The sequence below is a fragment of the Stutzerimonas kunmingensis genome (assembly GCF_900114065.1).
GTDB classification, from domain to species: domain Bacteria; phylum Pseudomonadota; class Gammaproteobacteria; order Pseudomonadales; family Pseudomonadaceae; genus Stutzerimonas; species Stutzerimonas kunmingensis.
In genome coordinates this window covers 57,672-114,281 of record NZ_FORS01000002.1, presented here as the reverse complement: position 1 = coordinate 114,281, position 56,610 = coordinate 57,672, and the positions used below count along the sequence as shown (strand labels likewise).

At 62.2% G+C, this 56,610-nt stretch carries 52 protein-coding genes, 4 tRNA genes and 1 pseudogene; 17 read left to right on the top strand and 40 right to left on the bottom strand.

The window, feature by feature from the left end; translation table 11 throughout:
• Positions 1-70 precede the first annotated feature (70 nt).
• From fnr to BM275_RS05040, 3 genes are read left to right on the top strand one after another with little or no spacing between them, the layout of a single operon-like run.
• Positions 71-805, top strand: a complete 735-nt coding sequence (gene fnr / locus BM275_RS05050; protein WP_014820517.1) for a fumarate/nitrate reduction transcriptional regulator Fnr — start codon at positions 71-73, stop codon at positions 803-805.
• A gap of 27 nt (positions 806-832) precedes the next feature.
• Positions 833-1,381, top strand: a complete 549-nt coding sequence (locus BM275_RS05045) for an adenine phosphoribosyltransferase (protein ID WP_014820518.1) — start codon at positions 833-835, stop codon at positions 1,379-1,381.
• 35 nt (positions 1,382-1,416) lie between these two features.
• Complete coding sequence (locus tag BM275_RS05040; RefSeq protein WP_272890988.1) at positions 1,417-2,031, top strand: SCO family protein; 615 nt, start codon at positions 1,417-1,419, stop codon at positions 2,029-2,031.
• A gap of 28 nt (positions 2,032-2,059) precedes the next feature.
• Here the strand turns inward: BM275_RS05040 and BM275_RS05035 are convergent, their stop codons facing one another.
• From BM275_RS05035 to pdxB, 8 genes and pseudogenes are all read right to left on the bottom strand, one after another.
• Positions 2,060-2,764, bottom strand: coding sequence for a type 2 periplasmic-binding domain-containing protein (locus tag BM275_RS05035; protein WP_090519680.1), 705 nt, complete (start codon positions 2,762-2,764; stop codon positions 2,060-2,062).
• 9 nt (positions 2,765-2,773) lie between these two features.
• Positions 2,774-3,547, bottom strand: coding sequence for an ABC transporter permease (locus BM275_RS05030; protein ID WP_014820521.1), 774 nt, complete (start codon positions 3,545-3,547; stop codon positions 2,774-2,776).
• Positions 3,544-4,290, bottom strand: a complete 747-nt coding sequence (locus BM275_RS05025; protein ID WP_090519678.1) for an ABC transporter ATP-binding protein — start codon at positions 4,288-4,290, stop codon at positions 3,544-3,546. The genes BM275_RS05030 and BM275_RS05025 overlap by 4 nt, the downstream gene beginning before the upstream one ends.
• A 102-nt stretch (positions 4,291-4,392) precedes the next feature.
• Positions 4,393-5,380, bottom strand: a pseudogene (locus BM275_RS05020) (ABC transporter substrate-binding protein).
• 145 nt (positions 5,381-5,525) lie between these two features.
• Entirely contained in the window at positions 5,526-6,125 is a 600-nt protein-coding gene (gene recR / locus BM275_RS05015) for a recombination mediator RecR (protein WP_014820524.1), read from the bottom strand.
• 162 nt (positions 6,126-6,287) lie between these two features.
• Complete coding sequence (locus BM275_RS05010; protein ID WP_003294866.1) at positions 6,288-6,614, bottom strand: YbaB/EbfC family nucleoid-associated protein; 327 nt, start codon at positions 6,612-6,614, stop codon at positions 6,288-6,290.
• A gap of 17 nt (positions 6,615-6,631) precedes the next feature.
• Positions 6,632-8,644 (bottom strand): DNA polymerase III subunit gamma/tau, encoded by a 2,013-nt coding sequence (gene dnaX, locus BM275_RS05005; RefSeq protein ID WP_090519676.1) that lies wholly within the window; start codon positions 8,642-8,644, stop codon positions 6,632-6,634.
• A gap of 89 nt (positions 8,645-8,733) precedes the next feature.
• Positions 8,734-9,879: a 4-phosphoerythronate dehydrogenase PdxB gene (gene pdxB / locus BM275_RS05000; protein ID WP_090519673.1), complete on the bottom strand. Its 1,146-nt coding sequence runs from the start codon at positions 9,877-9,879 to the stop codon at positions 8,734-8,736.
• Between the two features lie 121 nt (positions 9,880-10,000).
• On the opposite strand from pdxB, the gene BM275_RS04995 reads away from it, so the two are divergent.
• Positions 10,001-11,395: an MATE family efflux transporter gene (locus BM275_RS04995; RefSeq protein WP_090519671.1), complete on the top strand. Its 1,395-nt coding sequence runs from the start codon at positions 10,001-10,003 to the stop codon at positions 11,393-11,395.
• Between the two features lie 26 nt (positions 11,396-11,421).
• Here BM275_RS04995 and BM275_RS04990 read toward each other — a convergent pair whose 3' ends face one another.
• The 5 genes from BM275_RS04990 to BM275_RS04970 form a co-directional block, all read right to left on the bottom strand.
• Positions 11,422-12,525, bottom strand: coding sequence for a cyclic nucleotide-binding domain-containing protein (locus tag BM275_RS04990; RefSeq protein ID WP_090519668.1), 1,104 nt, complete (start codon positions 12,523-12,525; stop codon positions 11,422-11,424).
• Positions 12,526-12,543: 18 nt separating this feature from the next.
• Complete coding sequence (locus BM275_RS04985) at positions 12,544-13,494, bottom strand: 1-aminocyclopropane-1-carboxylate deaminase/D-cysteine desulfhydrase (RefSeq protein WP_090519666.1); 951 nt, start codon at positions 13,492-13,494, stop codon at positions 12,544-12,546.
• A gap of 5 nt (positions 13,495-13,499) precedes the next feature.
• Positions 13,500-14,858: a chromosome partitioning protein ParA gene (locus BM275_RS04980; protein ID WP_090519664.1), complete on the bottom strand. Its 1,359-nt coding sequence runs from the start codon at positions 14,856-14,858 to the stop codon at positions 13,500-13,502.
• Positions 14,859-15,054: 196 nt separating this feature from the next.
• Positions 15,055-15,417 carry a nuclear transport factor 2 family protein gene (locus BM275_RS04975; protein ID WP_090519662.1) on the bottom strand — a complete coding sequence of 121 codons (363 nt, stop codon included), beginning with the start codon at positions 15,415-15,417 and terminating at the stop codon, positions 15,055-15,057.
• Positions 15,418-15,509: 92 nt separating this feature from the next.
• Positions 15,510-17,540 (bottom strand): NADPH-dependent 2,4-dienoyl-CoA reductase, encoded by a 2,031-nt coding sequence (locus BM275_RS04970; RefSeq protein WP_090519660.1) that lies wholly within the window; start codon positions 17,538-17,540, stop codon positions 15,510-15,512.
• Between the two features lie 187 nt (positions 17,541-17,727).
• On the opposite strand from BM275_RS04970, the gene BM275_RS04965 reads away from it, so the two are divergent.
• Entirely contained in the window at positions 17,728-18,741 is a 1,014-nt protein-coding gene (locus tag BM275_RS04965) for a carbon-nitrogen hydrolase family protein (RefSeq protein ID WP_090519658.1), read from the top strand.
• The gene (locus BM275_RS04960) at positions 18,738-19,775 is read left to right on the top strand and encodes an AraC family transcriptional regulator (protein WP_090519657.1); all 1,038 of its coding nucleotides are present in this window, start codon (positions 18,738-18,740) and stop codon (positions 19,773-19,775) included. The genes BM275_RS04965 and BM275_RS04960 overlap by 4 nt, the downstream gene beginning before the upstream one ends.
• A gap of 284 nt (positions 19,776-20,059) precedes the next feature.
• On the opposite strand, the gene BM275_RS04955 is transcribed toward BM275_RS04960, so the two are convergent.
• Genes BM275_RS04955 through BM275_RS04945 form a run of 3 tightly spaced genes read right to left on the bottom strand, consistent with a single transcriptional unit; the run spans position 20,060 to position 22,674 of the window.
• Complete coding sequence (locus tag BM275_RS04955) at positions 20,060-20,224, bottom strand: DUF2474 domain-containing protein (protein WP_014820535.1); 165 nt, start codon at positions 20,222-20,224, stop codon at positions 20,060-20,062.
• Positions 20,224-21,231, bottom strand: a complete 1,008-nt coding sequence (cydB, locus tag BM275_RS04950) for a cytochrome d ubiquinol oxidase subunit II (RefSeq protein WP_003301390.1) — start codon at positions 21,229-21,231, stop codon at positions 20,224-20,226. Before cydB ends, BM275_RS04955 begins: the two co-directional genes overlap by 1 nt.
• A 3-nt stretch (positions 21,232-21,234) precedes the next feature.
• Positions 21,235-22,674, bottom strand: coding sequence for a cytochrome ubiquinol oxidase subunit I (locus BM275_RS04945; protein ID WP_003301388.1), 1,440 nt, complete (start codon positions 22,672-22,674; stop codon positions 21,235-21,237).
• A gap of 200 nt (positions 22,675-22,874) precedes the next feature.
• On the opposite strand from BM275_RS04945, the gene BM275_RS04940 reads away from it, so the two are divergent.
• Both BM275_RS04940 and BM275_RS04935 read left to right on the top strand, forming a co-directional pair.
• Entirely contained in the window at positions 22,875-23,918 is a 1,044-nt protein-coding gene (locus BM275_RS04940; RefSeq protein ID WP_090519655.1) for a M4 family metallopeptidase, read from the top strand.
• Positions 23,919-23,927: 9 nt separating this feature from the next.
• On the top strand, positions 23,928-24,257 hold the full coding sequence (locus BM275_RS04935; RefSeq protein ID WP_090519651.1) for a protealysin inhibitor emfourin: 330 nt from the start codon (positions 23,928-23,930) through the stop codon (positions 24,255-24,257).
• Here the strand turns inward: BM275_RS04935 and BM275_RS04930 are convergent.
• The 3 genes from BM275_RS04930 to wrbA all read right to left on the bottom strand — a co-directional run bounded on the left by BM275_RS04930 (position 24,254) and on the right by wrbA (position 28,526).
• On the bottom strand, positions 24,254-26,389 hold the full coding sequence (locus tag BM275_RS04930) for a putative bifunctional diguanylate cyclase/phosphodiesterase (RefSeq protein WP_090519649.1): 2,136 nt from the start codon (positions 26,387-26,389) through the stop codon (positions 24,254-24,256). The genes BM275_RS04935 and BM275_RS04930 overlap by 4 nt on opposite strands.
• A 326-nt stretch (positions 26,390-26,715) precedes the next feature.
• The gene (locus BM275_RS04925; RefSeq protein WP_090519647.1) at positions 26,716-27,903 is read right to left on the bottom strand and encodes an MFS transporter; all 1,188 of its coding nucleotides are present in this window, start codon (positions 27,901-27,903) and stop codon (positions 26,716-26,718) included.
• Positions 27,904-27,977: 74 nt separating this feature from the next.
• Complete coding sequence (wrbA, locus tag BM275_RS04920; RefSeq protein WP_208607443.1) at positions 27,978-28,526, bottom strand: NAD(P)H:quinone oxidoreductase; 549 nt, start codon at positions 28,524-28,526, stop codon at positions 27,978-27,980.
• A gap of 101 nt (positions 28,527-28,627) precedes the next feature.
• On the opposite strand from wrbA, the gene BM275_RS04915 reads away from it, so the two are divergent.
• Complete coding sequence (locus BM275_RS04915) at positions 28,628-29,536, top strand: LysR family transcriptional regulator (RefSeq protein ID WP_090519645.1); 909 nt, start codon at positions 28,628-28,630, stop codon at positions 29,534-29,536.
• 103 nt (positions 29,537-29,639) lie between these two features.
• Here BM275_RS04915 and BM275_RS04910 read toward each other — a convergent pair whose 3' ends face one another.
• Positions 29,640-30,686 carry a threonine aldolase family protein gene (locus tag BM275_RS04910; protein ID WP_090519642.1) on the bottom strand — a complete coding sequence of 349 codons (1,047 nt, stop codon included), beginning with the start codon at positions 30,684-30,686 and terminating at the stop codon, positions 29,640-29,642.
• 342 nt (positions 30,687-31,028) lie between these two features.
• Between BM275_RS04910 and BM275_RS04905 the strand changes: the two genes are divergently transcribed.
• On the top strand, positions 31,029-31,865 hold the full coding sequence (locus BM275_RS04905) for an isocitrate lyase/PEP mutase family protein (protein ID WP_090519639.1): 837 nt from the start codon (positions 31,029-31,031) through the stop codon (positions 31,863-31,865).
• A 141-nt stretch (positions 31,866-32,006) separates the two neighbouring features.
• Here BM275_RS04905 and BM275_RS04900 read toward each other — a convergent pair.
• Together BM275_RS04900 and BM275_RS04895 are read right to left on the bottom strand one after the other, a co-directional pair.
• A tRNA-Asp gene (locus tag BM275_RS04900) sits at positions 32,007-32,083 on the bottom strand.
• A 37-nt stretch (positions 32,084-32,120) separates the two neighbouring features.
• Positions 32,121-32,196 (bottom strand) — tRNA-Val (locus BM275_RS04895).
• A 257-nt stretch (positions 32,197-32,453) separates the two neighbouring features.
• Between BM275_RS04895 and BM275_RS04890 the strand changes: the two genes are divergently transcribed.
• On the top strand, positions 32,454-33,098 hold the full coding sequence (locus BM275_RS04890; protein ID WP_023446348.1) for a type II secretion system protein N: 645 nt from the start codon (positions 32,454-32,456) through the stop codon (positions 33,096-33,098).
• A gap of 3 nt (positions 33,099-33,101) precedes the next feature.
• A complete protein-coding gene (gene gspD, locus BM275_RS04885; RefSeq protein ID WP_014820546.1) occupies positions 33,102-35,039 on the top strand; it encodes a type II secretion system secretin GspD in 1,938 nt (645 codons plus the stop codon).
• Positions 35,040-35,107: 68 nt separating this feature from the next.
• Here gspD and BM275_RS04880 read toward each other — a convergent pair whose 3' ends face one another.
• The 14 genes from BM275_RS04880 to leuC all read right to left on the bottom strand — a co-directional run bounded on the left by BM275_RS04880 (position 35,108) and on the right by leuC (position 51,648).
• On the bottom strand, positions 35,108-36,319 hold the full coding sequence (locus BM275_RS04880) for an O-succinylhomoserine sulfhydrylase (RefSeq protein WP_090519635.1): 1,212 nt from the start codon (positions 36,317-36,319) through the stop codon (positions 35,108-35,110).
• A 48-nt stretch (positions 36,320-36,367) separates the two neighbouring features.
• Positions 36,368-37,873 (bottom strand): amidophosphoribosyltransferase, encoded by a 1,506-nt coding sequence (gene purF, locus BM275_RS04875; RefSeq protein WP_041014211.1) that lies wholly within the window; start codon positions 37,871-37,873, stop codon positions 36,368-36,370.
• Between the two features lie 71 nt (positions 37,874-37,944).
• Complete coding sequence (locus tag BM275_RS04870; RefSeq protein ID WP_014820548.1) at positions 37,945-38,490, bottom strand: CvpA family protein; 546 nt, start codon at positions 38,488-38,490, stop codon at positions 37,945-37,947.
• A 98-nt stretch (positions 38,491-38,588) separates the two neighbouring features.
• Complete coding sequence (locus BM275_RS04865; protein WP_090519632.1) at positions 38,589-39,218, bottom strand: SPOR domain-containing protein; 630 nt, start codon at positions 39,216-39,218, stop codon at positions 38,589-38,591.
• Complete coding sequence (gene folC, locus BM275_RS04860; RefSeq protein ID WP_090519629.1) at positions 39,219-40,505, bottom strand: bifunctional tetrahydrofolate synthase/dihydrofolate synthase; 1,287 nt, start codon at positions 40,503-40,505, stop codon at positions 39,219-39,221.
• Positions 40,502-41,395 (bottom strand): acetyl-CoA carboxylase, carboxyltransferase subunit beta, encoded by an 894-nt coding sequence (gene accD / locus BM275_RS04855; protein WP_090519626.1) that lies wholly within the window; start codon positions 41,393-41,395, stop codon positions 40,502-40,504. The genes folC and accD overlap by 4 nt, the downstream gene beginning before the upstream one ends.
• A 203-nt stretch (positions 41,396-41,598) precedes the next feature.
• On the bottom strand, positions 41,599-42,222 hold the full coding sequence (locus BM275_RS04850; RefSeq protein ID WP_090519624.1) for a phosphoribosylanthranilate isomerase: 624 nt from the start codon (positions 42,220-42,222) through the stop codon (positions 41,599-41,601).
• A gap of 89 nt (positions 42,223-42,311) precedes the next feature.
• Positions 42,312-43,172, bottom strand: a complete 861-nt coding sequence (gene truA, locus BM275_RS04845; protein ID WP_090519621.1) for a tRNA pseudouridine(38-40) synthase TruA — start codon at positions 43,170-43,172, stop codon at positions 42,312-42,314.
• Between the two features lie 2 nt (positions 43,173-43,174).
• Positions 43,175-45,925 carry a motility hub landmark protein FimV gene (locus tag BM275_RS04840; protein ID WP_090519618.1) on the bottom strand — a complete coding sequence of 917 codons (2,751 nt, stop codon included), beginning with the start codon at positions 45,923-45,925 and terminating at the stop codon, positions 43,175-43,177.
• 144 nt (positions 45,926-46,069) lie between these two features.
• Entirely contained in the window at positions 46,070-47,080 is a 1,011-nt protein-coding gene (locus BM275_RS04835; protein WP_090519616.1) for an aspartate-semialdehyde dehydrogenase, read from the bottom strand.
• A 135-nt stretch (positions 47,081-47,215) separates the two neighbouring features.
• On the bottom strand, positions 47,216-48,328 hold the full coding sequence (gene asd, locus BM275_RS04830; protein ID WP_090519614.1) for an aspartate-semialdehyde dehydrogenase: 1,113 nt from the start codon (positions 48,326-48,328) through the stop codon (positions 47,216-47,218).
• 54 nt (positions 48,329-48,382) lie between these two features.
• The gene (gene leuB / locus BM275_RS04825) at positions 48,383-49,465 is read right to left on the bottom strand and encodes a 3-isopropylmalate dehydrogenase (protein WP_090519612.1); all 1,083 of its coding nucleotides are present in this window, start codon (positions 49,463-49,465) and stop codon (positions 48,383-48,385) included.
• A 96-nt stretch (positions 49,466-49,561) separates the two neighbouring features.
• Positions 49,562-50,209 (bottom strand): 3-isopropylmalate dehydratase small subunit, encoded by a 648-nt coding sequence (leuD, locus tag BM275_RS04820; protein ID WP_003301356.1) that lies wholly within the window; start codon positions 50,207-50,209, stop codon positions 49,562-49,564.
• 11 nt (positions 50,210-50,220) lie between these two features.
• Entirely contained in the window at positions 50,221-51,648 is a 1,428-nt protein-coding gene (leuC, locus tag BM275_RS04815; RefSeq protein ID WP_090519610.1) for a 3-isopropylmalate dehydratase large subunit, read from the bottom strand.
• Positions 51,649-51,801: 153 nt separating this feature from the next.
• Between leuC and BM275_RS04810 the strand changes: the two genes are divergently transcribed.
• Positions 51,802-52,677 (top strand): LysR family transcriptional regulator, encoded by an 876-nt coding sequence (locus BM275_RS04810; RefSeq protein WP_090519608.1) that lies wholly within the window; start codon positions 51,802-51,804, stop codon positions 52,675-52,677.
• Positions 52,678-52,734: 57 nt separating this feature from the next.
• On the opposite strand, the gene BM275_RS04805 is transcribed toward BM275_RS04810, so the two are convergent.
• The gene (locus BM275_RS04805; RefSeq protein ID WP_272890989.1) at positions 52,735-53,181 is read right to left on the bottom strand and encodes an Hsp20 family protein; all 447 of its coding nucleotides are present in this window, start codon (positions 53,179-53,181) and stop codon (positions 52,735-52,737) included.
• A gap of 130 nt (positions 53,182-53,311) precedes the next feature.
• On the opposite strand from BM275_RS04805, the gene BM275_RS04800 reads away from it, so the two are divergent.
• On the top strand, positions 53,312-54,058 hold the full coding sequence (locus BM275_RS04800; RefSeq protein WP_090519605.1) for an SDR family oxidoreductase: 747 nt from the start codon (positions 53,312-53,314) through the stop codon (positions 54,056-54,058).
• 5 nt (positions 54,059-54,063) lie between these two features.
• Here BM275_RS04800 and BM275_RS04795 read toward each other — a convergent pair whose 3' ends face one another.
• The 3 genes from BM275_RS04795 to BM275_RS04785 all read right to left on the bottom strand — a co-directional run bounded on the left by BM275_RS04795 (position 54,064) and on the right by BM275_RS04785 (position 55,767).
• Positions 54,064-55,038 (bottom strand): tRNA dihydrouridine synthase, encoded by a 975-nt coding sequence (locus BM275_RS04795; RefSeq protein WP_090519603.1) that lies wholly within the window; start codon positions 55,036-55,038, stop codon positions 54,064-54,066.
• An 80-nt stretch (positions 55,039-55,118) separates the two neighbouring features.
• Positions 55,119-55,418 (bottom strand): hypothetical protein, encoded by a 300-nt coding sequence (locus BM275_RS04790; protein WP_090519601.1) that lies wholly within the window; start codon positions 55,416-55,418, stop codon positions 55,119-55,121.
• 28 nt (positions 55,419-55,446) lie between these two features.
• On the bottom strand, positions 55,447-55,767 hold the full coding sequence (locus BM275_RS04785) for a hypothetical protein (protein WP_090519599.1): 321 nt from the start codon (positions 55,765-55,767) through the stop codon (positions 55,447-55,449).
• A 151-nt stretch (positions 55,768-55,918) separates the two neighbouring features.
• Here BM275_RS04785 and BM275_RS04780 point away from each other — a divergent pair, with 151 nt between their 5' ends.
• The 3 genes from BM275_RS04780 (at position 55,919) to BM275_RS04770 (ending at position 56,489) form a co-directional block, all read left to right on the top strand.
• On the top strand, positions 55,919-56,101 hold the full coding sequence (locus BM275_RS04780; protein ID WP_023446364.1) for a hypothetical protein: 183 nt from the start codon (positions 55,919-55,921) through the stop codon (positions 56,099-56,101).
• A gap of 65 nt (positions 56,102-56,166) precedes the next feature.
• A tRNA-Met gene (locus tag BM275_RS04775) sits at positions 56,167-56,243 on the top strand.
• 169 nt (positions 56,244-56,412) lie between these two features.
• A tRNA-Met gene (locus BM275_RS04770) sits at positions 56,413-56,489 on the top strand.
• The last annotated feature ends 121 nt before the right edge of the window (positions 56,490-56,610 follow it).

Below are 56,610 nucleotides of genomic sequence, written 5' to 3'. Positions count from 1 at the left end.
AGCCGATTGGCCATCGCCGACGTCCTGAGTTAACCTTGCGCGCTATAACTAGGTTTCCAGGAAGCCCTCTATGTCCGAATCGATCAAGGTCCGTGCGCAGCGGCAAGCTCATTGCAAGGATTGCAGCCTGTCCGGGCTGTGCCTGCCCCTGTCGCTGAACATGCAGGACATGGACGCTTTGGACGACATCGTCAAACGCGGCCGCCCCCTGAAGAAAGGCGAAACCCTGTTCCGCCAGGGCGACGTGTTCAGTTCCGTATTCGCCGTACGCTCCGGCGCGTTGCGGACGTTCAGCGTTACCGATGGCGGCGAGGAGCAGATCACCGGCTTCCACCTGCCCAGCGAGCTGGTCGGTCTTTCCGGCATGGATACCGAAAGCTATCCAGTCACCGCGCAGGCATTGGAAACCACCTCGGTTTGCGAGATTCCCTTCGAACGACTCGACGAATTAAGCGTCCTGCTGCCGCAGCTGCGTCGCCAGCTCATGCGCATCATGAGCCGCGAAATCCGCGATGATCAGCAGATGATGCTGTTGCTGTCAAAAAAGACCGCCGATGAGCGCATCGCGACCTTTCTCATCAACCTTTCTGCACGCTTCAGCGCACGCGGCTTCTCGGCCAATCAGTTCCGCCTGCCGATGTCGCGCAACGAGATCGGCAATTACCTGGGCCTGGCGGTCGAGACCGTTTCCCGTGTATTCACCCGTTTTCAGCAGAGCGGCTTACTCGAGGCCGAGGGCAAGGAAGTACGCATTCTGGATTCCATCGGACTGTGCGCCCTAGCCGGCGGCGCAATGGATGTCTGAGTCAGCGCGTTTGGAGTAGCAGATCCGATGATCTTCGACGAGTTCAGCATCAAGACCCTGATCCGCCCGGTGCAGGACTTTCCCCGCCCGGGTGTGGTGTTTCGCGACATCACCCCGCTATTCCAGTCGCCAAAGGCGCTACGCATGGTGGCTGACAGCTTCATTCAGCGCTATGTGGAGGCCGACTTCACACATATCGGCGCGCTTGATGCACGAGGGTTCCTGGTCGGCTCGATTCTCGCCTATGAGCTGAACAAACCTCTGGTGCTGTTTCGCAAGCAGGGCAAGCTGCCGGCCGACGTGCTGTCGCAGGCCTACAGCACCGAATATGGCGAAGCGCATCTGGAGATTCACGCCGACAGCCTTTGCGAGGGCGATTCGGTGCTGTTGTTCGATGACCTGATTGCGACCGGCGGCACGCTGCTAGCCGCCGCACAGCTTGTGCGACGCATGCGCGCGAGCATTCATGAGGCGGCTGCCATCATCGATTTGCCCGAACTGGGCGGATCGCAGAAACTTCAGGATATCGGCATTCCCACGTTCACTCTGACTGCCTTCGCCCTAAGCGACCGCTGACGGCGAATTCTCCGCGCCGCTGCTAGGTAAAGGATCTGCCCGTGTTAATAACGTTAAGGCGCAGCCTGCTTATCCTAGTTCTGGCCTGTACTCCTCCCGGGTTCGCACTCGATCGCGATGCACTGCTGGACCAGGCGAATATCCTGCTGCTGCCGCGTGAACGACCCATTTCCCAGTTTGAGCTGATCGACCAGGACGGCCAGCCTTTCAGTACTTCGTCGCTGCAGGGGCGCTGGCACATCCTGTTCTTCGGCTTTACCGCCTGCCCCGACATCTGCCCGACCACGCTGAGCGACATGCGTCGGCTGCTCAGCCAGCTACCGCCCGAGACTCGCGAGCAGTTGCAGGTGGTATTGGTCAGCGCCGATCCCGCGCGCGATACGCCGGAACAACTCAAGGCCTACCTGAGCTACTACCGCGCCGGCTTCAGCGGCTTGACCGGCGACATGGAGCAACTGCTAAGGCTATCCAGGGCACTGGGCCTCCCTTTCGTTCCGGCGCGCGAAACAGAAGGCGACTACAGTGTCAGTCACAGCGGAAATCTGGCTTTGGTCGCACCGGATGGCAGCCTGCGCGGGCATATTCGTGCGCCGCTGAAACTGGAGGGCTTGCAGCGGATGCTGCCGCAGATACTCGAGAACGTACGCTGAAACTGGCCATCGAAGTCGCATTACCGAATCAGTGGCAGTCCAGGGTATCGGCCAGCACGTATGCCTGAAACGCCACCTCATCGACCCATTGCTGGGTCAGCCCCGCCAACCGCCCTTCTGCTGACCATTGCGCCAAGAGCGCGTTGATCTGCTGCTGCAGGTTAGCGTCATCGGCGACCGTCAGGCTTAGCTGCCACCCGGCATCGAAAAGCGACGGTAACAGGTGCTTGTAGCGCCGCCACTCGGGCAAGGTGGCGATCTCCGTCAGCAGCACATCATCTTCGACAACCGCAGCGCACTCACCAAGCTTGAGTCCGATCAGCGCATGCGCCGCGCTCGGATATTCCCGAGGCACCGCCGCGAAGCGCTCGCTCAGCAACGCTCCATATGGACTCGCGTGATTGACGCAAACCGTCTGCCCCTGAAGATCGGACCAGGCAAGCAACTCACCTTCCGTCGCGCTTAGCGCGGCAGGCACAGCATGATAGTAAGTGGCCGGGCCGACCCGATCGCCTGCGACCAGGCGCACTTCAGCGTTATCTGCGCTGACCACGGAAGACCCGGAACGCCCAAGCGCTTCAGCCAATTGTTCGATCAGCGCCGACTCGAAACTCTCCGTTTCGCTGCTGGACAGCACCCGGCGTTCGGGCAGTTGCACCCGCAACGACTCGGCCATCGACGCGACCGGCATCAACAGGACGAGCCATATGGCAATGCGCGAGGGAACAGACATGCAATGGCCTCAGACGTACTGATAGCGAAGCATCCGCTGCTTGAACTTCTCTAGTACAACCTGATCGATCAGCGTGGCGAGAATGGCGATGACCAGAATGTTCATCATCACGCCAACCATGTCAGCAATCTCGCCCGAGTACGCGAGCGAACGCCCGAGCCCCTGGCCGAAACCAATCAGCATTTCGGCGGAGATCAGTGCACGCCAGGCGTTACCGAAGGCAAGCTGCGCGCCGGTGATCAGCTCTGGCATCACGGCGGGCAGATAAACGCGGCGCAGCAGCTGCCAGCGCGAGGCACCCATGACCCGCGCCGCAGCGACGTGCACCGGCTGCACGCTCTCGGTGGCATTCATCACCGACAGCGCCATCGGGAAGAAAGCGGCCAGGGCGACCACCACGATGATCGGCAGATTGCCGAAACCCATCACGATCAGAAACAGCGGCACCCAGGCGATCGACGGAATCGACTGCAGAATGACGATGGCCGAGCGCAGGATCTCGCGGAAGAAGAACAGCACCCCGCCCACCAAGCCAAAACCGATCCCGAACAGCAGCGCAAAACTGTAGCCGCTGCCGAGGCGACTCATACTGCCGTAAAGCCCTTCGCGGAACTCCGGCTCCTGGATAGTGCTGAACAGACGCTCGAAGACGGTCGGGATACCTGGCATCAGAAAGGCCGGCAAACTCCATGCTGCGGCCTGCCAGATCAGAAGAATGAACAGGATGGCCAGAACGACCGCAAGGTACTTCTTTGGGCCAGTAAGACGGCGAGCCTGACTCATGGATGCGCTACCTCCGTCTTGATACCCAGCAGACTGAGAATTTCCTTACGCTCGACAGTGAAGTCGGACAGGTCGTGGCTCTTCTCGCAATGGGTGAAGTTGAAGGTTTTCAGCACGCGAGTCGGCCGCGCGCTGAACACCAGAACGTGATCGGCCAGGTAAAGGGCCTCATCGACATCATGGGTGACCAACAGCACCGTCGGCTGATGCTCCTCGATCAGTTCACGCAACACGTCCTGCAATGCCATTCGGGTCAGGGCATCAAGGGCGCCAAACGGCTCGTCCAGCAACAGCACCTCGGGTTTGGCGATGAATGCGCGGGCAAGGGCCGTGCGTTGGCGCATGCCGCCGGATACCTGATGCGGGTAGTAATGCTCGAATCCATTGAGGCCGACCCGCTCGAGCCAAGCCTGCGCCTGTTCGAATGCGCTGGCCTTGGCCACGCCCTGCAGTTCCAGCGCCATGGCAACGTTGCCCTGCAGGCTGAGCCAGGGATAGAGGGCATGCTCCTGGAACACCAGCGTACGTCGAGGGCTCGGCTCGGTGATCGGTTTTTCGTCAGCAAGCACGCGGCCCGCGCTGGGCTTCTCCAGCCCGGCAACCAGATGCAGCAGGGTCGACTTGCCGCACCCCGAAGGTCCAACCAGAGCCACCAGTTCACCCTGGGCGAACTCACCACTGAAGCCCTTGATGACTTCGAGCTGCCCGAAGCGCTTGTCTACTTCTTCAAACCTGAGTTGCATAAAATCCGCAAATCCAGAAACGAAATTGCCCGGCAATGCGGGCGATGCAAACGGCCCGGCACAAAGGCCGGACCCGTGTAGTTTCAAACCAGAGTCAAGCGATCAGAGTTCGCGAGCTTCCTGCCAGGACAGATCGACGATGGCACTGGTGTCGAACGGCTTGCCATCGCGGGTCTTCAGCGAACCGAGCTCCTGCAGAATGTCCGCCAGCTCCTGGATGCGCGCCAGATCGTCCTTGCCAAGCTTGGCGCTGAAGGTCTGGGTTCCGATCGCCTCCTCAATGACAACCTCGCGAGCGAGCTCACCACGCTTGAGCGTCTTCAGTCGGCTCGGCGATGAAGTAGTCGGCGATCAGCTTGGCTGCCTCGGCAGGCTGCTTGTCGAGCATTTCGATGGCATCGCGCTGGGCGTCCAGCGACTTCCAGACGGCATCCTTGCGCTTGGCCAGGGTATCGCCGGAGGTGATCACCACCATGCACGGGAATGGCCACACTTCACCGATCTCGTAGACCTGCTGAACCGGGGCAACCAGCTGCGCGATGCGATCATACGGCTCGAACAGGAACGCCGCATCGACACGCCCGGACACCAGCGACTGCACCGCAACGGCCGGGCTGACACCCATGATGTTGACGTCGCTCGGCTTGAGTTCGGCATTCTTCAAGGTCACGCCACGCAGCACTGCATCAGCGGTGCTCCCCTCTTTCTGCGAAGCGAGGATCTTGCCCTTCAGGTCGGCAACCTTCTCGATACCCGAACCCTCAAGCGCCACGATGGAGTGGTAGCCCTGCTGAGCACCACCGACCACCTTGAGGTCAGCACCTTTGGAGGCCCAGGCCACCGCATTGGTAAAGCCGAGGACGCCGGTATCCAACTGCCCGCCGACGATCGCCTTGATCAGGTCGGTACCGGAACTGAACTCGATCAGCTCGACGTCAAGGCCATGCTTCTTATACAGACCGGCCTCGTGTGCAACCATGGCCTGGGCATCGTCCATCACACGGATGTAGCCAACTTTGAACTTCTCCTGCGCCTGAGCAAACGCGCTCAGCAGCAGCAGAGCTGGAACCAGCCAATGCTTTGCTTTCATTTCGACCTCGATTCGGATAGCCAGCACATATAACCAGAACGAAGGACTATATTCGTTTTAGTTATCTAACGTTGATGGCTTAGAACTTTACCTGAATCACCCAGAAAACTGCACTACCGAGGTGGCATATCGTCAGTACTTCGGGTTATAGGCGGATTGTCTTGCGGCCGGCCAGTGCGTGGGCCAGGGTTCCGCCGTCGACCAGGTCCAGCTCGCCGCCCAGTGGAACGCCGTGAGCGATTCGACTGATGGTCAGCCCCTTTGGAATCAGCATCTGCGCGATGTAATGCGCCGTTGCCTCACCTTCCACCGTCGGGTTTGTCGCGAGAATGACTTCAGTGAACGCACCATCTGCAACACGCGCCAGAAGCTCGGGAATGCCGATCGCTTCAGGGCCCAAACCATCGAGCGGCGACAGATGCCCCTTGAGCACGAAGTAGCGCCCGCGAAAGCCCGTCTGCTCGACGGCGAAAACGTCCACCGGGCTCTGCACCACGCAGAGCAGCGAATCGTCGCGTCGCGGGTCGGCGCATTGCGGGCACAGGTCGTCTTCGGTAAGGGTACGACACTGCCGGCAGTAGCCGACCCCTTCCATCGCTTTGCTCAGCGCTTGCGCCAGGCGTAAGCCGCCGCTGCGATCCCGCTCCAGTAGCTGCAACGCCATGCGCTGTGCAGTTTTCTGGCCCACGCCGGGAAGAATGCGCAGGGCGTCGATGAGTTGGCGGATCAGGGGACTGAAGCTCATAAATTAAGCGTCGCTATGCAAAGGGGCAGCACAGTGCCAGGGGTTCAGGCAGGCGGTTTGCCGGACCAGAGGCAAGAAAGCGGGACATCGGAGTCTACTGCGCGTAAATGACGATGCCCCGCCTCGAGTGGCGCGCCCATGCGCGCCGATTGGCCGTTCGAGTTAGAAAGGCATCTTGAAGCCTGGCGGAAGCTGCATGCCGGCGGTCATGCCGGCCATCTTGTCCTGGCTGTTCTGCTCGATCTTGCGTACCGCGTCATTGACGGCGGCAGCGATCAGGTCTTCCAGGATTTCCTTGTCTTCCTGCATCAGGCTGTCGTCGAGGCTGACGCGCTTGACGTCATGGCGACCGTTCATCACCACGCTGACCAGCCCGGCGCCTGACTGGCCCGTCACCTCGGCGTTCGCCAGTTCCTCCTGCATCTTCTGCATTTTTTCCTGCATCTGCTGCGCCTGCTTCATCAGGCCGGCCATGCCACCTTTCATCATGGGAATCCCTCAATTAATCAGGTTTCGGAGTGTTCTACGGGTTCGATGGTGCCTTCGCGGATCACAGCGGCGAACTGCTGCATGAGCTGCCGGACCAGGGGATCTGCGTGAATCGACTGTTCCGCGGCACGCTGCCGCTCGGCACGGCGACGCTGAGCGGCCTGCGCAGGCGTTTCCTGCTCCGGCTTCTGCAGCACGATCTCGAGCTGTAGCGTACGCCCGTGGTATTGATTCAGGGCGTCGTTGAGTCGTCGCTGTTGCGTGGGGTTGAATAGTGCGCTCTGCGCAGGATCGAGATGCATCAGCCAACGGTCGCCTTCCACGGCAATCAACGTACAGTTGGCGGCAATGCTGCCGGTAAGACCGGACAAGCCGAGTTTGAGATACAGCTCCAGCCACTCGGCAGCCAACCCGGTCGCAGGCTCTACCGAAGGCAGTGGCTCGACGGGCTCCGGCTCATCCCTTGAGTGTTCCAGTTCGTCCAGATAGGCCTCAGCCTGGTTCTCGACCTCGAAGTAGTCCTCGTCCGTCAGCGGCGGTTCGTCATCATCCGGCTCTTCGACCTGTACCACGGACGCCACGTGATCGGCAGCGCCGTCCACCGGCACAGGTTCGGGTAAAACGGCATCAGCCTCGACCGCGACGGGCGGTACGTCAGGCGGCTCATTCCACGGCACATCGATGACAGGCGCGGCCTGCGGCGCTTCCACCACATGAGTGGCGACCGGGGTCACTGCCGAGGGCGTGGGAGCCGGCACGTTCACTGGCATGGTAACGGCCGGCGCAACGGGAGCGGGCTCTGGCACAGCTGCTACGGCAATCGCAGCGGATGGAGTGGACGACACGCCAGCGGGAGCGGAATCGGCCACCGCTGCGGGCTTGGAATCAGCTGTGGCCGGGCTGATTCCCAGTGTCTTTAGCGGTGTTCGCGGTGCGCCATCACTGCCTGCAGGACGAAATGCCAGCATGCGCAGCAGCACCATTTCGAAACCGCTGCGAGGATCAGGCACCAGCGGCAGATCGCGCCGGCCGATCAATCCCATCTGATAGTAGAACTGCACATCTTCGGCCGGTAGCGCCTGAGCCAGGGCCAGCACGCGATCACGATCGCCCTGGCCGTTGTCTACCGCCTCAGGCAGCGCCTGGGCGATGGCGACGCGGTGCAGCACGTTGAGGATTTCGGCCAGCACGCCAGCCCAGTCCGGCCCCTGCTCCGCCAAGTGGCGAACGGCCTCGAGCAACGCTCTGGCATCGCCTTCAAGCAATGCCTGCAGCACACCATAGACCTGACCATGATCGAGGGTGCCGAGCATGGCGCGCACATCAGCGGCCAGCACCTTGCCTTCACCGAAGGCGATCGCCTGATCGGTCAGGCTCATCGCATCGCGCATCGAGCCATCGGCGGCACGCCCCAGGAGCCACAACGCATCGTCTTCGAAGGGAACGTTCTCGACGCCCAACACATGAGTGAGGTGCTCGACCACTCGCTCGGGCGGCATGTTCTTCAGGGAGAACTGCAGGCAGCGCGAGAGGATGGTGACCGGCAGCTTTTGCGGATCGGTGGTCGCCAGCAGGAACTTGACGTGGGGCGGTGGCTCCTCGAGGGTCTTGAGCAGCGCATTGAATGAGTGCGACGAGAGCATGTGCACTTCGTCGATCAGGTAAACCTTGTAGCGCCCGCGGCTCGGCGCGTACTGCACGTTGTCCAGCAGTTCGCGGGTGTCTTCGACCTTGGTACGGCTCGCGGCGTCCACCTCGATCAGGTCGACGAAGCGCCCCTCGTCGATTTCCCGGCATACCGAACACACACCGCAGGGCGTCGAGCTGACCCCGGTTTCACAGTTCAGGCACTTGGCGATGATCCGCGCAATGGTCGTCTTGCCCACGCCTCGCGTGCCGGTGAACAGGTACGCGTGGTGCAGGCGCTGGTTGTCCAGCGCGTTGATCAGGGCCTTGAGCACATGCGTCTGGCCGACCATTTCGCGGAACGAGCGCGGACGCCATTTTCGTGCAAGAACCTGATAACTCATAACACCATCGCGGGGGGGACAAGGCAGAGGACGGGTAATGCTAGCGGAGCAGGATGGAAATTGCATCCGGGCTGCACTCGAACCGCCGGCTAGCCCAGCAATCGCGCACCAAGCGCCTCGACTATCGTAGCCAGCACCGGGTTGTGCCTGCCGATCCGCACCTTGAGGCCATCGATCTCGCGCCTCGGCGGATACTGTTTGCGCAGCAGATCGAACCCGGCCCGACGCTGCGCCTCATCGCCAAGCAGGCTGCGGCGGAAGTCAGCATCGTCGCGACGCGGATCGTAGACCGCCCGGCACAGTGTGGCCAGCATCTCGTCGGGCTCTGCGGAGGATGCAAACGCCAGCTCGGTGAGTGCCGGGCCGGGCATCAGCTGCGCCAGTTCGATAGCCGGCTCGACACCACGCGCCGCGCAAAGCGCCGCGTATATCTGCGCCGTACCGCGCAGCTTGCCGTCCAGGCTGTACCCGGCGATGTGCGGCGTAGCGATATGGCACAAGCCGGCCAGTGCGACGTCGACCTGAGGCTCGCCTTCCCAGACATCCAGCACGGCTTCCAGGTCCGGCCGCTGCAATAGCAGATCGCGCAGCGCGGCATTGTCCACCACGGCACCCCGACTGGCATTGATCAGCCAGGTACCGGGTCGCAACCTCGACAGTCGCGCCTGATCGAACAGGTGAAAGGTCGGCCAGTCGCCCCCCAGGGTCAGCGGCGTGTGCAGGCTGATCACATCGCACTCCGCGAGGATCTCATCTAGCGAGACGAAATCGCCTGCCTCGCGGACCTGCCGCGAAGGATCGCAGACGCGCACGTCCCAGCCAAGTCCGCGCAGCACTTCGAGCAGCCGCCCGCCCACCTCACCGGCACCGACCACGCCGAAACGTCGCCGGGCCAGCGCTTCACCGCGCACCTCCGACAGCGCGAGCAAGCTGCCCAGCACATAGTCGACCACGCCCCGCGCGTTGCACCCCGGTGCGCTGGCCCACTCGATGCCGGCCTGCTCGAAATAATCCAGATCCAGATGATCGGTGCCTATCGTGCAGGTCCCGACGAATCGCACTGCGCTGCCTTCCAGCATCTCGCGGTCGACCCGCGTCACCGAGCGAACCAGCAGCACGTCGACATTCTCCAGCGCGGCTCGATTGATGCTGCGGCCGGGCATGCGGCGAATCTCGCCGAAACCGGCAAAGAACTCATCGACCAGCGGAATGTTTTCATCGGCGAGGATATGCATTGCACGGCTCCGGTGAGGGGGAGCACATTCTAGACGGCTTGCCACTGCTTTGCCGCCTTCCTGAGCGTAGCCACGCGGCGTAGACTAGCGCGCTTCTTGTATACAACCGGAACGCCCAGTAATGCCCACTGAGCTCAGACTCAGACGGGTCCGCCTCGAATTGCGCACCCTCTTTGCCCTTGCCCTACCCATGATGATCGCCCAGCTGGCCAGCACGGCGATGGGTTTCGTCGATACCGTTATGGCCGGACGCGTAAGCCCGCAGGACCTGGCCGCCGTCGCGCTAGGCAACTCGATCTGGGTGCCGGTCTATCTGCTCGTCTGCGGAATCACCCTGGCGACCACGCCGAACGTCGCACAGCGCTTCGGCGCAGGGCGGCATGGCGAAATCGGCCCGCTGGTTCGCCAGGCGTTGTGGATGGGCGGCGGCATCGGTGTGCTCAGTGCATCATTGATGTGGAACGCGGAGCCCGTCCTGCATCTGCTGAGCGTCGATCAAGCGCTGGTCGATCCGACCATGGCTTACCTGCGCGCCGTCGCCTGCGGCTTCCCGGCGGTCGCGCTGTATCAGGTGCTGCGCTGCTTCAGCGACGGACTGGGCCATCCGCGGCCAAGCATGGTGATCGGCATCCTCGGCCTGCTACTGAACATTCCGCTGAACTACGTGTTCATCTACGGCAAGTTCGGCGTGCCGGCGATGGGCGGCGTCGGTTGCGGCGTTTCCACGGCATTGGTGATGCTGTTCATGCTGGTGGCGATGAGCCTCTGGGTTAAGCGCGCACCGTCCTATCAGGCCAGTCAGCTGTTTTCCCACTTCGAATGGCCACGCTGGCCGATGCTGCGTCATCTGCTTTCGGTCGGCGTACCAATCGGGGTCGCGGTGTTTGCCGAGGCCAGCATCTTCTCGGTGATCGCCCTACTGATCGGCGCCCTCGGGGCAACGGTCGTCGCCGGTCACCAGATCGCACTGAACTTTACGTCGCTGATCTTCATGATTCCACTGTCGCTGGGTATGGCGGTGACCGTGCGTATTGGTCAGGAGCTGGGCCGCAACGCTCCACGCGACGCTCGCTTTGTCGCCGGCGTCGGGATCGGCGCCGCCCTGGTATATGCCTGCTTTTCCGCCAGCGCCATGCTGCTGTTCAGCGAGCAGATCGCGCGAATCTATACCCCGGATCCGGCCGTGGTCGCCGTCGCTGCCAGCCTGTTCCTCTACGCCGCGCTGTTCCAGTTCTCCGATGTGGTTCAGGTCACGGCTGCTGGCGCGTTGCGCGGCTATCAGGACACCCGCATGACGATGGTCTACACCCTCTTCGCCTACTGGGGGATCGGTTTGCCGTTGGGCTATCTGCTCGGCCTGACCGACCACCTCGGCGCCGCCAGTGGGCCTGCCGGTCTATGGCAAGGCCTGATCGCCGGCCTGAGCTGCGCAGCTCTGTTGCTCAGCGTGCGCCTGGCCCGCAGCGCCCGACGCGAGATTCGTCGGCACACTGCGCTTCGCAGGGCGGCCGTCTGACAAAGGTCGGGATGGGGCGGTGCGGATCATAGGCTGCGGTCGATTCGGCCGTCGGAGCGCGCCAGGTAACCCGTGCCACACTCCCAAAGCAGTGCAGCGCGGTCCTCGGTACCAAGTGCGTCGAGTCCACCACGCAGCGCATAGGCGGTGAAGCCGAGCTGCGTCAGTAGGAACACCGCGTTGGCGCTGCGCTTGCCGCTTTCGCAATAGCAAAGGTAGGGCCGCTGCGGGTCCAGCAGACGGGTTTTCAAACGCAGCAGGTGCAGCGGCATGTGCAGCGCCTGCATGGCATGGCCCTGCTCGTAATCATCAAGCAGACGCACATCCAGCCACTGCGCACCGCACGCCAGCAGATCACCCACGCCATCCAGATCGACTTCGCCAACCACCGGTGCCTTGAGCAGCTCGAGAAAGTCCGCCCGCGCCAGGCGAAGCACCCGACCGTCCTCGACCATCGCGACACTGGCATTACGCGGTCGCTCCTCGAGCAGCGCCTCTTCACCGAAACAGGCTCCGGGTTCCAGCTCGGCCAACAGCTGCTCGCCGCTGCCGGCAGCCTTCAGGACCTGGGCGCCGCCGCTCTTGAGGAAATAGCAGCAATCGCCGGCTTCCCCTTCGCGTAGCAGGGTTTGCCCGGCGGATACCTCGATCTCAACGAGGCGGCTGAGCATGCTGCGAATATTTGCCGGTGGAACCTGGGCGAACAGCGGACTCTCCAGCAGGCGCTCCAGCCACTCCCCGTCCTCGCCCTCCATCGACAGCTGCAGCAGCACATCTTGCAGGGCTTGGCGCCAGGACAGCAGCCGCTCCAACTCCGCGCTGTCCACCGTCAGCAGCTGGCAGTCATCCAGCGCCCTCGCCTCCACCAGGCGGCCCGCAGCAAGGCTGTATAGAGCAGCCGATGTGCCCGCCACCAGCCGCGTTTGCTGCCCGTCGTGATCGGTCAACAGCAGGCTGCCCGACATCAGGTAATGACGTTTCGAACTCAGCTCATCACCAAGGTCGAGCAACTGCCCAGGCGCAAGCACGAGCGGCACTATGCGCACGCGAAGCTCCCACAACTGGCGTGGCGACAAGCCATTGAGCGGGACCAGATTACGCAGCTGATCGGGGTGCAGCGGTTTATTCATCCGACAAAATCCAAACGTCTATCCGTCAATCAGCTTCTGCAGCTGGGCCTGAGCAGCACGGCGCCCTTGCAGTCCACCGGTATGGACGAATATCAGCCGCGTGCCGGCGGGAAAATAACCGCGCTCGACATAAAGGCGCAATGCCATCATGGTCTTTGCAGTGTATATCGGATCGAGCGGCACGCCACCCTGGCGCTCGGTATCGAGAATGAACTGCGCCAACTCCCTGTCGAAGCGACCAAATCCGCCACGACTGGCGTCCAGCAGTTCATAGCCGCTGGACGCCACGCCGGCTTGCGCGAGCAAGTTGGCCACGCCGGCATCGACGGCGTGGGAAGGCGGCCCTGCCAGCGCGCCGAACACCCGATGCCTACCTGCCTCGCCGATGACCAGACCTGCCAGCGTCGTCCCGGTGCCGGCGGCCAGCCAGAGCGCGTCGTAGTCCTTCCAGCCGAGCGACGCGAGCGCGGACTCCACTCTCGGAACGAGTCCGGCGCACCCCAGAGCGCCGGGCAAACCGCCGCCACCTTCAGGGATGCAGTAGAAACCTGGATATCGCGCTCGCCATGGCGTCCAGAAGGTAGGCAGATTGCGCTCCCGGTACCCAGCGTAGCCGAGCCAATGCAGCTGCATGCCCCAGGCACGTAGATCGGCGACCGTTGGCGTTACCTGCTCATGGCCGCGCAGCAGGCCGACAGTAGGCAGGCCGAGTCGGTGGCCGGCTGCAGCCAGTGCATGCAGATGATTGGAGTGCGGGCCGCCGAGACTGATCAGCCCCGGCGCAGCGACAGAACGCGCTGCATCGAGATGCTTTACCAATTTGAACCACTTGTTGCCGGACAGCTCGGGATCCAGCAGATCGAGCCGCAGCACCGCAACCTCGACCCCGCTGCGCGCGAGCCAGTCCAATGACAGCGGCTGCAGGATCAGCGGAGCATCGAAGCCGAGATCGGATTGAACGGAGGACAAACCGCTCAGCTGCCGGTGCGCTGCCGGTCTTCCTTGCGGTGCCGGGCGCAGCAGTTGGATTCGCCGATCACGAAGCGACTCGGCGCATCGATCTTGTCCAGGGGCATCGCGCAACGCTCACCGCTGGAAAGCGCCGCGACGCAGGCCGGCTTCTGATAATGCTCCAGCCACTGTCGGTACTGCTCCTCGGAGACAAAGCACTTGGCAGCGGCATAAGCCAGAGGATTGGCGCGGTAGCGGGCCAGGTCCTGCAATGCGATCGTCAGATGCCCGGCACCCGGGTGGTAGGCCATGAACACGACCCCTTGTCGAGACAGTTCCTCCAGCACCCGGTCACCGCTATGGCGCAGCGTTTCGCACTCGGTCTTGAGCCGCTGGATTTCCTCTTCCAGCTGTGCATCCAGTTCGTTGCGGTAGGCCAGCTCGACATCGCGGATCGCCACCTGCTCCTTGTACTCCGCAATCGCCGCCGCGATACGGGCCTGGGCTTCATGCTCGAACTGCTCCCGGGCGGCGCCGATCTCAACCCGACCGCTGACCTCCAGCGTACGCAGCTGCTTGCTCATTTCCTCACGCGCTTTCTGGAAACTCTCGCCCTGGGCGGTCATCTGCGCATGCAGGCTGGCGTTCAGCTCGGTCTGCTGTTGCAATTTCTGCTGCAGCGTGCGGATCTCCTCCTGCTGTGCCTTGCGTTCCTTCTCCGCGGCAGCCGTGAGCTTGAGCGCGTCTTCTTCGCGCAGACGCTCGAGGTTGGTAATGCGTTGGCGCTGTTGCTTGATCAGCAGCGCAGCCTTCTGCCGCTGTTCACGCTCATGGCTTTCGGAACGTTTCGCAGCTGCGTCCTTGCCGGCCTCGGCTGCATACCAGGTGTCTTCGGCGACCATCTGCAGACGTTCCGCAGGTACGGCCTGAGGCGTCTCCTCTTCGACCAGCAGACCGAGCTGGTTGCGCTTGATGGTCTCGCGCAACACAACCAGATCATTGCGTTCGGGACCAACTTTAGGGTCCCACATGTGCATCTGGTGCCAGGAGACCGGGCACTGGCTGCGGCAGGCCAGGCGAATCGGTCCGGCCCCCATGTCCGGACCACGCCCGGTACGCTCGGCCAACTGACGCAGGGGAATGTTCCAACCGGCGTCGGCAGAGCCGTCATCATTGAAGTCGAGACAGAAAAACACCGCGGCGCGCACCTGCAGCCGCGGATTGATCATTACGTAGACAGCATGCATCTGGCGGTCTGCGAACTCGGGTAGCGCGACCACCCCATCCAGCACCGCTTCGAATTCGGGATACAGCATTTCCTTGCAGATGGAGCCCTCATTGAAGAACAGGACGGCTTCGACCATCTGCGGTTTGTTCTGCATGCTCGATTTCCTTTATCGCCCGCAACTGCGAGCCAGCGATTAGCGAAACGAGCGGCCATCCGATGCCGTCGTCCCGTTGGTGCCGCAAGTTTAGGGGAAATGTTCGCGCAGGCAATGTGACTGGGTTGGCAGGCAGTCGCCGCATCGGACGCCGTTCGACCAGGCGCCCAGCGGATTTGCGATGAGCTTAGCTAAATCACTTGCCACTGTAGGCAGCGAGACGTCGCTTCATCTCGTCGCCCAGAGCCTGCAAGCCACTCATGGGCCGGATCATGACCTCGAATTCGACAATCTTCCCCTCGTCGTCGAAGCGGATCATGTCGATGCCCTTGAGTTCACGATCACCCACCCGGGCGCTGAACTCGAGGACTACATCCGTGCCTTGGGCGCTGGCCAGCTCACGGTGGTAGCGGAAGTCCTCGAAAACTTGCAGCACAGTGTTGAGGATCAGGCTCACCGTCGCTGCCCCCTCATACGGCGTGTGAGCCATCGGCGAGCGAAACACCGCCTGCGGATGCAGCAGCACCGGCAGCCGGCTCAGGTCTCGCTCAGCGATCATTCGGTGCCAGGCCTGCAGGCTATTGGCAGCCCCCCGGTTGCAGCGCGATTGCAGTTTCCATGCGTGATCCTCTTTGCGGATGTGCCGTTGGCCTAGAGCGCCGCAGCCAGGCGACAGCCCTGATTGATCGCGCGCTTGGCGTCCAGTTCAGCGGCGACGTCGGCGCCACCAATCAGGTGTACCCGCGCGCCGGCGGCTTCAAGGCCTTCCTGCAGCTCACGCAACGGCTCCTGCCCGGCGCATAGAATCACCGTATCCACCGGCAGTACCTGCGGCTCGCCTTCGCCCACGCGGATGTGCAGTCCGGCGTCATCGATCTGCAGGTACTCGACCGAATTGAGCATCTGCACGTGCTTGTTCTTCAGTCCGGCACGGTGGATCCAGCCAGTGGTCTTGCCCAGCCCGTTACCCACCTTGGACTTCTTGCGCTGCAGCAGATAGACCTGACGCTTGGGCGCATGCGGAGCCGGCTGGATGCCGGCGATACCGCCGCGCACCGACAGCCCGAGATCGATACCCCACTCCTTCCAGAAGGCTTCACGATCCAGACTGGTGGATTCGCCGTCGTGGGTGATGTATTCCGACACGTCGAAGCCGATGCCACCTGCGCCGATCACCGCGACGCGCCGGCCGACCGGCTTGCGCTCCAGAATCGCATCCAGGTAGCCAATCACCTTCGGATGGTCGATCCCGGGAATTGCCGGCACTCGCGGCGCGATCCCTGTCGCCAGGATGATCTCGTCGAAGCCACCGGCCAGCAGCGCTTCCACCGTCGCGCGGGTGTTCAGACGAACCTCGACTCCTGTTTCTTCGAGGCGGTTCTTGAAGTAGCGCAGGGTTTCGTAGAACTCCTCCTTGCCCGGCACCCGCTTGGCAACATTGAATTGCCCGCCGATTTCGGCGGACGAATCGAACAGCGTCACCTCATGACCGCGCTCGGCTGCGATGGTCGCGGCGGCGAGCCCCGCAGGCCCGGCACCGACGACGGCGATCTTCTTCACCGCGGTAGTGGGGATGTAGTTCAGCTCGGTTTCGTAGCAGGCACGCGGATTGACCAGGCAGGTCGTCAGCTTGCCGCTGAAGGTGTGATCCAGACAGGCCTGATTGCAACCGATGCAGGTATTGATGCGCTCGCTGTGACCGGCGGCGGCCTTGTTGACGAATTCCGGATCGGCGAGGAACGGCCGCGCCATGGAGACCATGTCCGCATCGCCCTCGGCCAGCACCTGCTCGGCGACCTCCGGGGTATTGATCCGGTTGGTGGTGATCAGCGGAATGCTTACCTCGCCACGCAGCTTCGCGGTCACCTTGGTGAACGCGGCGCGTGGCACCTTGGTGGCGATGGTCGGAATCCTCGCCTCGTGCCAACCGATGCCGGTATTGATCAGCGTGGCGCCCGCCTGCTCGATGGCCTTGGCCAGCTGCACCACCTCTTCCCAGACACTGCCGCCTTCGATGAGGTCGAGCATCGACAGGCGATAGATGATGATGAAGTCGCTGCCCACCGCTTCGCGCACGCGGCGCACGATCTCCACCGGCAGGCGCATGCGGTTCTCGTAGCTGCCACCCCAGCGATCGGTGCGGTGGTTGGTGTGCGCCACCAGGAACTGATTGATGAAGTAGCCTTCCGAACCCATGATCTCGACGCCGTCATAACCGGCTTGCTGGGCCAGGCTCGCGCAGTTGACGAAGTCGCGGATCTGCTTCTCGATGCCCTCCTCGTCCAGTTCGCGCGGGGTGAACGGATTGATCGGCGCCTGGATAGCGCTCGGCGCCACCAGCTGCGGGCTGTAGGCGTAACGCCCGGCATGCAGGATCTGCATGCAGATCTTGCCGCCAGCTTCGTGAACCGCCTGGGTAACGATCTTGTGCTCTTCGGCCTCCTCCGGCGTGGACAACTTGGCCGCCCCGGCGCGTACCGAGCCTTCCTCATTGGGGCCGACGCCACCGGTGACGATCAGGCCGACGCCACCGCGAGCGCGCTCGGCGAAGAATGCCGCCATCCGCTCGAAGCCGTTGGGCATTTCCTCCAGGCCCGTGTGCATGGATCCCATCAGGGTACGGTTGCGCAAGGTGGTAAAGCCCAGATCGAGCGGAGCCAGCAGTTTCGGGAAAGCGGTCATCGAAGCATCCTCATCATGACGAGTGCCGAGCCTCATGGGGCTACGGTCGGTATGCAGCGACGATAAACAGCGAAGGTGCCGCACTCAATGATCCAAAGTGACAACTTTTTGATCCTTCTGCGCAAAAAGCTTGGCAACAGGCGCCGCGTTACCTACGCTGACGCAATCCCTCACTGCCCTGCCTCACATGCGCACCTCAATCAATATCGTGCTGTTGCTCGCCCTCGCGGCAGCCACATTTGCCGTCTACCTCGACTGGACGCAAGACCGTCGTAGCGGCCCACTGCTGTCCGATCTGCGTACGCTACCCATCGAAAACCACGGGCAGGCCGGAAGCGCAGGCAACCTGCTGGGCATCGAGACGCGGCTGCAGCCAGCCGACTATCAGAGCCGCGAGCGGCTGCAACTCAAGTTTCGCACCTACCTCAAGCAGGCGGCCGAAGCCGGAATGCTCAGCGAGCGAACCGTCGTGGTGCTCCCCGAACACGTTGGCACTGGCCTGTTCGCCCTGGGCGAAAAGCCGGAAGTGCAGCAGGCCCGCACCCTGCGCGATGCGATGCAGTGGATGGCGCTCAGCAATCCCGGCGGCTATCTGCGCGCACTGCCGGATAATCAGGGCGACGATCGGCGTACCGGTGCGGTGTTGCGACTCAAGGCCCGACAGATGGCAGAGGAATACCAGAACGTCTTCGGCGGCCTCGCCAGAGAGTTCGGCGTTACCTTGGTGGCTGGCTCGATCGTGCTGCCGGAGCCCTATCTGGAGAACGATCAGCTGATGATCGGCGATGGCCCGCTGCGCCAGGTAAGCCTGACCTTTGACGGTCGCGGCAAGCCCCTCGGAACGCTGCAGTACAAGCAGGCGTTGAGCCGTTACGAACGCCGCTACAGCGTTGCCCCCATCCCCGAGCGTCGACGGCTGATTGAAACACCGGCGGGCTCGCTGGCAGTGCTGCTGGGCTGCGATGCCTACCTCGAGCAACCGCCTGCCGAAGCGAAACTGCTGGCTGTACCCGGCGCGCTGGCAGATCCGCAGGCGAGCTGTGGCAGTACACATTCCGACGCGCTCAGCGCAAGACCGCACATGGCCGTGCATACCCTCGCCTTGCCCTGGAATCTGCTCGGCTCGCCGCGCCGCCCGGCGCCCCCGGGCCACGGCGTCCCGGTCCAGGTACGCAATCAATGGCTCGGCAGCACCCCATGAATGCGCAACGGGTGCGCCTGGGCGATCTGTCGGTCGGTTTTCTGCACAGCCTCAACGATGCGTTGCAGCTGTACGGCCATGACCCTCAGCCGCTTTTGCTGGCCTACGGACTGGATGGCGAGCGGCTCGCTGAGCCGCATGCCCGCCTCTCGATCCCCCGTTACATGCGGCTCGGGCATGCGGCCATCCAGCTGGCTGGCGATCCCGCTCTGGGCCTGGAGATGGGCCGCCTGCGCAAGCCCGGGCACCTCGGCCTCGCCGGGCTGACCGCCGCTCAGGCGCCCACCGTGCGCGAAGCGGCAAGGGCGCTGACCCGCTACGAGGCGCTGTATGCATCCAACTACCGCGGCAGTTCGAGTTTTCACGAAGATGCGTCAGGCGCCTGGCTGCGCTTTTATTCCATCAGCCCTTACAACGCCTACAACCGCTTCGTCGTCGATACGGTGCTCGCCAGCTGGATCTCGCAGCTCAGCCGCTTGAGCGGACAACCGCTGGTGCCGATGGCGATCCACATCGAGTTCGACGCCCCTGACTACGCCTCGCGCTACGACGAGCAGTTCGGCCGGCCGGTAATCTTCGGCGCCGAAGCGAATCAGTTGCAGCTGGATCAGCGCAGCCTGGCGTTGCGCAACCCGGATCATTGCCCCGGCACCTGGCGGCATCTGCTGGAGCTGTGTGAAGCGGAACTGGAACGGCGCACCCGCACCCGCAGTCTGCGCGAGCGGGTCGCACAGCTTCTCGGGCCGATGCTCAAGGGCCAGGAGCCGGACCTGCAACAGATCGCTGCACGTCTGCAAATGCCGGTCTGGACACTGCGACGCAAGCTGGCCGAGGAAGACAGCAGCTATCGCGCGATCCTCAACGACACCCGCCGCGACCTGGCGATGGCCTACATTCGCGACACCGAATCCGCTTTCGGCGAGATCGCCTGGCTGCTTGGTTTTTCCTCAGCCGAAGCGTTTCAGCGTGCCTTCAAGCGCTGGAGCGGGCAGACGCCGGGAGACTATCGCCGGGCGCAGCGGCGCGGCGCGTAAACGGCGCATACGCGAGCGGCGCTCAGAGTTCGACCGCATCCTCGGCGCAGTCGGGGTGATCCTGCTCGGCGGCATGCCATTCCAGTAGTTCGTCCTGGTAGTCGTCCATCGCTAGATTCCTCAGTCGTCGGCGGTTGCCCAAGGCTTGATGCCTGTCTGTGCATCAAGGTTCATGCCAGCAGGCTACAACCGGCAAATGAAGGAATCGTGACGTGCCTTGAGCCTCGCGGGCGGCCAGATCACGGGGCACGCGCGAGTGACACGCCCCAAACCGGGGCGCGCCTTCAGGGTGAAGACAACCCCGCTGCATTCATCGCCAGGCGCAGCAGCCAGGCGACGATGCCGAGCGCCAGCACGCTGCCACTCCAGATCAGCACCAGCCAGCTCATGCGCTTCCAGAGCGGCCGCTGCTCAGGCTGTGCGGGCGGCTTGTTATCCAGATCAGCCATCAGTGATACCCATCCTCCGCACTGACCTTGCCGCGGAACACGTAGTAGCTCCAGGCCGTATACATCAGGATCAGCGGCAGAATGAGCAGTGCTCCGACCAGAGTAAAGCCCTGACTCTGAGGCGGTGCGGCCGCCTCCCAGATGCTAACCGACGGAGGAATGATGTTTGGCCAGAGGCTGATGCCCAGACCGCTATAGCCGAGGAAGATCAGCGCCAGCGTCAGCAGGAATGGCGTGTAGTTGGCGTAGCGCTGAATCGAGCGCAGCAGTCCGAATGCGCAGAGCAGCACCAGCACCGGAACCGGCATGAAATACAGCAGGTTGGGCATGCTGAACCAGCGCTCGGCGATATCCGGATGGGTCAGCGGCGTCCACAGGCTGACGATGCCGGTAACCACCAGCACCGCCCACACCAGCGGAATGCCGATGTCGTGCATGCGCCGTTGCAGGTCGCCGGCAGTGCGCATCATCAGCCAGGTACAGCCGAGCAGCGCATAGGCAACGATCAGCGCCAGTCCGCAGAACAGCGAGAACGGCGTCAACCAGTCCAGTGCCCCGCCGGCATAGGCCCGATCCTCGACCGGCAACCCGCTGATGAATGCACCAAGCACCACGCCCTGGAAGAAGGTGGCGACCAGCGAGCCGCCGATAAAGGCCTTGTCCCAGACATGCTGGCGCTCGCGGACCACCTTGAAGCGGAACTCGAACGCCACTCCGCGGAAGATCAGCCCCATCAGCATGAAGATGATCGGCAGATAGAGCGCGGACAGCACCACCGAATAGGCCAGCGGAAACGCGGCGAACAGCCCGGCACCGCCGAGTACCAACCAGGTCTCGTTGCCGTCCCAGATCGGCGCAACGGTGTTCATCATCACGTCGCGCTCCGAGGCGTCCTGCACGAAGGGAAAAAGGATGCCGACGCCGAGATCGAAACCGTCCATCACCACGTACATCATGATGCCGAAGATGATGATCACCGCCCAGATCAGTGAAAGATCGATACCCATGGCTCAGTTCCTCTCGCCCAGTTGATCGCTTTGTCCCTCGGGAAGGGCTTCGTCCGCCGCGGAGATCGGTCGCATCGGCGTGCGCGCCTCGCCGGGTCCACCGGTACCTTTCTCGCGCCCTTCGCTGATCACCGGGCCTTTGCGCACCAGGCGCAGGACGTACACCATGCCCACCCCGAACACGGCGAAGTAGACGACCACGAACATCGCGAGAGTGAGCCCCAGCTGGCCGGCGCCGTGATTGGATACGGCGTCGGCGGTGCGCATCAGGCCATAGATCACCCAGGGCTGACGCCCGATCTCGGTGGTGTACCAACCAGCCAAGATGGCGATCAGCCCGGAAGGGCCCATCAGCAACACCAGCCGCAGGAACGCGCGTGAGCTGTACATCCGGTCGCCCCGCCGCAACAGCAGACTCCAGATACCGGTGACGATCATCAGCAGGCCGAGCGCGACCATGATGCGGAACGTCCAGAACACGATCGTCGAGTTCGGCCGGTCCTCGGGCGGGAAGTCCTTCAGCGCCGGAATCGGTTCGGTCAGGCTGTGATTGAGGATCAGGCTGGCGAGATAGGGGATCTCGATCTTGTAGCGCGTTTCCTCGGCCTCCATGTCCGGCCAGCCGAACAGCAACAGCGGCGTCGGCCCGCCTTCGGAGTTGTCCCAGTGCCCTTCCATCGCGGCGATCTTCGCCGGCTGATACTCGAGGGTGTTCAGCCCATGAAAATCGCCGATCACCGCCTGCACCGGTGCCACCAGGAGGGCCATCCACATGGCCATCGAGAGCATCTTGCGGATCGCCGGGTTGTCCTTGCCGCGCAACAGCTGCCAGGCCGCCGACGCGCCGACGAAGAACGCCGTGGCGAGGAACGCGGCGACCGCCATGTGCGCCAGTCGATAAGGGAACGACGGGTTGAAGATGATCGCCAGCCAGTCCACCGGCACCACGATGCCGTCGATGATCTCGTGCCCCTGCGGCGTGTGCATCCAGCTGTTGGACGCCAGAATCCAGAAGGTCGAGATCAGCGTGCCCACGGCCACCATGAGCGTGGAAAAGAAATGCAGGCGTTCGCCGACCCGATTCCAGCCGAACAGCATGACCCCGAGGAAACCCGCCTCCAGGAAGAACGCGGTCAGCACCTCATAGGCCAGCAGCGGCCCGGTGACGCTGCCGGCGAACTCGGAGTAGGCACTCCAGTTGGTGCCGAACTGGTACGCCATGACGATTCCCGACACCACACCCATGCCGAAATTGACCGCGAATATCTTCAGCCAGAAGTGATAGAGGTCGCGATAGACCTCCTGCCGGGTCTTCAGCCAGAGCCCCTCGAGCACGGCGAGAAAGCTGGCGAGCCCGATGGTGATCGCCGGAAAGATGATGTGAAAGGTGATGGTGAAAGCGAACTGGACGCGCGCCAGCTCTAGTGCTTCCAATCCGAACATGGGCAACAACTCCTCGTCAAATGAGCGCCCGCGTCGTCGATGACGGTAAAAACGGGGTCCAGCACAAGTGACAGCAGAACGCGCCAAGGGTGCGCCGCGCGTGCCGCGCCATCTCGTCGCGCCCTCTGGATCGGCGGTCGATCCATCGCGCTCCAGCGGTCTATGCTGGTCGTAGCCGCGTCAGCCTTGGAGTACCGCCGGTGCCGATTCACACCTTCATCCCGCCATATATTCTCGACCGCATCATCGACCGCGGCTCGCCCTACCAGCGCGGCTGCGCTCAACAGACGTTGCACCACGTGCAGAGCCTGCTGCCCAACCCCGGCCCGCCACGACCCACAGCCATCGCCGAGCTTGGCGAGCTGCGCACGCCCGGCCACCCACAACGACGAATCCATGACGCCGAGCAGCAGATGCAGCTGCCGGGCACCCTGCGACGTCGCGAAGGTCAGCCGGCCTCCGGCGACGCCGCGGTGGACGAATCCTACGACGCGCTCGGCGCGACCTACACATTCTTCTGGCAGGTTTTCCAGCGCGACTCGATTGATGACCTGGGGATGCCGTTGATCGGCACCGTGCACTACGGCCAGGGCTACGAGAACGCCTTCTGGAACGGCGAGCAGATGGTGTTCGGCGATGGCGACGGTGAGCTGTTCCAGCGCTTCACCCGCTCGCTGGACGTGGTCGCCCACGAACTGACCCACGGCCTGATCGAGAGCGAAGCCGGGCTGGTCTATTTCAACCAGCCCGGAGCGCTCAACGAATCGGTGTCGGACGTGTTCGGCGTACTGACCAAACAGCACGCGCTCGGCCAGACTGCGGCGGAGGCCGACTGGCTGGTCGGCGCCGAACTGCTCACCGACAAGATCAACGGCGTCGCCCTGCGTTCCATGGCCAACCCGGGCACCGCCTATGACGACCCGCTGCTCGGTCGCGACCCGCAGCCTGCGCACATGCGCGACTTCATCGAGACCCGCGACGACAACGGTGGCGTGCATCTCAACTCCGGCATTCCCAACCGCGCCTTCTACCTCGCGGCCATGGCGCTGGGTGGTTACGCCTGGGAGCAGGCCGGACGAATCTGGTACGCCACCATCTGTGATCCACAACTGCCCAATGATGCGGACTTCGCAACCTTCGCCGGTGTGACGTTGAACCACGCGGCGCAGCTGTTCGGTCGCCAGTCGCCTCAGGTTCAGGCGCTGTATGAAGCCTGGACGTCAGTGGGCGTAGCACTGCGCTAAGGAGGCAGGATGAAGATGCCAGCACTGGGACCGGAAACCTCGTTGCGCGTATCGCGCCAGGGCGGCTTCGTCGCGGCGCCAAGCCTGGCGCGACCCCGGCAGATCGAATTCGCCGACTGCGACGCCGAGCAGCGCCGCGGCCTCTGCTCGGTGGTCGAACGCTGCCTGCCGGTCGCCAGCAAGAACGTCGGTGCCGGCGATCAGCGCTTCTTCCAGGTCGAACTGCACTACCGACGCGAGGACACCGACGCCGAACTGATCCTGCAGATCGCCGAGGACCGAGCGCCACAGGAACTGATGCAGCTCTGGCAGAACGGCGCCATCCCCGGCGACAGCTAGAAGCGGATCACGCCGCCGTCCGCAAGCAATGCGGTGATCTGCGCCGCCGGCAGCGGGCGTGAGAGCAGGTAGCCCTGGAACTCGTCGCAACCGTTGCGACGCAGGAAATCGAACTGCGCGGCGTTCTCGACCCCTTCGGCCACCACCGTCTTGTGCAGGCTCTTGCCCAGCGAAATGGCGGCACGGGCGATCATCGCCACTTCCTCCTCCTGTTCGAGCCCGGTGACCAGCGATCGATCGATCTTGATGATGTCCAGCGGAAAACGCCGCAGATAACTGAGCGCCGAGTAGCCGGTACCGAAATCGTCCATCGCCAAGCGAAAGCCCCGCGCCTTGAACTCGGCCAGGATGGAAATCGCACGGGTGCCGTCTCCGAGGAATACCGTTTCGGTGATTTCCAGCTCCACCTGGGTCGGCGGCAGCCCTATTTCGTCGAGCACCGCGAGGATGCGTTCGACCACATCGTCGCCAAGAAACAGCAGCGGTGACAGGTTCACCGCAACCAGCAGTGGCGTGCCGCGCCCCTCGTTCCACTGCCGAGCATCGGTGAAGGCGCGGCGCAGGATGGCCAGGGTCAGCGGCATGATCAGCCCGCTCTCTTCGGCCACCGGGATGAAACGATCCGGTCCTATCACCCCCAGCTCCGCGTGGGTCCAACGCGCCAGCGCCTCGACACCGACAATCCGCCGCGTCGCATCGACCTTCGGCTGGTAATGCACGGACAACTCGTTGCGCTCCAGCGCCACGCGCATGGCGGCTTCGAGATTCAGGCGCTCATCGGCGATCCGGTTGAGATCGTGGGTGAAGAACTGGAAATTGTTGCGGCCACGCTTCTTCGCCGCGTACATGGCGATATCGGCGTGTTTGAGCAAGCTTTGTGCATCCTCGCCGTCGTCGGGGAACATCGCCACACCCAGGCTGGCGCCGACCTGAAACTCGCGACCGGCGAGCATGACCGGCCGGCGGATTTCGTTCAGCACACGCTCCAATAGCGAGATCACTGTGCTGATGCGGTAGTGATCGCTGAGCACCAGCACGAATTCATCCCCACCGACCCGCGCCACGGTGTCGGAGCTGCGCAGGCTACCGGCCAGCCGCGCCGCAATACTCTTGAGCAGCTCGTCACCAGCGACATGCCCGAGGCCGTCGTTGATGAACTTGAAGTTGTCCAGGTCGATGAATACCAGCGTCAGGTAGTAGCCCAGGCGAGCCGCACGGGCCAGGCCCTGCTCGATGCGGTCGTTGAGCAGGATGCGATTGGGCAGGCCGGTCAGCAGATCATGGTTGGCCTGACGTTCGAGCTGCTGTTGATAATGCTTGCGCTCGGAGATGTCCTGCACGGTGCCTTCGTAGCAGATGAACTCGCCGCTGGCGCCTCGCACCACGTGCGCGTTCTCGGATATCCAGATGCGTGTGCCATCGCGCCGATAGACCTCGGACTCGAAGTTGAGCACCTCGCCCTGCTGCTCCATCAGCTGGCAGAACACTTCGCGACGCCCACCCTCGACGTACAGGCGACGCTCTATGTCAGCGAGATCGGCCACCAGCTCGGACGCACTGTCGTATCCGTAAATGCGCGCCAACGCAGGATTCGCGGCCAGATAGCGTCCATCGCGGGTGGACTGGAAAATGCCCTCCGAAGCGTTCTCGAAGATGCTGCGATAACGCAGTTCGGCCTGTTCCAGCGCTTCGAGCACAGCCTTCTGGGCGGTGATGTCCTCGATGAAGCCCTCCACCACGATCTCACCCTGCTCATCGGGCACCGCGACGCCGCGCTCGATGACCCATTTGAGGTTCCCCGCGGCGGTGCGGATCCGGTAATGCACGGTGAATCGCCCCATTCCGACGACAGCATTATCGATGCAGCGGCGGACGCGAAGCCGGTCATCCGGATGGGTGATCCGGTCCCATGAGATGCCGTTGTCGTCGACCAGATCCGCAGCACTGTAGCCGCACAAGCCTTGCGAGCCCTGACTGACAAAGATCATCGTCCAGGGCGCGTCGTTGCGGCAGCGGTAGGCCATGCCTTCGAGGTTGTTGACCAGCGTGTCGAGCACACGCGAGCGGTCCAGCACCTCACAGGTGAGCAGGCTGCTCCGGCGGTTGGTTCTGGCAGAGAGTTCTTGGGTCATTGATCTGGGCTTGAAGTGGTTATCCTGCATGACCCGGAGCCGCGACAATGTTGAGGCTGTCGCCCGGAGGTCAGCAGGAAAGGCAGAAAACCGATGCGCAGCAAGAAACGCTCCATGGACGGCACATGGCCACCCATCGAGCCCTCGTCCTGCCTCCTGCCCGGAACCGCGCACCATAATGTGACGCGCCGGTCACAGCCGAGCCCCATTTCAGGGCACCGTATCGCTTCATACCGCTCTGCCATGGTGCCCGCTATTAGGGACAGCTCGCCGCGCATATCGGATCAGCACTGCACGTAGCCGCTTCTGGAACGCCTAGAACTGCCCTACTTCGCCGGCTCGCTGCGCTGCAGTGCTGCTGGCAAAAGAAGCGCAGTCACGCCAGCGGCCAGCGCCGCAAGCAACACGACGGGGCCGGCGGCGTTCCAACCGAAAACCGCGGTCACGCCGCCGACCACTACCGGGCCCAGCAGTTGTCCCAGGTTGCTGCCCTGCATCATCAGGCCGACAGCAATTGGAACGAGGAAGGTCTCCCGCGCAGCCAACGGTGCGGATGCCAGCAGCGTGGCCGGGATCAACCCACCCACGGCTGAAAACAGCAGGCACAGCAGGAAGGTCGCCTGCGGTTCGAACCAGCCCAGGAATATGCCTATCCCGGACGCCCCCATGACGCCGCTGGCAAACAGGATCAGCGAACCACGCCCAGCGCCGCGCGTGAGCAGATAGCCAGCAGCAAGGTTGCCGCTGACATTGACCACACTGGCCAGTGCGCTCAACAGCCCCGCACTCCGATATGAGATATCCATACGCTCCATCAGCAGAACCGGCAGAAAGCTGAACAGGGCGAAGAACATCAGGCTGTACAGCGCGAAACCAACCGCCAGCAAAACGCTGGCTCGGGAAAACAGCACGCGCCGAATATTTCCCAGTAACCGTCCGGGTATGCCAGACGAAACGCCAGCGGGTATGCAGCAGCCCACCGCCACCGCGGCGATTACCGCCAGCGCCGAACCCGTCCACCACAACCCCTGCCATGTCTGGAACAGCGGCCCGGCGACCATGGCCAGCGCCATCCCGCTCGGCATGAAGCAACTCCACAGCGAGAAGGCGCTGTCCCGTGCAGCGCCGGTCGTCAGGCGTTCCAGAATCGCCGGCCCGGCGACGATGATGAGCAGGAATCCGAGTCCTTCCAGCAGCCGGGAAATCAGCAGCAGCGCGAATGACGGCGCGGCGGCGCCCGCGACGCCGGCAACCGCGGTTACCCCGAGCCCCAACAGCAGGGCCCGCCGATCTCCGACTGCCGCCACCACCGCACCGGCCGCCGCTCCCCCGAGCAAGCCGAGCACCGCGAATATGCCGGTCAGCCAGCCGGCTCCGGCGAGATCGACCCCAAGGTCCGCCTGTAGCAACGGTGTGGCAATGGCAGCCTTGCCCAAATGCAGAGCCGCCACGACTCCGCAGCCGAGCACGACCCAGACGACCAGCCTCGCGCGGAGCGGCCGGGCGGCATTCATTCCGGCACCCCGACCGGATTGGCGGCGAGTGCAGCGGCCACGCGAGCGACGTGCCAGCCCTGGTAACGGGCGCCCTACAGTTCATTTTCGCTCGGCTGGCGGTCACCGCCGCTGCCGTCATCGGCCAGCGTCGAGGCGCCATAGGGCGTGCCACCGGTTATGGCATCCATCCGCAGCTGCCCCTTGAAGCTGTACGGCAGCCCGACCACAACCATCCCCAGATGAAGCAGTACGGTGTGCGTCGCCAGAATCGTGCTCTCCTGGCCCCCGTGCTGGCTGCCGGTCGAGGTGAACACGCTGCCCACCTTGCCGACCAGCCGGTCCTCGGCCCATAGCCCGCCACATCGATCGAGGAAGTTCTTCATCTGCGCGGCCATGTTGCCGAAACGCGTCGGCGTGCCGATCACGATGGCGTCGTAGTTCGGCAGTTCCGCCACGGTCGCCGTATCCGCGGGCTGGTCCATCTTGTACCCCGCATTCTGCGCGACCTCTTGCGGAACGAGTTCGGGCACCCGTTTGACGTCTGCCAACGCGCCCGCTTCGCGTGCGCCCTCGGCGACGGCATCGGCAAGTGCTTCGACATGCCCATAGGATGAGTAATAGAGCACCAGTACGTTCGTCATTGCTGCAGTCCTCCAATGGCATTGACTGGAGCCAGGCTAATGACTAAAAACGCTCTCGCAGAGTGATTAAATTTCGATCAACTCGATCTATGGAGCAGATCATGCTCGATGGCATGACACTGGATCAGATTCGTACGTTCGTAACTGTGGCCGACAGCGGCAGCTTTCGATCCGGCGCGGCACGGCTGCTGCGCGTGCAATCGGCCATCAGCAATGCCATCGCGAACCTGGAGACAGAGCTGGGCCTGCAGCTGTTCGATCGCAGCGGCTACCGCCCTGTCCTCACTCAGGAAGGTCAGGCACTGCTGGCCCACGCACGCGACATCCTGCTGCGCGCCGATGCCATGCGTGCTCGGGCGCGGGCGCTGGGTGCGGGTGTCGAGCTGGAACTGACCCTGGTGGTGGATACGCTGTTTCCGATCGAATCGGTGGCGCTGGCCATTACCCGGGCCAGCGTCGAATTTCCTTCCACCAGCTTTCGCCTGGAGTCACAGGCCCTGGGCGGCCCCATCGCAGCGCTGGATGAGAGGCGCTGCACGCTCGCGATCATCGTCGGCGAGGATTTTCGCAATCCCCGGCTGGCGCTGGAGGCGATTGGCTCGATTGCGCAGATTGCCGTCGTACGCAGCGATCATCCGCTGGCCGAACTCGGCAGCCGTGCGCCACTCGGAGTGCCGGATCTCGCCGGCCATCTGCAGATCGTGCTTGCCGATCCCACGCCACTCTCCGAGGGCCGCTCATTCGGCGTTCTGTCGCCCTTCACCTGTCGGGTGAATACCCAGGAAGCTAAGGCCGCACTGATTCGCGCCGGACTCGGCTGGGGACGGCTCCCGACATGGCTGGTTGAGGAGGATCTGGCTTCAGGGCGACTGGCGCGCGTCGCCATTCCCGACCTTGGTAGAAACAGCGAGGTGCAATCCGAAGCCTACCTGGCGCACCGGCTGGATGAGCCACTCGGGCCTGTGGCACAGGCGTTCCGCCGCGCCTTGCTCGAGCAAGCCAGCATCTAGCCTCACGACAGTGCTCGTCCAACCTTATCCAAATGAACAGCGCTCAGTAGCCGCTGCCCGCGTATTGCCGAGGCCACTTCGCGAGCGGGCACATCGTCGGCAGCTACAGGGCGTCGGTTACCGCCGCACGTATGTCATCGGCCAGCTGGCGCACCCGCGCTTCGCTGGTGTCCCACGAGCACATGAAGCGCGCACCGCCGACCCCGATGAAGGTGTAGAACATCCAGCCGCGGTTCCTGAGCGCCTCCAGTGCCGATGGCGGCAGGCTGACGAAGACGCCATTGGCCTGCACCGGAAACATCAGCTCGACGCCAGGCAACGGTTGAATCAACTCGGCCAGCAGCTGGGCACAACGGTTGGCGTGTTCGGCGTATCTGAGCCACGCGCCGTTTTCCAGAAGCCCGACCCACGGTGCCGACAGAAATCGCATCTTGGAGGCAAGCTGGCCAGCCTGCTTGCAGCGGTACTCGAAATCGGTGGCCAGTTCGCGATTGAAGAACAGGATGGCCTCGCCGACCGCCATGCCGTTCTTGGTGCCACCGAAACAGAGCACATCGACGCCGGCTTTCCAGCTCAGTTCGGCGGGCGACATGCCCAGGTGAGCGCAGGCATTGGCAAAGCGCGCGCCGTCCATGTGCAGGTGCAGCCCGAGGTCCTTGCAGGTGTCGCTGATGGCACGCAGCTCGGCGGGCTGGTAGACGGTACCGACTTCCGTGGCCTGGGTCAGGCTGACCACGCGTGGCTTGGGGTAATGGATGTCCTTGCGCTTCAGCGCGATCTCGCGAATGGCAGCAGGCGTCAGCTTGCCCTGCTCGGTCCTGCCGAGCAGCAGCTTGGAGCCGTTGGAGAAGAACTCCGGCGCGCCGCATTCGTCCGTCTCGACGTGGGCGATGTCGGCGCAGATCACGCTGTGGTAGCTCTGGCAAAGGGACGACAACGCCAGGGAATTGGCCGCTGTACCGTTGAAGGCGAAGAACACCTCGCAGTCGGTCTCGAACAGTGCGCGGAAGTGATCAGCCGCGCGGGCTGTCCATTGGTCGTCGCCGTACGCCCTGTCGTGGCCTTGGTTCGCCCTCGCCATGGCTTCCCAGGCTTCAGGGCAGATGCCGGAATAGTTGTCGCTGGCAAATTGCTGCTTGTCGGTCGTCATCAAATCCTCGTTATGGCATTGCCGGGCGGTTGGTGGCTGCACGTTACGTTGTAGAAGCCCGGACACGCGAGCGCAAACGGAGTGTCAGGCGAGCATGTACGGGGTGATGCCGGCGCCGCCCCGCCCTCGTCAGCCTCCACGCAACGTCTTAGCACAGCGAAGCGCCCAGCGCGGATATCACGGCGGCACATTTCACGGTCGCCCACAGGGAAATTCAGTAACGCTGTGGCACCCTGCAGCGCGTGTTCTGAAAACCACGGCACGCTGAATCCCATCTAGTCTTTGACAACGCGCGGCGGCGAATGCGTCGTGCCCCACCCATCTCACCAACCAGGAGGGTTCATGGTCCATCCCAGTGTGTCGCAAAAACGTGCTGCCTTTCGTGCGCTGCACCAGTCCGGCTGTTTCGTCCTGCCCAACCCCTGGGACGCCGGCAGCGCGAGCGTCCTCGCAAGTCTCGGTTTCAAGGCGTTGGCGACGACCAGCTCCGGCTACGCCTGGTCGTGCGCCCGCGTCGACGGACAGATGCCGCGGGACGAGGTCCTGGCCCATATGCGCTACATGGTCCAAGCCACCCATCTGCCGGTGAACGCCGATTTCGAGAGTGGCTACGCCGATACGCCCGAAGGCGTGGCCGAAAGCGTGCACATGGCGGTCGGAACCGGCGTCGCGGGTATTTCCATCGAGGACTCCACAGGTGACCCGCGCGAGCCGTTACGCGAGCTTGCCGAGGCCACCGAACGTATGTGCGCCGCGCGTGAGGCAATCGACGCTACCGGAGGCGAAACATTGCTGATCGGTCGCGCCGAGAATTTCTTCGTCGATCGGCCTGATCTCGACGACACCCTTGCACGCCTGAAAGCCTATGCCGATGTAGGCGCCGACTGCCTGTATGCACCAGGCCTGAGAACCCGCGAGCAGATCAGCGCCGTCGTCGAGGCAGTATCGCCAAAGCCGGTCAATGTATTGATTGGCTGGAACAGTGACCTGACCGTTCAGGACCTCACAAACCTCGGCGTCAGGCGCATCAGCGTCGGCGGCGCCTTGGCCCGAGCGGCATGGGCCGGTTTTCTGCAGGCAGCACGGTCCATCGCCGAGCATGGCCGGTTCGATGGTTTTGCCAAAGCGGCCTCTGGAGCGGAGCTAGACGCGCTATTTGGCAAATGCGAAAGGCCATAGGATTCCGCCGAAACGGGTCGCCGACGGGGATTGGATAGTGCAGTGTTCACCAATCACATCGCTATCGACAGGCACAAAAAAAGCTGCCCTTGGGCAGCTTCTCTTGTCTCATCACTTCTAAAGGAAGTGAGCGGAGGGATATGGCGCAGCGGACGGGACTCGAACCCGCGACCCCCGGCGTGACAGGCCGGTATTCTAACCGACTGAACTACCGCTGCGCGTCGGCCGGACTTTCGTCCGAAATCTCACAAAGGTTGGTGGCTGATGACGGGATCGAACCGCCGACCCCCTGCGTGTGATGCAGGTGCTCTCCCAGCTGAGCTAATCAGCCGATCGCCTTGCGAGGCGCGCAATTTACTCAGCCCCCTACGCTAAGTCAACAACAGCATTGAATTTTTTTTACGGAACCGTGGTCAACAGGAGCTGCCGCGTCACTTTGTAACCTTGGTCCCGCACCATCGATTCGCCAAGAGCACCTGTAAATTCGCTGCGGCGTCCGCGAAAGTGTTCTAAAAGTGCTGTATCGCCTGACAGAGGCAACCCGCGTACTAGGGAACCGAACAACAAAAGCGCCACGGAGTATTTCGCTTGCCACTGCCGGGAAAACTGGACAACTACCGCCGCTACGTCCCACTCATCATCAGTACCGTGCTGCTCTGCGTGTTCGCGCTCTACCTCGCGATGCAGATCGAGCAATGGATGAACCTGTCTCGCGCCCCTACCCCCACCGACGTCTATGAACAACAAGCCGGCAATCTGGGCCAGCCCGATATGCAGCGGCTGGAAATACTGTTCGGCTCGGCGGCCCCTTCTGACTCCTACGCGCCCACCGCGGCTGCCAGCGGCTTTACCCTGCGCGGCAGCTTCGTGCACATGGATCCGCAGCGCTCCAGCGCCATTGTTCAAGTCGACGGGCAGCCGCCACGGCTCTACTGGCAGGGCGAAGAGCTGGCCAGTGGCGTCAGTCTGCATCAGGTCTACCCTGATCGCGTGGAGCTGGCGCGCAACGGCGCCGTCGAAGTGCTGCATTTCCCTCAGGTACGCTCGCCCAGCTACATTCCCGAGGAAATGACCGAAGCGCCCTATCAGGATCAACCACCCTATGCCGAGCCACCGGACGAGGAGACGCAGCTGATGCAGCAGCAGATGGACGCCTTGCGTCAGCAGCTGGAAGAAGCCGTCAACCAACCCGATGCCGCCCCCGCCAACGATCAGCCCACGGAAGACAATTGACCGATGCCGAAGCCTTTTTCGCGCCCGTTGCTTGCCCTGCTCGCCACCGGCCTGCTGGCCGCCCCTCTGCCTTTGCTTGCCGTCGAACCCGGTATCGAGCCAAGCCCCAATCAACAGGACGGCTGGACCATCAATCTCAAGGACGCGGATATCCGCGCCTTCATCGATCAGATCAGCCAGCTCAGCGGACAGACGTTCATCGTCGATCCGCGAGTGAAGGGGCAAGTCAGCGTGGTATCCAATGCCACGCTGTCGCTGAGCGAGGTGTACCAGCTGTTCCTCTCGGTCATGGCGACGCACGGGTTCAGCGTGCTGACCCAGGGCGATGTCGCCCGAGTAGTTCCTAATGCAGAGGCCAAGGCCGAAGCGGGCAGCGGGCCTACCGGCGGCGACCAATTGGAAACACGGGTGATCCAGGTGCAGCACACTTCCGCGGCCGAACTGATACCCCTGATCCGCCCGCTTGTCCCGCAGTTCGGCCATCTTGCTGCGGTGTCGTCGGCCAATGCACTGATCATCAGTGATCGCAGCGCCAATATCGCGCGCATTGAGGACCTGGTGCGCCAGCTCGATCGTGCTGAGAGCAACGATTACGCCGTGCTCAATCTGCAGCACGGCTGGGCGATGGATATCGCTGAAGTGCTGCGCAACTCGCTGATGCGCGGTGATGCGAAAACCACCTCCGGCGTGCAGATCATCGCCGATTCACGCACCAACCGATTGATCTTCATTGGCCCCAGCGAGGCCCGTGGCAAGCTGGCGGCACTGGCCCAATCGCTCGACACGCCAACAACGCGTTCGGCCAACACGCGCGTTATCCGTTTGCGCCACAACGATGCGAAATCCCTGGCCGAGACCCTAGGTGATATTTCCGAAGGTCTGAAAAACCCCGAAAGCGGCGAATCCGCCACCACTGCCCGGCCGCAGAACATCCTGATCCGCGCCGACGAAAGCCTGAACGCGCTGGTCCTTCTCGCTGATCCAGAGCTGATCGGCACTCTGGAAAGCATCGTTCGCCAGCTGGATGTTCCCCGTGCACAGGTCATGGTCGAAGCGGCTATCGTCGAGGTTTCCGGCGACATCACCGACGCCCTCGGCGTGCAATGGGCGGTCGACGCGCGCGGAGGCACTGGTGGAGCCGGTGGCGTCAGCTTTGGCAACACCGGTATTTCGGTCGGCAGCGTGCTCAATGCCATCAACGAGAACGAGATCCCGGAGAACCTGCCCGACGGCGCGATCATCGGCGTTGGAACTCGCAGTTTCGGCGCGCTGATTACCGCACTGTCGTCCAACAGCAAGAGCAATCTGCTGTCGACGCCAAGCCTGCTGACGCTGGATAACCAGGAAGCCGAGATTCTTGTCGGCCAGAACGTCCCGTTCCAGACGGGCTCCTACACCACCGATGCGGCGGGCGCGAACAACCCCTTCACCACCATCGAGCGCCAGGACATCGGGGTGACCCTCAAGGTGACTCCGCACATCAACGAAGGCGCCACGCTACGCCTGCAGATCGAGCAGGAGATCTCCTCGATCGCGCCCAGCGCCAGCCTGACGGCCCAGGCGGTGGACCTGGTGACCAACAAGCGCGCCATAAAAAGCACCATCCTCGCCGAAGATGGCCAGGTCATCGTGCTTGGCGGCCTGATCCAGGACGACGTCACCCGCACCAACGCCAAGGTGCCGCTACTCGGAGACATTCCGTTTCTGGGTGCCCTATTCCGCTCGACTCAGGAAACCCACGTCAAACGCAACCTGATGGTGTTTCTGCGACCTACGGTCATTCGCGACCGTGCCGGCCTGGCGGCACTTTCCGGGAAGAAATACAGCGATATTCGGGTCATCGAAACGGATTCGGCCAGCCCCAGCATCCTGCCGGCGAATCCCGCGCAGCTGTTCGACGGACGGGGCGAGCCCGCACCGGCTATCGATCTGCGTCAGTGAAAAAAGGGCACAAGCGTTCGTGCCCGACCTGCTTGCGCAGGCCGGGCACGGCATCCTGATGAGTTGATCTAGAGCGCCGCGAGACCGCGAGCCAGATCGGCCTTGAGGTCAGCGACATCTTCCAGCCCCACCGCTACCCGAATCAGACTGTCCGAAATGCCTGCGGTCGCGCGATCCTCGGCGGACAGCCGACCATGAGTGGTCGAGCCAGGATGGGTAATGGTGGTCTTGCTATCGCCCAAATTGGCCGTAATCGAGATCAGTCGAGTCGCATCGATGAAGCGCCAGGCGGCCTCCTTGCCTCCAGCAACCTCGAAGCTCACCACCGCACCGAAACCCTTCTGCTGACGCTTGGCCAGCTCGTGCTGTGGATGGCTGGACAAACCCGCATAGTAGACGCGCTGGATACCGGGCTGCTGCTCGAGCCATTCGGCAAGCTCCTGAGCGCTGGCACAGTGCGCCTGCATGCGCAGCCGCAACGTTTCCAATCCCTTGAGGAAGACCCAGGCATTGAACGGACTGAGCGTCGGGCCGGCGGTACGCAGAAATCCGACCAGTTCCTTCATCTGCTCGCTGCGACCTGCAATCACACCGCCCAGGCAACGGCCCTGGCCATCGATGTACTTGGTCGCGGAATGAATGACGATATCGGCACCCAGTGCCAGCGGCTGCTGCAATACCGGTGTGCAGAAGCAGTTGTCGACGGCCAACATCGCGCCCTTGGCGTGGCAAAGCTGCGCCAGTGCGGTAATGTCCACCAACTCTGCCAAGGGATTGGATGGCGATTCGACGAACACCAGCCTGGTGTTCTCCTTGAACGCGGACTCCCAGGCGGCAAAATCGGTGAGCGGCACATAGTCGACCTGCACACCGAAACGCTTGAAGTACTTCTCGAACAAGGAAACGGTGGCGCCGAATACGCTGCGCGAGACCAGCACGTGATCGCCTGCCGAGCACAGGCTCATCACGGTGGCGAGGATGGCCGCCATGCCGGATGCCGTGGCGACCGCCTGCTCTGCGCCCTCGAGCGCCGCCATACGCTCTTCGAACGCACGGACGGTGGGATTGGTGTAACGCGAATAGACATTGCCCGGCACGTCACCGGCGAAGCGCGCCGCAGCATCGGCGGCACTGCGAAACACGTAACTGGAAGTGAAGAACAGCGGCTCACCGTGTTCGGCTTCCGGTGTGCGCCGTTGTCCGGCGCGTACCGCGAGCGTATCGAGCCCGACGCCTTGAAGATCGCTGTCCAGCCGTCCGGCATCCCATTCAGTCGTCATAGCTCTTACCTCGGCCGCGGGCAGCCGAGGCTGCCACGCCGGCATGAATCAGTTGTTGTAGAGATCGATGATGGCGCTGACCGCGTTCGTCTTAACCTTGCTCAGATCATTGCGTGCCTGCTCGATCTTGTGCAGATAGGCTTCGTCGATATCACCGGTGATGTAATTGCCGTCGAAAACTGCACAGTCAAAGTTGTCGATCTTGACTTTGCCGCCACCAACGGCGTCGACGAGGTCTTCCAGATCCTGGTAGATCAGCCAATCGGCACCGATCAGCTCGGCGACCTCTTCGGTGGTGCGGTTGTGCGCGATCAACTCGTGGGCACTGGGCATGTCGATGCCATACACGTTCGGATAGCGGACCGCCGGCGCAGCGGAACAGAAGTAGACGTTCTTCGCCCCTGCCTCGCGCGCCATCTGAATGATCTGCTTACACGTGGTGCCGCGCACGATGGAGTCATCCACCAGCATCACGTTCTTGCCACGGAACTCGAGATCGATGGCATTGAGCTTCTGCCGTACCGATTTCTTCCGCGCGGCCTGGCCGGGCATGATGAAAGTACGACCGATGTAGCGGTTCTTGACGAAGCCTTCGCGGAACTTCACACCGAGGCGATTGGCCAGCTCCAGCGCAGCGGTACGGCTGGTGTCGGGAATCGGGATGACCACGTCGATATCGTGCTCTGGACGCTCGCGCAGGATCTTGTCCGCCAGCTTCTCACCCATGCGCAGCCGAGCCTTGTAAACCGAGACACCATCCATCAGGGAGTCGGAACGCGCCAGGTAAACGTACTCGAAGATGCAGGGTGCGAGTTTCGGCGCATCCGCGCACTGGCGCGTGAAGAGCTTGCCGTCAGCCGTGATGTAAACCGCTTCGCCCGGCGCCAGGTCGCGAATCAGGGTAAAGCCGAGCACGTCGAGCGATACGCTTTCGGAGGCGATCATGTACTCGACGCCTTCGTCGGTATGGCGCTGGCCGAACACGATCGGGCGAATAGCATTGGGGTCGCGGAAGCCGACGATGCCGTAACCGGTGACCATCGCCACTACCGCGTAGCCACCGCGGCAGCGCTCGTGAACCTTGCTCACTGCGGCGAAGACGTCCTCCTCGGTCGGCTGCAGCTTGCCGCGCACGGCAAGTTCGTGAGCGAACACGTTGAGCAGCACTTCCGAGTCGGAGCTGGTATTCACATGGCGCAGATCCGACTCGTAGATCTCCTTGGTCAGCTGATCGACATTGGTCAGGTTGCCGTTGTGCGCCAGGGTAATGCCGTAAGGCGAGTTGACGTAGAACGGCTGTGCCTCGGCGGAACTGGAGCTCCCCGCGGTGGGGTAACGGATGTGGCCGATCCCCATGTTGCCGACCAGGCGCTGCATATGGCGCTGCTGAAAGACGTCGCGTACCAGGCCGTTATCCTTGCGCAGAAACAGCCGGCCGTCATGGCTCGTGACGATACCGGCTGCATCCTGGCCGCGGTGCTGCAGTACGGTAAGCGCGTCATACAGCGCCTGATTGACGTTCGACTTACCGACGATGCCGACAATGCCACACATGCAAGGAACCTCTCAGTTATTACAGGCAGACCGGATACGACGGCAGGCCGAGCATCCGTAGAAAAAGGGACTCAACCGGGCGGGTTGAGTGATCCGGCGAACCACTGGCCGCTGAACCCTAGAATGAGGTTCTTCGACCAGTCGGCGATCAGGAGAAAGTGCGGCAACAACGTCGACTCGCGCCACCAGAGGTCCTGCTCGACCGGAGCCAGGCTCAGCAACCCTGCAAGCACCACCACCAATAGACCACCCCGTGCCGCACCAAACACCATGCCGAGAAAGCGATCGGTGCCGGACAACCCCGTCACTCTGATCAGCTCGCCGATCAGAAAATTAACCAGTGCTCCTACCAGCAAGGTAGCCACGAACAGCAACGCGCAGGCTGCGATGACTTGCGCCGAGGGCGTGCTGATGTATTCCGCGAGATGGTGGGACAACGCACCACCAAACATCCATGCGACCACACCGGCAACGATCCAGGTAACCAGCGAAAGCGCTTCTTTCACGAAACCACGCTTCAAGCTGATCAGGCTCGATACTGCAATGACGGCGATGATGGCCCAATCGACCCAGGTGAATGCCACGATGTCTTCTGCAATGGGGAAAAGGCGGCGCATTTTAGCAGAGCAGGAGCGCCAGGAATACGCGCTGACTACCCGGCGGCAACTCCGCAGCCGGGGCCTGTCGTCAGTACCCCGGCCAGCGCTTCAACGATTCAGCTTCCTTCCGGCTTGAAACGAACGACGAAGCCATCGAGTTTCTGCTGGCGCTGCAACACATCGCGAAGCCGATTCGCTTCGCTGCGCTCCACCAGCGGTCCGACGAAGACGCGATTCATACCATCCGCAGTGCGGATGTAGGCGTTGTAGCCCTGCGAACGCAAGGTCTGCTGCAGGCTTTCGGCGCTGGCGCGATTGGACAGGCTGGCGAGTTGGATCGACCAGCTGACCGGCAGGTTGTCGTTATCGAGCCGTGGCTCGACTTTCGCCGCCTGCGGTTGTTCCACCGGCGGCTGCGCAGCTGGCGCAGGCTCGCTCGGAGCGACCGGCTCGATCGGCTCGATCGGCTCCGAAGCCTGCTCACCGACGGGTGATGCCGCTTCTGCCTCGGCACCTTCCTCGATGACCTCGAATCCTTCGGGCTCCGACGCTGGCTCTGGCACTTCGACCTCCTGCATCTCGATTTCAGCCGGTGCCGGTGCAGCAGGGATGGTGGGCGCATCGACGGTGACGTGGCGCAGATCGTCCTCACGATTGAACAGCATGGGCACGAATATGACCGCCAGAGCAATCAACACCAGAGCGCCAACCATACGCTGCAGCAATCTCTTATCCAGCATCGCCATTCAACTCTCCCCCGCCCGTTGTTCCAGCCAGTCAAGCGCCGCCGCCACGCAGTAGAACGATCCGAAAACCACTACTTCATCATCGGCTTTGGCCTTCGCGCATTGAGCATCGAGCGCCTGCTCGAAGCTCGCATACTGACTGACCGACGCGCCCCGCTCAAGCAGCGCTGCAGCCAATTGTGTAGCTGATTGCGTTCGCGGCGTAAGCAGTGGAGCGACGGCCCAATCAGCGATGCAGGAGGACATCGCTTCGAGCACACCGTTGAGATCCTTATCCGCCAGCAGACCAAAAACAGCCAAGCGACGACCATCTACTGGCCGCTGCTCAAGGCGTTGCGCGAGGTAGCTTGCAGCATGAGGATTATGTCCAACGTCCAGCAGCAGCGAGATCTCGCGGCCGCGCCAGCTGATCTGCCGACTATCGAGGCGCCCTACAACGCGTGTCCGCTGAAGCGCCGCGGACAACGCCGCCGGCTCCCATGGCAAGGCAAGCGTGGCATAGGCTTGCAGGGCAAGTGCAGCGTTCTCCATCGGCAATGACAGCAGCGGCAGGTCATGCAGCTCCAACGGCTCGCCGCCAGGCCCGACGCCCCGCCAATGCCAGGAGTGGGGATCAAGCGCCAGGTCGAAATCTCTTCCGCGCAGAAACAGCGGTGATTTCAGGGACTCCGCGTGCTCAAGCAATGGCCCCGGAACATCCAGATCGCCACAAAGCGCGGGGACTCCGTCGCGCATGATCCCGGCCTTTTCATACGCAACGCTGTCGCGGGTATCACCCAGCCAATCAGCATGATCGAGTCCGATATTGGTGATCACCGCCAGATCCGCGTCAATGACGTTGACGGCATCGAGACGGCCACCAAGACCGACTTCCAGTACCACGGCGTCGAGCCCGCTCTGCTCGAACAGCCAGAAGGCTGCAAGTGTGCCCATTTCGAAATAGGTCAGCGAAACCTTGCCTCGCGCCGCCTCCACCGCGGAAAAAGCCTGGCAAAGCTGGTCATCGCTGGCCTGGTGCCCGTCGAACTGAACGCGCTCGTTGTAACGCAGAAGATGCGGCGAGCTGTAGCTACCGACCTTGTACCCCTGACTGCTCAACAGAGCAGCGATGAACGCGCAGGTAGAGCCTTTGCCATTCGTACCCGTGACGGTAATCACCAGCGGAGCCGGCCGTGTCAGGCCGAGCCGCCCCACCACCGCTCGGACCCTGTCCAGGCCCATGTCTATGGCAGTGGGATGCAGCTGCTCGAGATAGGCGAGCCAGTCGGCCAGACTCCGACCGGTCATGCAGTAGCCGTGACCTGGGCGGGTTCCACCGGGCTTGGCAATTTCTGCATCTGGGCCAGCAAGCGCGACAAGCGAGTACGCAGTTCGGAGCGATGAATGATCAGATCGACAGCACCATGGTCCAGCAGGAACTCGCTGCGCTGGAAGCCTTCCGGCAGTTTTTCTCGTACGGTCTGCTCGATCACTCGCGGGCCGGCGAAGCCGATCAATGCCTTGGGCTCGGCGACGATCACATCACCAAGCATCGCCAGACTCGCAGACACACCACCGTAGACCGGATCGGTCAGTACGGAGATAAACGGCAGGCCCTCTTCACGCATGCGGGCCAGCACGGCGGAAGTCTTTGCCATCTGCATCAGGGAGATCAGAGCCTCCTGCATCCGGGCACCGCCTGACGCGGAGAAGCACACCAGCGGGCAACGCTTTTCAAGAGCAACATTGGCGGCCCGCACGAAACGCTCGCCAACGATTGCTCCCATGGAGCCACCCATGAACGAGAATTCGAATGCACAAGCCACGACCGGGATGTTGACGACCTTTCCGCTCATTGCGATCAGCGCATCTTTCTCGCCGGTCTGCTTCTGTGCTGCAGAGAGGCGATCCTTGTACTTCTTGCTATCACGGAACTTCAGGCGGTCGACCGGCTCCAGCTCGGCAGCGATCTCTTCGCGGCCCTCGGCATCGAGGAAGATATCGAGCCGGCTACGGGCATCGATGCGCATGTGATGCTGGCACTTGGGGCAAACATCGAGCGTCTTTTCCAGCTCAGGGCGGTATAGAACCGCCTCGCAAGAGGGGCACTTGTGCCAAAGGCCTTCGGGGACCGAGCTCTTTTGCGTCTCCGACCGCATGATCGAAGGGATCAGTTTGTCTACCAGCCAGTTGCTCATGCTCTTGTTCTCCAAAGCTTCAGTCCCGAGCGCACTCGCGCTGCAGGCAGATTCATTGTTGCGACCACGCGTATCAGGCGCTCTTGGTCGCGTGAGCGATGCGCCTATCGGCGCAGCCGCGAAACTCCGACTCCTTCAGGCAAGGAATCACGCTACTGGTCTCACCAGCGACTCGTTACTGGACGGCAAAGGCTGCCCAGGCGTCACATAGCCGCTCGAACCCGACCGACAAAGGCCATCACCTTGGAAGCATCCTTGACGCCCTTGCTCGCCTCCACCCCGCCGCTGACATCCACTGCATACGGACGAACCTGGGCAATGGCTTGCTGAACGTTCTCGGCGGTCAGCCCACCTGCCAGAATCAGCGGCTTGGCCAGCGCTGCTGGGATCAGCGACCAATCGAAGCGTTCGCCCGTCCCACCCGGCACGCCCGCGACGAAAGTATCCAAAAGGATGCCGCTGGCATTTGCATAACGCGCGACCTCAGCCTCGATATCCTCGCCGTTCCCTACCCGTAGCGCCTTGAACCACGGCCGATGAAACCCCTCGCACTGCGCCGGTGTTTCATCGCCGTGAAACTGCAGCATGTCCAACGGAACGGCGTCGAGTATCTCGTTGATCTCGCAGCGGCTGGCGTTGACGAACAGACCTACCGTCGTGACAAACGGTGGCAATGCCGCGACGATCTCACGTGCCTGCCGCACATCGACGGCACGCGGACTCTTGGCATAGAAAACCAGGCCGATGGCATCGGCGCCCGCCTTGGCTGCTGTCAAGGCGTCGTCGACGCGAGTGATCCCGCATATTTTGCTGCGAACGACTGACAACGGATGCTACCTGCCAAAAAGGAAACCGGATGGTAACAAAAGACCTGCCACCTGCAAGCGAATAGGCAAAACGGCTCCTGCCTAATTCATTAGCGACGAACATCCGGCAAACCCGACAGGAAGTGCGGACCGAGATAGCGCTTCGGCAGCTCGAACTCTTCGGGATAATCGACTTCGATGAGATAGAGCCCGTACGGGTGCGCTGTCACTCCGCCCGTTCGGCGCACACGAGACTCCAGCACTTGCGCAGCCCATTCCACTGGCCGCTCACCCGCACCAATGGTCATCAGAACGCCAGCGAAGTTGCGAACCATATGATGCAGAAAGGCATTGGCCCGAACATCTATGACGATCAGCCGGCCGTGCTCCAGCAGCTCCAGGTGATGAATGGTTTTGATCGGCGACTTGGCCTGACACTGCCTGGCCCGGAAGGCACTGAAATCATGTGTTCCCACGAACGCCGTCGCAGCGGCACGCATACGCTCGATATCGAGTGGGCGATGGTTCCAGGTAACCTCTTCGGCCATGTGCGCCGGCCGTATCTGATCGTTGTAGATCACATAGCGATAACGGCGAGCCATCGCGCTGAAGCGCGCATCGAAATGACGCGGCATCTCCTTCGCCCAGGTGACGCTGATGTCGGATGGCAGGTTCATGTTCGCGCCCATCACCCATGCGTGCATGGTTCGCGAGACCGGCGTGTCGAAGTGCACGACCTGCCCGCTGGCATGGACCAACGCGTCTGTGCGACCTGCACAGCTCAGCGTGACGGAGTGACCACCCGCCACTTTGGTCAACGCGGTTTCGAGTGATTCCTGAATGGATGGCACACCGGCGCGCTGACGCTGAAATCCGCGATAGCGCGATCCCTTGTATTCGACGCCAAGCGCGATCCTGGAAACGCCGACGGCAGCCATTTCGGCTGCCGCTTGGGGTACTGCTTGGGTCATGATCAGGCTAGTTTGGCGAGCATCTCTCGCGCCTCTTGCTGCTGGACATCGCTACCCTCGGAAATCACTTCATCCAGGATGTCGCGTGCACCTTCAGCGTCGCCCATGTCGATATAGGCTCTGGCGAGATCCAGCTTGGTGGTAGTTTCGTCGGTGTCGGAGAAGAAATCGAAGTCGTCCTCCCCACCGCCGTCGGCGTCAGTCGTAGCCAAGTTGTCAGCAGGAGCAGTGGCCGGCCCCTCCAGTTCCTTGGACAGATCATCCAGATCAGCCTCCACCTCGTTCAGCTTGTCGGCAAAGGTTTCCGGTTGCGCCTCAAACTCGGGCTCATCCAGCGAAATATCGAACCCTTCGGGCAAATCGTCGCTCGGATTCGCTACAGACTCCGACAGTTCGAAATCGAGATCATCACTTTCAAACGCGGCAGGACCTTCAACCGGCACCTCGTCGAGATTGAGCGAAAACTCTGTGGGGGCTTGCTCCGTTCCTTTGTCGCTGTCCAGATCGAACGAGAAATCGGAAAGATCGTCCTGCTCGGCCTCTTGCGCAGACTTATCTTCTGCGAGATCGAAGGAGAAATCGCTGGCTGCAGGCGAGGCCTCACGCTCGGTAACCGGCTCATCCAGCGTCAGGTCGTCGAAATCCAAAGAGTCGTGCGCAGGTGCAGCCGGACGCTCCTCGTTCAGATCGATGTCCAGGTCATCCAGGCTGAGGTCGAATGCATCGTCCAGATCTTGCCCTGCCGCCGGCGCGGTCGGCTCGTCGAACTGCAGATCATCAAGGTCGAGGCTGTCCATGTCCATATGAGTGGCGGCGACAGCTGCCGAGCCGCCGATCGCCGCGGCCATGGCGGGATACTTGTACTTCAGCTGCTCGACTTCGGTGGTAGCGCCGCCGATTTCACGTAGCTCAGCTTCTTCACGGGCGAAGCCATCGCGATTGCCAAGCTCCGCATACACTTCCATCAGCTTCAGCCGCAGATCGCTCCGCTGAGGCTCGTCATTAAGGGCGTTTTGTAGCAGTTCTGCAGCCTGATTGAAGCGGCCGTAAGCGATGTAGATGTCCGCCTCGGCCAATGCATCACCTGTAGTGGAAGTCAGCTCATCCGACGCAGCCGGAGCGTCGGCATGGAAGGAAGTCGGTTCAAGTTGATGCTCCTGTCCCAAATCAACGTACGCTGGCGATTCCACTCGCAGATCGTCGACCGTGTCATCCGCCATCAGACTTTCGTGCAGCTCCGCTTCTTTCATCGCATTGCGGCGCGAAAGAGCCATCAGACCCAGCAGTAACAGCAACAGGGCACTACCGCCGACGACACCGAGCAGCAAAGTGTTGGACAGCAGATCGTCAATCAGACTCTTGGGCTCAGGCTCAACAACAGGTGCGACCGGTTTCGCTGGACTGGCTGGCTTTGCAGCAGGCTTGGACGCCGCAGACTGCTCGGCCGGTGCCGGAGCTACGACTGGAGCAGGTTCCTGCCGGGTATCAACAGCAGAATCAGCCTGGGTGTCACCGTCAACGCGGGCCGGCTCTTGCGTGCTACCTTCAGCTGCCTGGGGCTCTGTTTTTGCGGCAGCAGGCTGGCTGGCGTTGGCGTCCAGCGCCGGGGCCTGGCCTTCGGCACCGACCTGGGCCTGCAGCTTGGCAAGCTGGTCATCCTTGAGCTGCATAAGCCGTTGCAGCTTTTCCAGCTGCCCCTGGAGATCATTCAGACGATCCTTGAGGTCGTCGTTCTCACGACGGCTGGAGTCCAGACTCTCCTGGGTTACCGCCAGCTTGTCACGCAAGGCCTGGCCGCCTTCGGCGGACCCGGTGTCGGAGCCGGCAGTTTCCTTGCCTGCATCAGCCGCCACCAGGCGGAGGCTGTCACGAGACTCGCTACGCGACGGTGCTGCTCCAGCTTCAGTACGACGGGTCGCGTCCAGCTGGCGAGCGCCTGCAACCGCGCCACCACTACCCTGACGCCATGCCGCGTTCTGCTCCGCGACCTGAGCGATCGCTTCGGCCTGAGAGCGAGTCGATATCTGCTCGGCATCCGGCAGACGAAGTACCTGCCCGCTCTTCATCCGGTTGATATTGCCGCCGATGAAAGCATCAGGATTGAGGTCCTGAATCGCCAGCATCGCCTGATGAACCGTTCCATTGCGACGATTGCGCTCCGCGATCTCCCAGAGAGTATCGCGCGCGGAAGTCTTGTATTCGCTACCACCGCTCTGCGGGGCACTTACTGGCTGAACTGGGGTCGAGCGCGTTGTAGACGGACGAGCTGGAGCAGTACGCACGGGCTCTACGGCCCGAGACGGAGCGGAAATGGGCAACTGCGGTGCTGCGGCCGCTGCGGTTTCCGGCGAATAGAGTGGCGGATCGAGCAGCAGGGTGTACTCACGGAGCAGGCGCCCACTGGGCCAGAGCACCTCTACGAGAAAATTGAGATAGGGTTCGCGTACCGGCTTGCTGGACGAAACCTGAATGACGCTCTTTCCGTTCGGACGCAGTACTGGAGTGAATTTCAGGTCCGTCAGAAAGTACTGGCGATCAATACCGGCGCGATTGAATTCTTCGAGCGAGGCCAATACCGGGATCACCTCCCCGGGCGCCAGGCTGTTTGCATCCAGCAGCTCGATTTCCGCGATCAGCGGTTGATTCAATGACGACTGAAGCGTGACCTCTCCCAACCCAAGCGCGTGGGCCATTTCTGTAGTCAGCGCGGTAGCAGCCGCGATTGCCAGCACCAGATTGCGAACCCGAACCATTATTTAATCCCTTGTTTATCTTTTTCTCGAACTACGAGAGGGTCTTATGTCACTGCCCGCGCCACCTGGCGGTGGCTCCCCATCAGCGATAAGCCGTTCAGCGCATCGGCTAGAAATATTCTTCGAATTACCAGTAAGTATCTTTTACAGATAGTCTTTTATCAACAACTCACCAGACTGCACAGCGTTTAGTGCCGCGCCTTTTCGCACGTTATCAGACACAATCCACAAATTGACTTCCCATGGATCACAGATGCCTCTGCGAAGTCTTCCAACATAGATCGCTTCCTGCCCGACTGCGTCACCAACCGCTGTCGGATAGTCGTCCGACTCCACCAGCTCAACCCCTTGCGCCGCGTCGAGAGCCGCAGACAGCGCTGGCATATCGGCCTCGACGCCACCCTGCAACGAGACGATGAGGCTCTCTCCGAAGAACACCGGAGCTTGAACGAACGTAACAGAGACGGCGAGTTCAGGCATATCCAGGAGCTGACGAAGCTCTTCAACCAGACGCCGTTCCTGCGCTCCATATCCTTGCGCGTCGACCGCCTCGGCTTGTGCGAGCATATTGAAAGCCATCTGCCGGCCGAATATTCGGGGCTCCAAAGGTCGCGCATTGAGCAATTCAGATGTCTGCCGGGCAAGCTCCTTCACACCTGCCGAGCCACGGCTGGACACTGGCAGACAGGCCGTAACAGTCACGCGATGCAAATCCAGCTGTTGCCGGATCGGCTTCAATGCAATGGCCAGGACGACCGCTTCAGGCAGTGGACTGGCAACGGCGTGCCGCTCGGGCAACGAATCGAGCAGCACACCGTTAACCTCTGGCACCACGCACAGCTGCTGCTTGACGGGAATCGTGCCTGACAGATCGACGATTCGGCAGCCTGCCGCTACTGCCTTGACGTGACACTCGCTCACCAATTCCGAAGCACCGACCAGAAACACCAGCTGCGCCCGATTGAAGTCGAAGCGATCCGCCTCGCCAACACGCAAATTCCTTCCCTTGAACGGCACCGTGTGCCCGGCACCCTCGCTGTCGTCCAACAGATGCAACTCTGAAACGGGAAACGCACGCTCCTCGAGCACCTCGACAAGCGCTTCGCCTACCAGGCTGACCGCACCTACGACCGCAACACCGACACCTGTGGCCATCGTCACCTCCACGCACTAAGGACCGGCACTGTAGCGAAATGGCAGACCACTGCAACCAGCGCCGCCGAGCGGCACATCGCATAAACGAAAACGCCGCGAACAAGTCGCGGCGTCTGGCACTTCATCGAGAGCGCATCAACGCTCCAGCAGGATACGCAACATGCGCCGCAGCGGCTCCGCGGCGCCCCACAGCAGCTGGTCGCCCACGGTGAACGCGCCCAGGTAGTGCGACCCCATGTTGAGCTTGCGCAGACGGCCGACCGGCACGCTTAGCGTTCCGGTGACTGCGGCCGGACTCAGCTCCTGCATGCTGGCATCACGATGATTCGGCACCAGCTTGACCCAGGGATTGTGCTGGCTGATCAGCCCTTCGATATCGGAGATCGGCACATCCTTGTTCAGCTTGATGGTCAGCGCCTGGCTGTGGCAGCGCATGGCACCCACGCGCACGCAGATGCCGTCAACCGGGATCGGACTCTTGAATCGACCAAGGATCTTGTTGGTCTCAGCCTGCGCCTTCCACTCTTCGCGGCTCTGTCCATTCGGCAACTCCTTGTCGATGTAAGGAATCAGGCTGCCGGCCAGCGGCACGCCGAAATTGTCGACCGGGAATGCTTCGTTGCGCTGGGTTTCAGCCACCTTACGGTCGATATCCAGGATCGCGCTGGCGGGATTGGCCAGGTCATCGGCCACGGCCGCATTGATTGCACCCATCTGCTTGATCAGTTCGCGCATGTTCTGCGCGCCGGCGCCGGAGGCTGCCTGATAGGTCATCGCGCTCATCCACTCGACCAGACCGGCTTCGAACAGACCGCCAAGGCCCATCAGCGCCAGGCTGACGGTGCAGTTGCCGCCGATGTAGTTCTTGGTGCCGGCATCCAGTTGCTGGTCGATCACGCGACGGTTCACCGGATCGAGCACGATCACCGCATCGTCCTGCATACGCAGCGAGGACGCTGCGTCGATCCAGTAGCCCTGCCAGCCGGCTTCACGCAGCTTCGGGAAGACTTCATTGGTGTAGTCGCCACCCTGGCAGGTCAGGATCACGTCGAGGCCTTTCAGCTCGTCGATGCTGTAGGCGTCCTTCAGCGCAGCGGTTTCCTTGCCAATATCGGGGCCCTGGCCGCCGACATTGGAAGTGGTGAAGAACACAGGCTCGATCAGGTCGAAATCCCGCTCTTCCAGCATCCGCTGCATGAGCACGGAACCGACCATACCGCGCCAACCGATCAGACCTACACGTTTCATCGCAACTACACCTATAGAAAAAGTGGCCCGCGCAGATTAAGGCGGGCCAGAAGATTACAACTTCGCGAGGGCCGCGACTACTGCATCGCCCATCGCCTGAGTACCGACCTTGGTACAGCCTTCCGACCAGATATCACCGGTACGCAGGCCCTGATCGAGCACATCACTCACCGCCTGCTCGATGGCATCGGCTGCCGCTACCTGATTGAAGCTGTAACGCAGCATCATCGAAACGGACAGGATGGTCGCCAACGGATTGGCGATGCCCTGGCCAGCGATATCTGGCGCTGAACCGTGGCATGGCTCGTACATGCCCTTGTTGCCCGCATCCAGCGAGGCGGACGGCAGCATGCCAATGGAGCCGGTCAGCATCGATGCCTCGTCGGAGAGGATGTCGCCAAACATGTTGTCGGTGACGATCACGTCGAACTGCTTCGGTGCGCGCACCAGCTGCATTGCCGCATTGTCGACGTACATGTGGCTCAGCTCGATCTCGGGATAGTCCTTGGCCACTTCCTCGACCACAGCACGCCACAGCTGACTGGACGCCAGCACGTTGGCCTTGTCCACCGAACAGAGCTTCTTGTTGCGCACCATCGCCATGTCGAAGCCGACCTTGGCGATGCGACGGATTTCGCTTTCACTGTACGGCAGCGTGTCGTACGCCATGCGCTCACCGTTCTCCAGCACCTTGTTTTCGCGCGGCTTGCCGAAATAGATGCCGCCGGTCAACTCGCGAACGATGAGGATATCCAGACCGGCCACGATCTCAGGCTTCAGCGACGACGCATCGGCCAGTTGCGGGTAGAGCAGTGCCGGACGCAGGTTACCGAACAGCCCCAGCTCGGCGCGAATCTTCAGCAGACCGCGCTCGGGACGAATGGCTGGATCGATCTTGTCCCACTTCGGGCCTCCCACCGCGCCAAGCAGAATGGCATCGGCAGCACGTGCACGCGCAAGGGTTTCGTCGGCCAGCGGCACGCCATATTTGTCGACCGCTGCGCCACCCAACTCGTCATAGCTCAGCTCGAAGTCCAGCTGGAACTTGTCATTGGCCAGCTGCAGAACCTTGACCGCCTCGGCCATGATCTCCGGACCGATACCATCACCGGGCAGAACCAGAATCTGTTTACTCATCACATTCCTCGATTTTCACTTGGGTGGACGCCGTTGTGTTCATCCACCGAAACCCTGCAAGTGGATGGATGACGCATCATCCACCCTGCCCTTATCTCACTTGATGGCGCCGAACAGCCATGGCTGGCTCTGCTGGTGACGGGTCTCGAACGCCTTGATCGCGTCCGCGTCTTGCAGCGTCAGGCCGATATCGTCGAGGCCGTTGAGCAGGCAGTGCTTGCGGAAGGCATCGACTTCAAAGTCGTACTGCTTGCCGTCCGGGCGTGTCACGACCTGCGCAGCGAGGTCCACGGTCAGCTGGTAGCCTTCGTTGGCTTCGGCCTGTGCGAACAGCTCATCGACTTCCTCTTCCTTCAGCACGATCGGCAGCAGGCCGTTCTTGAAGCTGTTGTTGTAGAAAATGTCGGCAAAGCTCGGCGCGATGATCGTACGGAAACCGTACTCCTCCAGGGCCCACGGCGCGTGCTCGCGGGAGGAGCCGCAGCCGAAGTTCTCACGCGCCAGCAGCACGCTGGCGCCCTGGTAGCGCGGGAAGTTCAGCACGAAGTCCTTGTTCACCGGACGCTGCGAGCAATCCTGATTCGGCTGACCGACGTCCAGGTAGCGCCACTCATCGAACAGATTAGGGCCAAAGCCGGTGCGCTTGATGGACTTGAGAAACTGCTTCGGAATGATCTGATCGGTATCGACGTTGGCACGATCCAGCGGACAGACCAGGCCGGTGTGTTGGGTAAAGGCTTTCATCCGTTATCTCCTCAGGCCTGGACCAGTTCGCGTACATCGATGAAATGGCCGGTTACCGCCGCAGCGGCCGCCATGGCCGGGCTGACCAGGTGTGTGCGGCCACCAGCGCCCTGACGCCCCTCGAAGTTGCGGTTGGAAGTCGAGGCGCAATGCTCGCCGCTGCCCAGCTTGTCCGGGTTCATCGCCAGGCACATGGAGCAGCCCGGTTCGCGCCACTCGAAGCCAGCCTCGACGAAGATCTTGTCCAACCCTTCAGCCTCGGCCTGCTGCTTCACCAGGCCGGAGCCCGGCACCACCATGGCCTGCTTGACGTTCGCCGCCACCTTGCGCCCTTTGGCGACCTCAGCCGCGGCACGCAGGTCCTCGATCCGCGAGTTGGTGCAGGAACCAATGAACACGCGATCCAGCTTGATATCGGTGATCGGCTGGTTGGCCGCCAGGCCCATGTACTTCAGCGCACGAACGATGGAATCGCGCTTGACCGGGTCGGCTTCGGCGGCGGGGTCCGGCACGCTCTGATCGACAGCCAGCACCATTTCCGGCGAAGTGCCCCAGCTGACCTGCGGCTTGATGTCCTCGGCCTTGAGCTCGACGACGGTGTCGAACACCGCGTCGACATCGGAGACCAGGCCTTTCCACAGCTCGACCGCCTTGTCCCAGTCGTCGCCCTTCGGCGCGAACGGACGCCCTTCGACGTAGGCGATGGTCTTTTCATCCACCGCCACCATGCCTACGCGGGCACCGGCTTCGATGGACATGTTGCAGATGGTCATGCGCCCTTCCATGGACAGATCGCGAATCGCGCTGCCGGCGAATTCCAGGGCATGGCCGTTACCGCCAGCGGTGCCGATCTTGCCGATCACCGCCAGCACGATGTCCTTCGCGGTGACGCCGAACGGCAACTTGCCTTCGACGCGCACCTGCATGTTCTTCATCTTCTTGGCGACCAGGCACTGGGTGGCGAGCACATGCTCGACCTCGGAGGTGCCGATGCCGTGGGCCAGCGCGCCGAAGGCGCCGTGGGTGGAGGTATGCGAATCACCGCAAACCACGGTCATGCCGGGCAGTGTCGCGCCCTGCTCCGGGCCGATGACGTGGACGATGCCCTGACGCACGTCGTTCATCTTGAATTCGAGGATGCCGAAGTCATCGCAGTTCTCGTCCAGCGTCTGCACCTGGATGCGCGAGACCTCGTCGGCGATGGCTTCCAGGCCGCCCTGACGCTCGCCCTTGGTGGTCGGCACGTTGTGGTCCGGCGTGGCGATATTGGCGTCGATACGCCATGGCTTGCGATTGGCCAGACGCAGACCTTCGAACGCTTGTGGCGAAGTCACTTCATGCAGGATGTGGCGGTCGATGTAGATCAGCGACGAACCATCGTCGCGACGTTTCACCTCGTGCATTTCCCAGAGCTTGTCGTAGAGCGTCTTGCAGGCCATCGGACTTTTCCTCATCTGCTTTCTATGCGGGGCGAATAGCCCTTGCGCTTATGGGGACGATGCTAGGGACTTGCATTCAATTACTCAAATTCATATTTTTCATCCCAAGCATTCCCTACAGGAATCCGAATCATCACCGGATAGAGATCGTTCATGGACCTGGCCAACCTCAATGCCTTTATCGCCATCGCGGAAACGGGCAGCTTTTCCTTGGCCGCGGAGCGCCTGCATCTGACCCAGCCTGCAGTCAGCAAACGCATCGCCGCATTGGAATCGCAGCTGGACGTGCGCCTGTTCGACCGGCTCGGCCGCGAGATTGGCCTGACCGAGGCAGGAAGAGCCCTGCTGCCGCGGGCCTATCAGATTTTGAATGTACTGGACGACACCCGCCGCGCCTTGACCAACCTCAACGGCGACATTGGCGGCCGGCTGAGCCTGGCGACCAGCCATCACATCGGCCTGCATCGCCTGCCGCCCTTGCTACGCGCGTTCACCCGCGCTTATCCGCAGGTCAGCCTGGATATTCGTTTTCTCGACTCGGAAGTCGCCTACGACGAAGTGCTGCATGGCCGCGCCGAACTGGCGGTCATCACCCTGGCGCCGCAGACTGCCGAGCCGGTCCGGGCAATGAAGGTATGGGACGACCCGCTGGATTTCGTTGTCGCGCCCGAGCACCCGCTGGCGGGCAAGGCGGATATTCGTCTGGCCGACGTTGCCGGCCATCCTGCCGTCTTTCCCGGCGGCAACACCTTCACTCACCACATCGCCCAGCGACTGTTCGAGCGTGAGGGCCTGACGCCCAATATCACCATGAGCACCAACTATATGGAGACCATCAAGATGATGGTCTCCATCGGGATTGCCTGGAGCGTGTTACCGCGCAGCATGCTCGACGAACAGGTAGTCAGCCTGCCTCTGCCAGGCATTCAGCTGACCCGGCAACTCGGCTACATCTTGCACCGGGAGCGCACCCTGTCCAATGCGGCCAGGGCGTTCATGACACTGCTGGATGCTGAACGCGGTGACTGACCAGACGAGACAACTACGAGAAAGGGCGCCCTATGGCGCCCTTCTCTTCTTTGCAGATCAACCCTCCAGCGCGGGCCGCTGATCGGCATTGATCGGGATGCGCTTGGGCTTGGCCTCTTCCGGCACCACGCGCACCAGGTCGATGTTGAGCAGGCCACTGTTCAGCGCAGCACCTTTCACCTCGATGTGGTCGGCTAGCCGGAACGACAACTTGAACGCCCGCTGAGCGATTCCCTGATGCAGATAGGTGACATTCTCGGTCTCGCTTTCGCGCCGCCCGCCGCTAATGGTCAGCACGCTGCGCTCGACCTGCAGATCGAGGTCGGACTCCTCGAAGCCGGCGGCTGCGACCACGATTCGATACTGGTCGTCACCGTGTTTCTCGATGTTATAGGGTGGATACGAGCTGCCGGTGTCGTTACGCAGGGCGGACTCGAACAAGTCATTGAAACGATCAAAGCCCACGGATTGCCGGAACAGAGGGGCCATGGGGAACGAACTCATGATAAACCTCCTGAAATCAGCGAGTTGAAACAGGCGGGACCCGCCTTCGGCATCCCGCTGATCTCTAGATAGGAACCGTTCTGCAGATTTCAAGGCACAGAAAATGAGCCTGCCGGCGAGAGGTACTGCCATGTCCAGAGTCATGCTGATCACAGGTGCCAGCCGCGGTATCGGCGCCGCCACCGCCCGGCTGGCGGCCTACCAGGGCTACGCACTGTGCCTCAACTTTCACCAACGCGAAGACGCGGTGAAACAGGTGCTCGAACAGGTCCGCGCTGCGGGCGTATCGGCAATGACCGTCAAGGCCGATGTCGCCGACGAGAGCCAGGTACTGCAGATGTTCGACATGATCGATCGCGAGTTCGGCCGCCTCGATGTGCTGGTCAACAACGCCGGCATGCTCGAACAGCAGATGCGCCTGGAGCAGATGGACGCCGCCCGCTGGACGCGCGTGCTCGGTGCCAATGTCATCGGCAGCTTTCTATGCGCGCGCGAGGCGATCAAGCGCATGTCCACTCAGCGTGGCGGCCAGGGAGGTTCGATCATCAATCTGTCCTCGATCGCCGCGCAGCTTGGTGCGCCTGGGGAGTACATCGACTATGCCGCGGCCAAGGGCGCCATCGACAGCATGACGGTCGGGCTGGCTAGGGAAGTGGCCGGCGAAGGCATTCGGGTGAATGCGGTACGACCCGGTGTGATCCATACCGAGATTCACGCCAGCGGCGGCGAGCCGGATCGCATCGAGCGGGTCAAGGCAAGCGTGCCCATGGGGCGCGGCGGGAAAGCCGAGGAAGTTGCCGAAGCCATACTCTGGCTCGCCAGTGAGCACGCCAGCTATACCACCGGCGCGTTGCTGGACGTCAGCGGCGGACGCTGATCGGCCTAACCCAGCGCCGCCACCGGAATTCCGACGGTATCGACGCCGAGCATCGCGTCGATCCGCGCGCAATCATTCTCCCGGCGCAGTGCGGCGAACAGCGCCACCGCCTCGGGGTAGTTGCGCGTAAGCAAGGCCAGCCACTGCTTCAGTCTGCCGGGCGCATAGCGTGGTGCGATCTTGCCCCGCGCCTGCTGCCAGAAGTCCACCAGCGTGGGTTGAAACTCTGCCCAGCTCATCTCGGCGATGCGTTGCCCCTGTTCAGCGGCCGCGATCTGCCGTGCCAGGTCTGGCCGCGAAACCAGGCCGCGGCCCAACATGATATTCTCCGCGCCGCTGACCTCTCGACAGCGACGCCAGTCTTCTAGCGACCAGATATCGCCGTTGGCGTATACCGGCACCACGACGACTTCCTGCACGCGAGCCACCCATTCCCAATGCGCCGGCGGCTTGTAGCCTTCGACCTTCGTTCGCGCATGCACCACCAACTGCTCTGCCCCGCCGTCCACCAGCGCCCGAGCGCAATCGAGTGCACCGTCCGGGCTGTCGAAACCCAGGCGCATCTTGGCGGTGACCGGGATGTGCGCCGGCACAGTTCGCCGTACCTCACAGAGGATGGCGTGCAGCAAATCAGGCTCCCTGAGCAGGATGGCCCCACCGCGCGATTTGTTTACCGTCTTGGCCGGGCAGCCGAAATTCAGATCGATAGCAGGCGCACCCAGTGAGCAGGCATAGGCAGCGTTATCAGCCAGACAGGCAGGATCGGAGCCCAGTAATTGAACGCGCACAGCGGTTCCGGCGCGAGTAATGGCGCCAGTCTGCAATTCGGGTGCAAGTTTGCGAAAGCTGCTTTGCGGCAGCAGACGATCAGAGACTCGGATGAACTCGGTGACGCACCAGTCGACCCCACCCATCCGAGTCAGAACGTCACGAAGGATTTCGTCGACCAGCCCCTCCATGGGCGCCAAAGCGATCTGCATACCAGGCCAATAGATGTTGAAAGGTTGGGCATTGTACGGATGCCCGACCGCTTTATGAATGTTGCGTGGCCGGTAGCGGGCTATTCCTCGATGGTCCCGCCAATGGTGTCGGTTCCCGTGGTAGCACCCATGCCGCCTGTGGTTCCGGTATTACCCGTTCCCATGGTGCCCAGGTCACTGCCCTGCTGCGCCTTGTGGTCCCGACCGTCATGGCCTTCCGACTTTTCGCTGTGCTGGTCGGAACGCTCGCTCGATTCAACTGAGCTTTCGTTTGCAGCTCCCGGACGACGGGCGTCATCGGCGTTCTCCGCCGAACCGGCGTACGCCCCCGCAGAACCCGCCAGAAGCAATACTGTTACCGCTGTGAGTGCCCGATTCATGGCTACCTCCTATCGATGAACGACTGCGTTAATCACTACGTCTTTCCAATTTGGGACGGCGACGGTGCTCCATGTCGGTCTCATTGCCACCATGGCCGGGTTCGGCCGTGTCGTCGTACTGCTCCGCCGCTGGCTTCTTGGAGGATGCGTCACTTGCCTCAGACTGGCCCTGGTCATCCTCCAGGTAGTCGATACCGCCGCCAATGCCCATCGAGCCATTGCCGGCGGCGCCGCGATCCGCCGCGCCCGTGTTCTGAGCCAACGGGATATCAGCGAGCGGTAATTCCAGATCCTGCGCGCTGACTGTTGAAGCAAGCGCTGCAACCAGCACACCAAGCTGAATACGCATGTCCGACACCTCCGCCTCATCCACTTGATACTTAGGCAGCGGCGATTCCAAGGAGTGCGCAGGCGAGCGACCGATGGCATGCCGGAACCGCTTTCAGCGCGCGGGGTCACAACCACAAGGACGAATATTGGATTCAAAGAGGAAGCTCCAGATGGAACCTGCGCTGATACTCCTGATGATGATCCTGGGTTGGCTGTCGGTAGCGCTCTCCATGCTCTGGGGCATGATGAGAATCGCTCGTCGCCATCACCTGCCGCAGGCTCGCCCGGCAATCAAACAGTGTCTGCCACACCAGCCAACAGCTCCCGGCACCCTGCCCTCATGGCACGCCTGACCGGTATTTCCATCTGATTTCAAATAAACCCGTGACAGCCGCGTTTAAAGCTGTAGAATGCGCGTCGCGGGATGGAGCAGTCTGGTAGCTCGTCGGGCTCATAACCCGAAGGTCGTCGGTTCAAATCCGGCTCCCGCAACCAATTTAAAAGGCCACTCAGATGAGTGGCCTTTTTTTGTGCGCGCATAACTCTGAGACGCTCGTGTTGGCACCAGACCTTGCATGAATCGCTAACCTTTTGAATAAAATACGCTTTTTTCCTTCCTTTTGATTGACAACGGGTAATCGGGCTGTACAATGCGCCCCACAGACGCGGGATGGAGCAGTCTGGTAGCTCGTCGGGCTCATAACCCGAAGGTCGTCGGTTCAAATCCGGCTCCCGCAACCAAATCACGAAAAGGCCACTCAGACGAGTGGCCTTTTTCGTTTGCGCATCTTTTCTGTCACGTACAGACAAGCGCCCCCTCTTCGGCCAGTAAGCCGCGACTTGTAACAACTGGCCCGCAGAA

Bases quoted from the DNA above. Each gene is read 5' to 3' on its own strand.
- asd (WP_090519614.1), bottom strand. From the start codon at position 48,328: ATGAAACGTGTAGGTCTGATCGGTTGGCGCGGTATGGTCGGTTCCGTG.
- cydB (WP_003301390.1), bottom strand. From the start codon at position 21,231: ATGGGTATCGATCTTTCACTGATCTGGGCGGTGATCATCATCTTCGGC.
- BM275_RS04925 (WP_090519647.1), bottom strand. From the start codon at position 27,903: ATGAATGCCGCCCGGCCGCTCCGCGCGAGGCTGGTCGTCTGGGTCGTG.
- BM275_RS04840 (WP_090519618.1), bottom strand. From the start codon at position 45,925: ATGGTTCGGGTTCGCAATCTGGTGCTGGCAATCGCGGCTGCTACCGCG.
- wrbA (WP_208607443.1), bottom strand. From the start codon at position 28,526: ATGACGAACGTACTGGTGCTCTATTACTCATCCTATGGGCATGTCGAA.
- BM275_RS04795 (WP_090519603.1), bottom strand. From the start codon at position 55,038: ATGCAGATCGCTTTGGCGCCCATGGAGGGGCTGGTCGACGAAATCCTT.
- BM275_RS04990 (WP_090519668.1), bottom strand. From the start codon at position 12,525: ATGAATAAACCGCTGCACCCCGATCAGCTGCGTAATCTGGTCCCGCTC.
- BM275_RS04785 (WP_090519599.1), bottom strand. From the start codon at position 55,767: ATGCGTATTCAGCTTGGTGTGCTGGTTGCAGCGCTTGCTTCAACAGTC.
- BM275_RS04865 (WP_090519632.1), bottom strand. From the start codon at position 39,218: ATGGCGATGCTGGATAAGAGATTGCTGCAGCGTATGGTTGGCGCTCTG.
- BM275_RS05025 (WP_090519678.1), bottom strand. From the start codon at position 4,290: ATGCAACTCAGGTTTGAAGAAGTAGACAAGCGCTTCGGGCAGCTCGAA.
- BM275_RS04955 (WP_014820535.1), bottom strand. From the start codon at position 20,224: ATGGCTGATCTGGATAACAAGCCGCCCGCACAGCCTGAGCAGCGGCCG.
- BM275_RS04960 (WP_090519657.1), top strand. From the start codon at position 18,738: ATGAATGCGCAACGGGTGCGCCTGGGCGATCTGTCGGTCGGTTTTCTG.
- leuB (WP_090519612.1), bottom strand. From the start codon at position 49,465: ATGAGTAAACAGATTCTGGTTCTGCCCGGTGATGGTATCGGTCCGGAG.
- truA (WP_090519621.1), bottom strand. From the start codon at position 43,172: ATGACCCAAGCAGTACCCCAAGCGGCAGCCGAAATGGCTGCCGTCGGC.
- folC (WP_090519629.1), bottom strand. From the start codon at position 40,505: ATGACCGGTCGGAGTCTGGCCGACTGGCTCGCCTATCTCGAGCAGCTG.
- BM275_RS04980 (WP_090519664.1), bottom strand. From the start codon at position 14,858: ATGCAGAACAAACCGCAGATGGTCGAAGCCGTCCTGTTCTTCAATGAG.
- recR (WP_014820524.1), bottom strand. From the start codon at position 6,125: ATGAGCTTCAGTCCCCTGATCCGCCAACTCATCGACGCCCTGCGCATT.
- BM275_RS04945 (WP_003301388.1), bottom strand. From the start codon at position 22,674: ATGTTCGGATTGGAAGCACTAGAGCTGGCGCGCGTCCAGTTCGCTTTC.
- fnr (WP_014820517.1), top strand. From the start codon at position 71: ATGTCCGAATCGATCAAGGTCCGTGCGCAGCGGCAAGCTCATTGCAAG.
- pdxB (WP_090519673.1), bottom strand. From the start codon at position 9,879: ATGCATATCCTCGCCGATGAAAACATTCCGCTGGTCGATGAGTTCTTT.
- accD (WP_090519626.1), bottom strand. From the start codon at position 41,395: ATGAGCAACTGGCTGGTAGACAAACTGATCCCTTCGATCATGCGGTCG.
- BM275_RS04810 (WP_090519608.1), top strand. From the start codon at position 51,802: ATGGACCTGGCCAACCTCAATGCCTTTATCGCCATCGCGGAAACGGGC.
- BM275_RS04930 (WP_090519649.1), bottom strand. From the start codon at position 26,389: ATGACCCAAGAACTCTCTGCCAGAACCAACCGCCGGAGCAGCCTGCTC.
- BM275_RS05035 (WP_090519680.1), bottom strand. From the start codon at position 2,764: ATGTCTGTTCCCTCGCGCATTGCCATATGGCTCGTCCTGTTGATGCCG.
- BM275_RS04790 (WP_090519601.1), bottom strand. From the start codon at position 55,418: ATGAATCGGGCACTCACAGCGGTAACAGTATTGCTTCTGGCGGGTTCT.
- BM275_RS04965 (WP_090519658.1), top strand. From the start codon at position 17,728: ATGCGCACCTCAATCAATATCGTGCTGTTGCTCGCCCTCGCGGCAGCC.
- BM275_RS04870 (WP_014820548.1), bottom strand. From the start codon at position 38,490: ATGCGCCGCCTTTTCCCCATTGCAGAAGACATCGTGGCATTCACCTGG.
- BM275_RS04910 (WP_090519642.1), bottom strand. From the start codon at position 30,686: ATGACGACCGACAAGCAGCAATTTGCCAGCGACAACTATTCCGGCATC.
- BM275_RS04935 (WP_090519651.1), top strand. From the start codon at position 23,928: ATGAAGATGCCAGCACTGGGACCGGAAACCTCGTTGCGCGTATCGCGC.
- leuD (WP_003301356.1), bottom strand. From the start codon at position 50,209: ATGAAAGCCTTTACCCAACACACCGGCCTGGTCTGTCCGCTGGATCGT.
- BM275_RS04995 (WP_090519671.1), top strand. From the start codon at position 10,001: ATGCCCACTGAGCTCAGACTCAGACGGGTCCGCCTCGAATTGCGCACC.
- BM275_RS04915 (WP_090519645.1), top strand. From the start codon at position 28,628: ATGCTCGATGGCATGACACTGGATCAGATTCGTACGTTCGTAACTGTG.
- BM275_RS04975 (WP_090519662.1), bottom strand. From the start codon at position 15,417: ATGATCGCTGAGCGAGACCTGAGCCGGCTGCCGGTGCTGCTGCATCCG.
- BM275_RS04905 (WP_090519639.1), top strand. From the start codon at position 31,029: ATGGTCCATCCCAGTGTGTCGCAAAAACGTGCTGCCTTTCGTGCGCTG.
- BM275_RS04880 (WP_090519635.1), bottom strand. From the start codon at position 36,319: ATGACGACTGAATGGGATGCCGGACGGCTGGACAGCGATCTTCAAGGC.
- purF (WP_041014211.1), bottom strand. From the start codon at position 37,873: ATGTGTGGCATTGTCGGCATCGTCGGTAAGTCGAACGTCAATCAGGCG.
- BM275_RS04970 (WP_090519660.1), bottom strand. From the start codon at position 17,540: ATGACCGCTTTCCCGAAACTGCTGGCTCCGCTCGATCTGGGCTTTACC.
- BM275_RS05030 (WP_014820521.1), bottom strand. From the start codon at position 3,547: ATGAGTCAGGCTCGCCGTCTTACTGGCCCAAAGAAGTACCTTGCGGTC.
- BM275_RS05010 (WP_003294866.1), bottom strand. From the start codon at position 6,614: ATGATGAAAGGTGGCATGGCCGGCCTGATGAAGCAGGCGCAGCAGATG.
- BM275_RS05045 (WP_014820518.1), top strand. From the start codon at position 833: ATGATCTTCGACGAGTTCAGCATCAAGACCCTGATCCGCCCGGTGCAG.
- leuC (WP_090519610.1), bottom strand. From the start codon at position 51,648: ATGGCCTGCAAGACGCTCTACGACAAGCTCTGGGAAATGCACGAGGTG.
- BM275_RS04780 (WP_023446364.1), top strand. From the start codon at position 55,919: ATGGAACCTGCGCTGATACTCCTGATGATGATCCTGGGTTGGCTGTCG.
- BM275_RS04835 (WP_090519616.1), bottom strand. From the start codon at position 47,080: ATGGCCACAGGTGTCGGTGTTGCGGTCGTAGGTGCGGTCAGCCTGGTA.
- dnaX (WP_090519676.1), bottom strand. From the start codon at position 8,644: ATGAGTTATCAGGTTCTTGCACGAAAATGGCGTCCGCGCTCGTTCCGC.
- gspD (WP_014820546.1), top strand. From the start codon at position 33,102: ATGCCGAAGCCTTTTTCGCGCCCGTTGCTTGCCCTGCTCGCCACCGGC.
- BM275_RS04805 (WP_272890989.1), bottom strand. From the start codon at position 53,181: ATGAGTTCGTTCCCCATGGCCCCTCTGTTCCGGCAATCCGTGGGCTTT.
- BM275_RS04800 (WP_090519605.1), top strand. From the start codon at position 53,312: ATGTCCAGAGTCATGCTGATCACAGGTGCCAGCCGCGGTATCGGCGCC.